This window comes from Microvirga arabica (assembly GCF_016811235.1).
Classification (GTDB): Bacteria; Pseudomonadota; Alphaproteobacteria; order Rhizobiales; family Beijerinckiaceae; genus Microvirga; species Microvirga arabica.
The window spans coordinates 1-40,680 of record NZ_JAFBID010000059.1 but is presented as its reverse complement, the minus strand read 5'-3'; the positions used below and the strand labels follow the sequence as shown (position 1 = coordinate 40,680).

Here is a 40,680-nt window from a genome sequence, read left to right as displayed (position 1 = left end):
TCCTGAAGAACAAGAGCGCCGTGGCCGGCGGAGCCATCGTTCTGTTCTTCGTTCTGGCTGCTCTTGTCGGGCCTTACTTGGCTCCCTACGACCCGATCAAGCCGAGCTTCACGAGCATCCGCAAACCGCCGTCTGAGCTTTTCTGGTTCGGCACCGACGAACTCGGACGCGACATGCTCTCGCGCATGCTTTGGGGTGCGCGCGCCTCGATCATGGCCGGCGTCGTGTCGGTTTTCATCGCCATCGTTCTCGGCGTTCCCTTCGGCCTCATCGCCGGCTATTTCGGCGGCTGGATCGATGCCGCGATCTCCCGCGCCACAGATGCCATGCTGGCGATCCCCTTCCTCATCTTCGCCATCGCGCTTGCAGCCTTCCTCGGACCCAGCCTGACCAATGCAATGATCGCCATCGGTTTGTCCGCCATGCCGATCTTTATCCGCCTGACCCGCGGACAGGTGCTGACTGTGAAGGCCGAGGATTACGTGGAGGGCGCGCGAGCCATCGGTCTTCCCGACTTCTGGATCATGGTGCGCTACGTTCTTCCCAACGTGCTGCCGCCGATCCTGGTCCAGGGCACGCTGACCATCGCCACGGCAATCATTGCGGAGGCGAGCCTCTCCTTCCTTGGGTTGGGACAGCAGCCGCCGAACCCCTCCTGGGGCTCCATGCTCAACACGGCCAAGAACTTCATGGAGCAGGCGCCCTGGATGTCGATCTTCCCCGGCTCCGCGATTTTCCTGATCGTGCTCGGCTTCAATCTTCTCGGCGATGGTCTGCGCGACGCGCTCGATCCCCGCGAACAGTAAAACACGCAATATCGGATAAACGACATGTTCACGACACGACCCGAGATCCTCGGCACCTTCGGTATCGTCACATCGACCCATTGGCTGGCTTCTGCCGCGGGCATGGCGATGCTGGAAAAGGGCGGCAACGCCTTCGACGCCTGCGTCGCCTCCGCCTTCGTGCTCCAAGTGGTCGAGCCGCATCTGGTCGGCCCGTCCGGTGAAGTCCCGGCCGTGTTCTACTCCGCCAAGACCAAGAAGGTTGAGGTGCTCTGCGGCCAGGGCACGGCACCGAACGGTGCCACCATCGACCATTACAAGCGTGAAGGTCTGAAGCTTATTCCTGGCAATGGCATGCTCGCCACCGTGGTGCCCGGCGCCTTCGATGCTTGGATGCTCCTGCTGCGAGATCATGGACTTCTCTCGCTCAGAGAAGTGCTGGAGCCTGCCATCTACTATGCCGAGCAGGGACATCCATTGCTGCCGCGGGTTGCCGACACCATCAAGGGCCTGAAAGAGTTCTTCGAGACAGAATGGCCGACTACCGCAGCCGTGTTTCTGCCCGGCGGCGAGGTTCCGAAACCCCGTCAGCTCTTCCGCAACCCGCAGCTTGCCGATACCTGGAAGCGCATCATCCGCGAAGCGGAAGCCAAGGGAAGCGACCGCGAGGCGCAGATCGAGGGCGCGCGCAGCGCCTTCTACAAGGGCTTTGTGGCTGAGGCCGTCGACGCCTTCGTGCGTAAGACGGAGGTGATGGACCAGAGCGGCTCGCGCCATAAGGGCGTGCTTACTGCCGACGACATGGCGAAATGGCAGGCATCCTATGATGCTCCGCAGACCTACGAGTACCACAACTTCCGGGTCAACAAGATCAGGCCGTGGGGCCAGGGCCCCGTCTTCCTGCAGACGCTGGCGCTGCTGAAAGGCTTCGACTTGGCCGCCATGGGTCCAACCAGCGGCGAGTTCGTCCACACGGTCGTGGAGGCAATGAAGCTCGCCTTCGCCGACCGCGAGGCCTATTACGGGGATCCCGACTTCATCGACGTGCCGATCCAGACGTTGCTGTCGGACGCTTACAACGACGAGCGCCGCAAGCTGATCACCGACAAAGCCTCCCTGGAACTGCGCCCCGGTCGTGTCGACGGCTACGAGGCCCAGGTCGAGCGTACCCTGAAGGCGCTGCGCGAACTCTCCACCACGGACAAGAAGGTTTCCGGTGGTGAGCCGACGTTGGCATCGATGCGCTCGGCCCGGCGCGGCGATACCGTGCATATCGACGTTGTCGACCGCTTCGGCAACATGATCGCGGCCATGCCCTCCGGCGGTTGGCTACAGTCCTCCCCGGTCATCCCTGAACTCGGCTTCATGCTCAACTCCCGTGCCCAGATGTTCTGGCTGGAGGAGAACCTGCCCGCGAGCCTTGCGCCAGGCAAGCGCCCGCGAACCACGCTGACGCCGACTCTCGCGGAGAAGGACGGCGATCCCTACATGGTGTTCGGTTCCCCCGGCGGCGACCAGCAGGAGCAGTGGCAGATGCTGCTCTTCCTGCGCCATGCCCATCACGGGCTGAACCTGCAGGAATCCATCGACCTGCCGATGTCGCACACGGCGCACTTCCCCTCCTCGTTCTACCCGCGCGAGCAGAAGCCCGGCCACCTCATGGCCGAGGAGACCTACGGCGCCGAGGTTCTCGACGATCTGCGCGCCCGTGGTCACGAGGTCGAGGTGGCGCCTGCCTGGACAGTCGGACGCCTTGTGGCAGCGAGCCGCGACAAGGACGGCCTGCTGCACGGCGCCGCCACGCCCCGTCTCATGCAGGCCTATGCGGTCGGACGCTGAGGAACACAGATCATGACCTGGTCGATCATCGCCAAGGATCCCGAAACCGGCTCGTTCGGGGTTGCCGTCACCACCAAGTTCTTTGCCGTGGGAGCGCTCTGCCCCCATGGCACGGCCAAGATCGGCGCTCTCGCCACGCAGGCGCTCGTCAATCCGCTCTATGGAACGGACGGTATGAGATTTCTGGCGGAAGGCCGCAGTGCAGAAGAGATCGTGGCGATCCTAACTGCGCAGGACCCTGGACGGGAATCGCGTCAGCTTCATGTGATCGACCGGGACGGCAGGACCGCCGCCCATACCGGGCGTGACTGCGTCGACTGGTGCGGACATCTCACGGATGAGAACGTATCCGTAGCCGGCAATATGCTGGCCGGACCAGCGGTGATCCAGGCCACCCTCGACACCTACAAGCGCCTCGTGGACCTGCCATTCGCCGACCGGTTGCTAGCGGCACTCGATGCGGGACAGGCCGAGGGCGGCGACAAACGCGGCAAGCAGTCTGCTGCGCTCAAGGTTTGGCGCGATGAGCCTTACCCCATGCTCGATCTACGCGTCGATGATCATGCTGAACCGCTGGACGAGTTGCGTCGCCTGTATAGCGTTGCCCACGAGCGCTTCCTGGCCTTCATGGATGCTATGGCGACCCGCGCCAACCCCGGCGGCGTCACCGACCGGTCCTGGATCGATCAGCGGGCGCGCGAGTACCAGGAGCGGCTTGCCGGAAGCGCGTCTTAGAGCTTTTCTGCACCTCTCTCACCTGCCGTAGGGTCGGAAAGATCCTACGGCCGTTCTGCTTTCCAAGGTGGACCTTCGGATGTTCGGTATACCCCTCTTCGATCTGGCGTGGCTCGTCGTGGCGCTTCTGGCGGCTGGGGCCATTACGGGACTGCTCGCCGGCGTGTTCGGCGTCGGCGGCGGTGCCGTGGCCGTGCCGATCCTCTACGAACTGTTCCGGATTCTGGACGTGCCTGAAGAGGTGCGCATGCCGCTCTGCGTCGGCACGTCGCTGGCCATCATCATCCCCACCTCCCTGCGATCCTTCTCCGCGCATAAGGCCAAGGGCGCGGTCGACATGACGATCCTGCGCGTTTGGGCTGTGCCCGTTGTGCTCGGTGTGGTGATCGGCAGCGTTATCGCCCGCTATGCCCCAGCCGACCTGTTCAAGGCGGTGTTCGTGGTCGTGGCCGGACTCTCGGCCATACGCCTGCTCTTCGGGAAAGACACATGGCGCTTCGGTCTCGATATGCCCGCAAAGCCCATCATGATCGCCTATGGCTGGCTCATCGGCATTCTCTCGGCCCTGATGGGCATCGGGGGCGGTCAGCTCTCCAACCTGTTCATGACGTTCTACAACCGTCCGATCCATCAGGCGGTGGCAACCTCGTCAGGCCTCGGCATTCTCATCTCAATCCCCGGCGCCATCGGCTACATCTATGCCGGGTGGCCGCACATGGCCGATTATCCCGACGTGACCGCCTTCCAGCTGCCCTTGGCGCTGGGCTATGTCTCTCTTCTCGGCTTAGTGCTGTTCATCCCCACCAGCACCTGGATGGCGCCCGTGGGCGCACGCCTTGCGCACCGCCTCTCGAAGCGTCGGCTTGAGGTGGCTTTCGGCATCTTCCTGCTGCTTGTCTGCGCTCGCTTCGCCGCAAGCCTCCTCACTTGAGCCATGAACCATCTTCAATCTGCAGAAGCTGATAGGAGATGTCGCAATGGCTGAACCAGCGGCGGGGCCCCTGCACGACTTCCTTGCGGGTGTGGGACGGGACAGTCGCGGGCGCCTGGCAGCTGATGTGCTCGGCTTCTCCGATAGCGAGCTGGAGGCAATTCACGACTACATCCAATGGATGTTTCCGCTGCCCACGCCCAGCGCTGCGCAGCCGCACTCGCCCGTTCTGACGCAGTCCGAGATCGAAGCGATCAGAGCCGATCCACACTCGGTAGAGACGCTTAAGATGGCAGCGGAACGCATGCTCCGCTTCTACCGAAGCACATCTTGGTGGCTCACTTCACATGATCATAACCACCTGCGGATCACCCGAATCATCCGTAGCCTGAAGCTGCTGGTTGGCACGGCGGAAGCCCGGGCGTACCACACATCGATTCTAGACATTCACGAGGCAGGAGGTGGCATAGTCAATGGCTGCAGCCTGCAATTCTGGCACGAGGCTGCCAGCGAGTAGCCGTGCTCAAAATGAAAAAGCCGCAGAGGAAGCCCTCTGCGGCTGTCGTTGTACCATCGATCGAAACGATCAGGCGGCCTTCACGTCTGACAAGAACTCGTCGACCTCCCGCCCTAGGTTCGCGGAGTGACGAGCCAGCTCCTGAGCGGCCGACAGCACCTCAGTAGCCGCAAGTTCAGTTTCACCGGCAGCCTGACGAACCTCGCCTATGCTTCCTGTGACAACCTCGGTGCCCCGTGCCGCCTCCTGCACATTACGGGAGATCTCGGCAGTAGCGGCTCCCTGCTCTTCCATCGCGGCTGCGATGGCAATCGAGATCTGCGACATCTCACCGATCGTGCCGGCAATCGCCTGAATGGCCTGAACGGCCTCGCCGGTGACCTGCTGAACGCTTGAAATCTGAGCCGAGATCTCTTCCGTCGCCTTCGACGTTTGGGTAGCCAGCTCCTTCACCTCGGCGGCCACGACGGCGAAGCCCTTGCCGGCCTCCCCTGCCCTTGCCGCCTCGATGGTGGCATTGAGCGCCAGCAGATTGGTCTGGCTCGCGATGCTGTTGATGAGCTGCACGACATGGCCGATCCTCTCCGCCGACCCGGCGAGCATCTGCACAATGCTGTTCGTCCGCTGTGCGTCGCTCACGGCGCGCTCGGCAATATGCGAGGACTGAACAACCTGTGAGGCAATCTCACGAATGGAGATTGAAAGCTCTTCGGTAGCCGCTGCCACGGTCTGGACGTTGGCAGAGGTTTGTTGCGACGCAGAAGCTACCCCCACGGATTGCTGCGTGGCCTTGTCGGCAACAGCGGTCATCGACTCGGCAGTTGCCTCCAGTCCGGCAGCTGCAACCGACAGGCTATGGGTCAGTGTCAGAACCTTCGTTTCGAAGCTCTGTGTCAGAGAGTCGAGTGCCCGGGAGCGTTGCGCCCTGGCTTCGTACTCCTGCACAGAGAGAGCATCCGCTTGCTTCTGTGCAATTAAAGCATTTTTGAAGACTTGGAGCGACTTCGCCACTGCACCGATTTCATCACCGCGCACCTGATAGTGGATCGGGCTCTCGAAATCACCGTCAGCAAGCTTTTCAACGCGCAGGGTGATCTCCTTGAGAGGGCGGAACAGCCGCATGGCGATCAATACAGCTCCCAGGCAGGCCAGCACTGCGATGATCCCTGCGGCAATGCTCATTGTCGTCATGGTCGTCGAGTACGAGTTGTGCAGATCTGCAACCGGAACACCGACATAGAGAATGCCGTTGACTTTGCCAGCAGCATCGAAGGTCGGCTGATACGCCGTATAAAACTGCGCACCAAAGAGAATGGTTGGGCCGTAATAGGCTTCTCCGCGGCGAACGAAGCCCTGCGCAGGACTTTCGGGAGCCAATGCCGTACCGACGGCTCTCTCGCCATTCTCCTTTTTGACGGTCGTCACTCTGCGGATGAACTTGTCCTGCGCCGCATCGAAGGTGAAGATGGTGGCATTTCCGCCGACATACGATACAGAGTCATCGACAACCGAGAAGTCCTTGAACTCGGCAAGAAATGGACTCTCAATACGGGAGACCCGGCCATTCTCGAGTTTGACATTTGCCCCCGTCATGCGGGCTGCGTACACGAGGGACAGGCTACGCAGATATTGCTCTGCCTTTTCCTGCTGCTGGGATTGCAGGTCGGACCAGATCTGGCGGGATGCAGCGAACCACATCGTGGCAGCGGTGGAGAAGATCACGACGGCAACTAACGCCATGATCTTCACAGGAAATGTAACTTTGTTTAACGCACTAAGGCCCCAGAGGATTTATATTGTGACTTTCACCACAATATTGCCTTGCTGGTTAACTGCAGCCTACCCAATCAGGAAAATGACCAGGATTATCTTGACATTAGCCTCAAGAATGCTTGTTGAGATATGTCAATGCAGGGTGTTGCAGCCTGTGCCTTCCTCCACAGGTTCGATGCTTTAGTCCTATTGTGCGTACTTATCGTAGAGGTAAGCGAGATAAGGTGCCGGATCGAGGCGCCTGCCTGTTTCACGTTCTAGCAATTCGTCACGCATGAACCGGCGTCCGTGCTGCCAGATCCTGGTACGAAGTTCCTCGGCAAGGACACCGTATTCACCCGCATCGATGGAAGCATCGACGGACGGATTCTGCTTCCGCAGCGTTTCCATCACCTGCGCACCCATGACGTTGCCAATGGTGTAAGTCGGGAACGAGCCGATATAGCCCGTCGACCAATGGACGTCCTGCAGCACGCCCTTAGCGTCGTTCGGAACGATCAGGCCGAGGTCGCGCTTGATCGCGGCGTTCCAAGCATCGGGGAGATCTGACACCGGCAGCGAACCGTCCATCAACGCGCATTCAATATCGACGCGCAGCATGATGTGGAAATCGTAAGTCAGCTCATCCGCCTCGACGCGGATGAAGCCGGGCTCCACGCGCGTGACGGCGCGATAGAACTCCTCGGCGCTCACATCACCGAGTTGATCCGGGAAGTACCGCTGCAGGTCCGGGTAGTGCCGTTCCCAGAACCTGCGGCTGCGGACGATATGGTTTTCCCAGAGGCGAGACTGGGACTCGTGGGCACCGAAGCTGGTGCCGCCGACCGCGTAGAGCCCAACGAGATCCGTCGCCAGGGTCGTGCGGGTATAGGCAGGATCGACGCCCTGCTCGTAGAGCCCGTGCCCGACCTCGTGAGCGGTGCCGAACATGGAGGCGGGAAGGTAGTTGCGGTTGTAGCGGGTGGTGATCCGCACGTCGTTGCGGGTGAACGACACCTCGAACGGATGAACGGTTGTATCGAGGCGCCCGCGCTGCAGATCGTAACCCAGCTTCTCGGCGAGGCTCAAGCCGAAGGCGCGCTGCCCCTCCTCGGGAAAGTCGCGAAACAGGAAATCCGATCGCGGCTGCGGCCGGGAACGGGCTGCGTCGAGAATCGGCAGCAATCCATCACGCAGCTTCGAGAACAGCCCCTTGAGGCTCGCTGCCGTTTCGCCGGGCTCATAGATCGACACCATGGCGTCGTAGGGATGCTCGGACCAGCCGATGCAATCGGCATAGGCACGGGAGAGTTCGACGGTTTTTGACAGATGAGGCTCGTAGATCGAGAACTCGCTCTTCGACCGCGCCTCGATCCAAGCTGACTGCGCCACGGTGCGAAGGGCCGCCCGTTCCTGAATCAGGGCTGCCGGCACGCTCCGGTGATGCTCTACCGCATGCCGCGTCTGCTCGACCATACGCCGCTCGGCTGCATCCGCCGGCAGAGCATCGACAGCCCGCTCGGCCTCCTCAAGCGCCTTCTCGGTCTCGGATGCGAGAAGAAGGTCGCGTGCGATGCGGGTCAGGGTCGCAATCTGATGACCGCGGGTTTCCGCACCGCCGGCCGGCATCATCGTCCGCGAATCCCAAGTGAGCAGGGAGGTTGCGTTCAGCACGTCGTTGACGGCGGCGATGCGCTCCTGGAGCGCCGCAAAGGAGGCTTGCTGGGTCATGTCGATCTCTGATCTTATTCGGTGCCGCCAGTGTTGAGATGGCAGGCGGAGAAGCGGCCGGGTCCGATGGCAGCCAGAGGCGGAGCCTCCCGCTTGCAGCGTGGACCGGCGAACGGGCAACGGGGGTGGAAGTGGCACCCGCTCGGCGGATTGAGCGGAGATGGAATTTCGCCCGCGATAGGGCGGAAGTTCTTTCGGCCCACGCCCACCCTTGGAACGCTCTCGAAGAGGGCTCGGGTGTAGGGATGGTTCGGCTGAGCATAAAGCTCAGTCGTAGGAGCCAATTCGACAATGCGGCCGAGATACATGATCGCGACGCGATCCGAGACGTGGCGCACCACGCCGAGATCATGGCTGATGAAGATGCCTGTCAGGTCAAGATCCCGGCGTAGATCCATGAACAGGTTGAGCACCTGAGCCTGGATCGAAACGTCCAGAGAGGCCACCGGCTCGTCGAGCACAAGGAGATCCGGCTTCATGGCAAGCGCACGCGCAATGGCGATGCGCTGCCGCTGACCGCCGGAGAACTGGTGCGGAAAACGCCTACGATAGCTCGGATCGAGGCCCACGCGCCCAAGCATATCGGCCACGTAGGAATCCGCTTCGCGGCCTTTGACGATGTTGTGCGCGACCGGCCCCTCGGCCACCGTGTCACCGATCCTGATGCGCGGGTTGAGGCTGGCAAACGGATCCTGGTGGATCATCTGAACGCGCGTCGTCAGCTTCTGCGTGCGCCGCCCCTGCTCTTTGGCCACGGGCGCATTGCCGAACAGGATCTTGCCGTCGCTTGGCGTATAGATTCCGGCGATCATCCGCCCAAGCGTCGACTTTCCGCAGCCGGATTCGCCGACAAGGCCCACAACTTCGCCTTTACCAACACTGAGGCTGACGTCCGTCACCGCACGCACGATTTCGGTCGACCGGCCTGCGCCGAGAAGACCTGCGATCCGCTCCCCGAGATTGGGATGCTTTACGAAGCGCTTCGATACGTGGTCGATGTCAAGGAGAGCGGCTGGCATGAAATGGGCTCGATCGGGTAATGACAGAGGGCGGTGCGTCCGTCCTCGAAATGCTGGACAGGCGGAGTGGTGGTACAGGCAGGCCCCGCCTTGGCGCACCGAGGCGCGAAGGCGCAGCCTTGCGGGAGATTGGCAAGCGACGGGGTCGATCCGGGAACCTGCGGCAGCTTCGTGCCGGGCTCATGCTCGGCCGGCACGGAGGCCAAGAGGCCTGCCGTGTAGGGATGGCGGGGCGATGCGATGACATCCGCAGCCGGACCGCTTTCAACCACGCGTCCTGCGTACATGACGCAGATGTCGTCGGCGAGGCTCGACACAACGGCTAAGTCGTGCGTGACCCACACGAAGGCGGTGCCGGTCTCGTCCGCAAGGCGCCGGACTTCGGCAAGGATCTGTCCTTGGATGGAGACGTCGAGCGCCGTAGTCGGCTCATCGGCAATGATGACCGCCGGGCTGTGCAGGAGCGCAATCGCAATGGCCACACGCTGACGCATGCCGCCTGAGAGCTGATGCGGATAAGCCTCGAGGCGCTCCTCGGGGCTCGGAATGCCGACCTTGGCGAGAGCATTGCGTGCCTTGGCACGGGCAGCCTTGCGAGAGACCCTGGCGTGCGCCCGCACGGCCGCGATCATCTGCGTGCCAATCTTGAGGACCGGGTTGAGGGTCATCATCGGGTCTTGGAAGACCATGGCGATCTGAGCACCCCTGACCTGACGCATGGCATCGCCCTTGAGGCGGGTGATGTCCTTGCCGTTCAGGAGAACCTCGCCGCCTGCAATCTTGCCGGGCGGCTCGATCAGACCGAGGATCGAATAACCCGTGACGCTCTTGCCGGAACCGGATTCGCCGACAAGACCGAGAATGCGACCGCGGCCGACCTCGAAGCTGACGCCATCGACCGCCTTCAGAACGCCGGCTCGTGTCTGGAACTGTGTCTGGAGATTGTTGACGCGAAGAACAGTCTCGCTCATCGGCTGTTCCTCGGATTCAGAACGCTGCGAACCTGATCGCCCACAAGGTTGATGGCAACGACCGTCAGCATCAGGGCAATGCCCGGGTAAATTGAGATCCAATAGCGGCCCGACAGCAGAAACTGGAAGCCGTTGGAGATCAACGAGCCCAGCGAAGGCTGAGTGATCGGCAGACCAAGCCCTAAGAAGGATAGTGTCGCTTCGAGCGCAATGGAATTCGCCACCTGCACGGTCGCCACCACGATCAGAGGCGGCAGCGCATTGGGGAGCAGATGGCGGAACAGCACGTGGCGCGCCGGAAGCGGGGTCGACAGGGCGGCCTCGATGTAGTCCTTGCGCCGCTCGGCGCTCGCCGCACCGTGGGTGGTGCGAGCGAAATAGGCATATTGCGCCGCGACCAGAGCAGCAACGAGCTGCATGAGCCCCTGTCCCAGCAACGCGACGAGAACCAGCGCCAGAAGAATTGCCGGAAGAGAGAGCTGAAGGTCGATCACACGCATGATGAGAGCCTCGACGCGGCCGCCATAATAGGCTGCGATGAGGCCAACAGTGGTGCCGAGGATAAGCGCCAAAGTGCCGGCCATCACGCCAACGATCAGGCTTGTGCGCAAGCCGTAGAGAATGGCGGAAAAGATGTCACGGCCGGCGGCATCGGTGCCGAGCCAATGGACATAGCCACCGGAGCCGGTCTCACCGGGCTCAAGCCGTGCATCGAACAGGTCGAGAGCCTCCTGATTGTACGGGTCCTGCGGAGCCACGAAGGGCGCAAGAACAGCCATGAGAACCACGACGACCACCACGATCAGGGCGGCAACGGCCACAGGGCTCTGACGGAAGTCGGACCAGAAGTTCGAGAACCGGCTCCAGGTCGTCTCGGCAGGCAGAGGAAGTGCGGGAGAACTGCTCATGACGCGGCCTTCACGCGAATGCGCGGATCGAGCTGGCCGTAAATTAGATCGACCACGAGATTGATCATGACGAAGAGGAACACCACGAGGATGAGATAGGCGACCATCACGGGACGGTCGAGCACTGTAATGGAATCGATGATCAGCTTGCCCATGCCAGGCCAGTTGAAGACCGTTTCCGTCACCACAGCGAAGGCAAGGGTCGAGCCGAGCTCAAGCCCGAAAACCGTCACAATCGGAATTGAGATGTTCTTCAGCACATGCAACCCCACGACCCTGCCCTCGGAGAGGCCCTGCGCACGGGCGAAACGCACGTAGTCGGAGCTCATCACCTCGACAGTGCCTGCACGCGTCAGGCGAATGAGGAGACCGAGCTTGAACAAGGCAAGATTCAGCGCTGGCAGGAGGATGTGGCTCCAGCCTTCCAACGAGGTGATCGACAGGTTCATGCCAAGCACTTCCGTCGTCGGTCCACGCCCTCCGGAGGGCAGCCAGCCAAGCTCGACGGCGAACACCATGATGAGCAGCAGCCCGACCCAGAAGCTCGGCACGCTGAAGCCGAGCACCGAGAAGCCCATGATGGCCTTGGCGGAGAGCGAATCCGGCTTGTAGCCGGCCCATAGGCCGAGCGGGATGCCAAGGCAGGTAGCAATCAGCATGGCCGTCAGCGCAAGTTCCAGCGTCGCCGGCAGGCGCGACAGGATCAGGTTGAGCACCGGAAGCCGGTAGATGAAGGACTCGCCCAAGTCCCCATGGAGCATGTTGTTCATGAAAATGAAATACTGCTCGAACAAGGGGCGATCGAAGCCGTAGCGCTGGATCAGCGCCTCGCGAAGCGCCTGATCGGAGGCCGGATCGATCATCACGTCGATCGGGTTTCCGATGGCATAGACGCCCAGGAACACGATGATCGACATGGCGATCACAACCATGAGTGCCTGCAGGACGCGTTGAATGAGAAAACCGATCATACTGTCTCGTGACTGGACTTGAACCTGGGAAGCCAGGGGACTGCCGCCCGGCACTCCACGAACATCACCAATGAAAAAGCCGGAGGGAAAGCTCTTTCCCTCCGGAAGAGATCAGCCGGATCTCTCCGGCTGACATTGTCAGGATCAGCTCTTCGGCTTGATCTCGTAGGCCAGGGTCTCCTGATCGACTCGAGATGGGATGGTCAGCATCCCCTTCTTGGCTGCCCAGACCGTCTGGATCTGCACGGTCGGGATCAGGGCGCGATCATTCATGGAGATTTCCGTCACCTTCTCGAAGAGGGCGCGACGCTTCGTATCGTCCATGGTCCGAGCGCCTTCCTGCAGCAGCTTATCCACTTCGGGGTTGGAATAGCCCTGCTTGTTGAAGGCCCCGAGACCAACCTGCGGGTCTGCCGTATGCACGAGCGAGCCATAGGTGTAGCTCGCCTCGCCGGTCAGTGTGCCCCAGCCGCTCATCCAGAGGGAGAACTCACCCTTCTGCTGAGCCGGGAAGAACACTGTGCCGTTGAGGGCATTGGCGTTCACCTTCAGGCCGGCGCGCGCCCACATCTGCGAAAGGGCCTCGCATACCGCCGCATCGCCCGGAAGGCGATTGTTCGTGCAGTGGAAGTCGATCTCAAAGCCCTTCGGGTAACCCGCATCCGCCAGAAGCTGCTTCGCCTTGGCAAGGTCGTAGGGCTTCTCCGGCAGGCTCTTGTTGCCGCCGAAGAAGCTGGCCGGCATCAGCTGGTTGGCAGGGCGTCCAAGACCTTCAAGCACGACGCGCACGAGCGTCTTGCGATCAATAGCGAGATCCATGGCCTCGCGGACCTTGGGATCGCGCAGCGGGTTGGCATCGATCTCCTTGCCATCGACCTTGACCTTCTTCGGCAAGGTCTCCTTCACGTTGGGCGTGAGGTTCAGGAAGTAAACCGAGTCGGCAACGAAAGTGTCGACCGACTTGTCCTTCTGCATCGCGGCATAGTCGGTGGCCGGCACGTAGTTGACGAGATCCACCTGACCGGATTTCATCGCCGCCATGCGGGCCGGATCACTCGGGATTTCCTTGCGAACAACCTTCTGCCAGGGCTGCTTGCCACCCCAATAGTTGTCGTTGCGCTCGAGGACGAGGTCGCCTTTTGGCTCCCACGATACGAACTTGTACGGACCGGTACCGATGGCAGCCTTGCCCGAGTTGAACTGCTCGTTGCGGGCTTCCATGCCGACATTCTTCGATACCACGAAGAGTCGGATGAAGTCGTTCGGCAGAGTCGGGGCCGGAGCCTTGGTCTTAACGTGCAGGGTGTACTTGTCGGCGACCTTCGTCTCCGCAACCTGCTTCGTGTAGATGGTCATGCTCATTGGGCCGGTCACGACTGGAATACGGTCGATGGAGAACTTCACGTCCTCGGCAGTGAGCTCCGATCCGTCGTGAAATTTTACGCCTTCACGGATTTTGAATTCCCAAGTCGTGTCGTCGATCGGCTTCCACGAGGTCGCAAGACCAGGCTTCAGGCCCAGGTTCTCGTCGGACATGACGACGGTATCAAAGATATGACGCAGAGCCTCTGCCTGGCTGCCCAGGGTCGACCAATGCGGGTCGATGGAGTCCGGACCGGCCCGCAGACCCATGGTGAGTGTCTGCGCCGATACACCGCCGCTGAGAGCGGTGCTAAGGACGAGAGCCGCTGCGAGTGTTCCACCCAGCTTGAAGTTTTGTTTCAATTCACTTCCCCTCTTGCTAAGACCCTGGCTTTTCGTCCAAGGTGTTCTTATCGATTAGAACGGTAGGTCACCCGAACAAGAAAAGTCAACAGCACCTTGCCTAAACTCCAACCAGTACCTGACGCTTATGAGGGCAGCCGTTATAGTGACACGGAACAGACCCCCGATGAGCGCATCCTTGCAAACCTCGCGGGGGCACTCGACCGCACGCTCCCGGTTCCGCTTGGCACGCAGTTGCGTGGGTTGATCGAGTTCGGAATTGCGCTGGGCGAGTTGCCGACCGGCCAGCGATTGCCCTCCGTGCGCGAGCTGGCGGAGCGAGCCGGCATCGCGCACATGACTGTCGCAACCGTCTACAGGGAGCTTCGCGAGTCTGGCCTTCTCGAAGCAAAGCCAGGGGCTGGCACCTATGTGGGGGACGGGCACAACAGCGACGGCCTGCGTTCACTTGCAATCCGCAAGATCCAGCGCCGCGTCGAGATGCTCTTCAACGAGGCGGAGCAGCTGGGACTTCCTCCATCAGTTGTGTCGTCTCTGGTGAATGCGCGCGCAGCGCGCGGCCCGGCACCGACACGACCGCTGCGGCTGGCTATGGTGGGCAACTTCATTGAGACGACCCAGCAATACGCCAACCGGATTCAAGACCATCTTGGATCTGACGATACCATCGTCGTCACGACGGTGGATTCCCTGCATGCAGGGGAAGCGTTTCCCCTACCCTGCGACATCTGCGTGACGCTGGCGCACCGCCGCGGCGAAGTCGAGCATCTCGTGCCAAACGGCATCCCGGTCGTCGGCCTGAGCTTCATCCCCGCTGAGGAGACACGGGCTCAGCTCGCGATGCTGGATCCTATGGCGCGGGTCGGCCTCGTGTCCGTCTTTCCCGAATTCGCCGCTTTGATGAAGCCCGGCGTCCTGCGGTTTGCGCCTCATGTGTCTGCCGTCAATGTCCGGCTGATCACGGCCCCCGATCTCGCGGCCTTTCTCACCCAGATTGACGTGGCGATCTACGCCAGTGGCGCCGAGTCGACAGTAAGAAAGCTCCTGCCACCTGGTCGACAGGCCCTGGAATTCCGCTATGTGCCGGACCCGCATGCAATCCGCGCCACACTGCTGCCTGTGATCGAGCGTCTGCGCTCGTCTATCGTGTCTCAAGAGGAAGTGCCTTCATGAAAATCAGTGAGATGAACTGGCTTCAGGTGGAACAATACCTGAAGACGGATGATCGCGCCGTCGTCCCGCTGGGCTGCACCGAGCAGCACGCCTACCTAAGCCTTTCCGTCGACAGCATCCTGGCCGAGCGTGTGGCTTCTGAAGCCGCGGCACCGACCGGCGTCCCGGTCTTTCCGGTTCAGGCCTATGGCATCACGCCCTACTTCATGGCTTATCCCGGCACGATTTCGCTAAAGGCCGAGACCTACCTTCGGATCATCACGGATATTCTCGATTCTCTGAAACGCACGGGCTTCCGCCGCATCCTCTTCGTCAATGGCCATGGCGGCAATACGCCGGGCCATACGGCAGCCATCGAGTGGATGGGCGAGAATCCCGAGTGCCGCGTGAAATTCCACAACTGGTGGAATGCCCCTCGTACCTTCGAGAAGGTGAAGGAGATCGATCCGGTCGCGTCGCATGCCTCCTGGATGGAGAACTTCCCCTGGACGCGCCTCCCCGGCATCGAGCAGCCGTCCCATCAGAAACCAATGGTCGATCTTGAGCGTATGCGGACCTTCGGCCCCGAAGGCGTGCGCGAAATCCTGCAGGACGGCAATTTCGGTGGGTACTTCCAGCGCTCCGACGAGGATATGAACGCCATCTGGTCTGTAGCCATCGACGAGACCCGCGCGCTGATCGAGAACTGGTGATGAACGAAAATACGATCCTGATCTGGGGCGCCGGAGCCATCGGCGGCACCCTTGGGGCCTATTTCGCCCGTGCCGGCGAGGATGTGCTGCTCGTGGATATCGTCGAGCCGCATGTGGAAGCGATGAAGCACGACGGGCTCTTGATCGAAGGTCCTGTGGAAACCTTCCGCCAGCCCGTAAAGGCAGCCCTGCCGAGTGAAGTCACCGGACAGTTCAAGCGCATCATCCTCGCGGTCAAGGCCCATCATACCCGCGATGCAGTGCGCGCCTTGAAGCCGCTTCTGGCGGAGGACGGCACCGTGCTCTCTGCCCAGAACGGTTTGAACGAGATCGTCATCGCCGAGGAGATCGGCGCCGAGCGCACGATCGGATGCTTCGTTAACTTCGGAGCTGATTGGCTGGAGCCCGGCCGGATCCTATTCGGCAACCGCGCCGCCGTTGCGGTCGGCGGGCTCGACGGACAGACCACCGACGCGGTGCGCGACTATCACCGCCTGCTCTCGATCTTCGAGCCCAAGGCGGTGCTCACAGACAACATCTGGGGCTATCTCTGGGGCAAGCTCGGCTACGGCTCCCTGCTCTTCGCGACTGCGCTGACAAATGCCTCCATGTCGGAGAACCTGGCGTCGGAGCGTCACTTCGCAGTCTATCACCGCCTCGGCCAGGAGGTTATGGCGGTGGCGAAAGCCCGTGGCGTGAAGCCCCTGGGCTTTAACGGCTTCGATCCCGGTGCCTTCATGCCGGGGGCAGACGAGGCTGCAGCAAGGCGCTCCGTTGCCGACATGGCGGAGTTCAACCGGCACACGGCGAAGACCCATTCCGGCATCTGGCGCGATCTCGCCGTGCGCAAGCGCAAGACTGAGGTCGATGCGCAAATTGCCATCATCGGCGCCCTCGGTCAGGAGGCGAGCATCTCTACGCCTGCCATCAATAAGCTTGTCGCCCTGATCCATGACATCGAGGACGGCCGCCGTGAGCAATCCTGGTCCACCCTCGACGAAATGTTGACGCTATGAAACTCGACTTCACGAACCGCCGTGTTGCCGTCACCGGTGCCGCACAGGGCATCGGGCGCAGCATCGTCCAGTCCCTTGCGGCTGAGGGCGCCCATGTATGGGCCCTCGATCTTAACGAGGCAGGTCTGCGCGTAGCTGCCGAGTCCGGCGCCAAAGCAACCCGCACCCTCGACCTTGCGGATCGCGCCGCTGTCGCCAGCGTCTTCGCCGACATGGCGGAGATGCTTGGCGGAATCGATATTCTCGTCAACTGCGCTGGAGGCGTCCGAGGCCAGGTGGCAAGGCCTATTGAGGAAGTGAGCGAGCAGGATTGGCTGGTTTTGTTCGAGGCTAATGTGCATGGCGCCTTCTGGTGCTCGCAGGCTGCAGCTCCGCATATGAAGCGCGGGCAGTTCGGGCGCATCGTCAACATCTCGTCCGGCGCCGGGCTGCGCCCGAGCCTCACCGGCATTCAGGCCTATACGGCATCCAAGCATGCGCTCGTCGGGCTGACAAAGCAGCTTAGCTTCGAACTCGGCCCCTTCGGCATCACTGTGAACAGCGTGGCGCCCGGTTTCGTGCTCTCGAACCCTGCCACGCAGCGCCAGTGGGAGAGCTATGGCCCGGAGGGTCAGGCGCGCTTGGTGGAGAGCATTCACACGCGCCGCTTGGGCTATCCGCAGGATATTGCCAACGCCGTGATGTTCCTGGCCTCCGACGCAGCCGCCTGGGTCTCGGGGCAGATCATCTCTGTCGATGGCGGACGCTCCTGAATTATCGCCGACACTTAGATTACGTCAGACAAGGAATCGAGAGCACCATGGACGACATGAGCAGCCAGCCCTGGGCGTGGGATGAGCAAACCTGGCGCAACAAGGTGGACTATGTGCGCGCCGGCCGCTCGTTGAAGCCTACCCGATGGAAGAACGGCGCCCGCTGCGCAGTCGCTCTCTCGTTTGACTCCGACCATGAGACGAATGAGTTGCGTGATGGCGGAAAATCCATCGGTCGCATGTCCCAGGGCCAATATGGCAACCGCCAAGGCGTGCCGCGCATCCTGAGCGCTCTCGCCAAGTATGATGCCAAGGCAACGTTTTTCGTCCCGGCCGTCGCCGCGCTGCTTTATGAGGACGAGCAGCGGCGAGTCGTGGCAGAGGGTCACGAGATTGGCATTCACGGTTGGATCCATGAACTCAACAGCCAGCTGCCGTACGAGATCGAACGGGACCTGATGTTCCGCGCAACGGACACCCTGGAGCGGATCACGGGTGTGCGTCCGGTCGGCTTGCGCACTCCTTCCTGGGATTTCAGCCCGAGCACGTTGCGAATTGAGCGCGAGCTCGGCCTCCTCTACGATTCATCCCTCATGGCCGACGATGACCCTTACGAGTTGCTCGAGCAGGGCGAGCCTACCGGCATCGTGGAGCTGCCCGTCGAATGGATTCGGGACGACGCGGTCTATTTCAACATGCACCGCTTCAACGGCCTTCGCCCGCATACCCCGCCGACTGCCGTCTACGATATCTTCTTCCGAGAGTTCGAGCGGGCCTATGAGGAAGGCGGTCTCTTTCTTCTCACCATGCACCCCCATGTGACCGGCTACCGCTCGCGCATCTGGATTCTGGAAAAGCTCCTGGAGGAAGTCACCCGACGCTCCGACGTTTGGGTGGCAACCCATGCGGAAATTGCTGCTTTCGTGAAGGAGCAAGGCCTCTGATGCAACACACTGCCCGCGCCCGCGATGCCGGCTTGGCCTGCGGTACCCTGCCGACAGGCGAGTTGAACAGCATTGCGGACGTGCCGGGTGTTCGTGTCGGCCATCGCACTCTCGTGCATGGGGAGATCCGCACTGGTGTGACGGCCGTCGTTCCCCATGGCGGCAACCTCTATCGCGAGAAGCCGATGGCGGCCGTTCATGTGCTGAACGGGTTTGGAAAGAGCGCCGGCCTCATGCAGGTAGAGGAGTTGGGCACGATCGAGACTCCCATCCTTCTGACCAACACCCTCACGGTCGGCACCTGCTGCACAGCCCTGGTGCGCCATGCGATTGAGCACAACTCGGATATCGGCCGGGAGACCGCCACGGTAAATCCGGTCGTGTTCGAGTGTAACGACGGCTATCTCAACGACATTCAGACGCTCGCCGTCACCGAGGGGGATGCGCGCGCTGCTCTGGCGAACGCCTCCTCCCGTTTCGATGTCGGCTCCGTGGGTGCCGGCTGTGGCATGAGCACCTTCGGCTTCAAGGGTGGCATCGGCACATCGTCCCGGCGCCTCGATCTCGACGGCCAGAGTTTTCACCTCGGGGTACTCGTTCTCTCCAATTTTGGACGAGCCGGCGATCTGCGCCTTCCTGGCGGCAGAGTCGTCGCACCTCCCGAGGCTGAGAGGGAGAGACCCGCCACGGAGAAGGGCTCGATCATCATCATCGCGGCCACGGATATTCCGCTGAGCGACCGGCAGCTCAAGCGCGTCATCCGCCGCTCCGGTGTTGGGCTGGCGCGCCTCGGGACCTTTTGGGGTCATGGCAGCGGCGACATCGCGCTCGGCTTCACCACCGCCAATGTTCTCTCGCATGATGAGAAGGCGGCCCTGGTCGATATCCGCATCCTTAACGAGGATCGCATCGATCTGCTCTTCGAGGCCATGGCCGATTCTACCCAGGAGGCCGTACTCGATGCGCTCGTCGCCGCCGGCACCATGACCGGCCGCTCGGGACACTACCGGCCCGCGCTGACCGATACACTTTCTCTCATCGGACCCGTGACCTCATGACCAGCAGCACCACATCCGGCAACGACTTCGCGCTCGCCATCCACGGCGGCGCAGGAACGATCCTACGCAGCAAAATGACCCCGGAACGGGAGGCCGCCTACCACGCCGGTCTGCGCCGCGCCCTCGAGGCGGGACGCGCCGTTCTCGCCGACGGGGGCAGCGCGCTTGATGCTGCCACCGCCGCCGTGATGGCTCTCGAAGACGAGCCGCTGTTCAATGCCGGACGTGGCGCCGTCTACACCTCGGCCGGCAAGCAGGAAATGGACGCGGCCGTCATGGACGGGCGCGACCGCTCCGCGGGAGCCGTTGCCGGCATCTGCGGACCGCGCAATCCGGTTCTCGCCGCCCGGGCCGTGATGGAGCATTCCGGCCACGTGCTGCTCATCGGCGAAAGCGCCATGGAATTCTGCCGCCGACAGGGCCTGGCCTTCGAAGAGACTTCCTACTTCTACACGGAACAGCGCTGGCGGGCCCTGCAGGAGACGCTTGCGATGCGCCAGAGCGGGGCGGACGATCAAGACGAGTCGCGCAAGCACGGCACGGTCGGGGCGGTGGCCTGCGACCGGCACGGCAATCTCGCGGCGGCCACCTCCACGGGCGGCATGACGGCGAAATCCCCAGGGCGGGTTGGCGACAGCCCCGTCATCGGCGCGGGAACATGGGCGGACAACGAGACCTGCGCCGTGTCGGCGACGGGACATGGAGAGATCTTCATCCGCTATGCGGCGGCGCACGAGATCGCCTCCCGCATGCGCTATGCCGGCCAGAGCCTGGACGAGGCATCGCGTGCGGTCGTGATCGACATGCTCGCTCCGGCAGGCGGCTCGGGCGGCATCATTGCCGTGGACCGCGCCGGCAACGTGTCCCTGCCCTTCAACTGTTCGGGAATGTATCGCGGTGTCGTCAGAGGAGACCGCAGGCTCCTCACGGGGATCTATGACGAGCCTCTCGTCGACTTTCAGAAGGCTTAGCTTCGCTGGAAAATCGTGTTTAAGGAGCCGGTTCACCCTCAATGATCCGGCCCTATATGCCCTTGCCGCATCTGTCCGAGCAGAGGAGATCTCGCATGCCACTGAACGACAATCCCGTCTGGTTCATCACAGGTTGCTCCACCGGATTCGGGCGGGAGCTCGCTCAGATCGTATTGCGCCGGGGTTGGCGCGCAGTCGTCACGGCCCGCGACGTCGGCAGGGTGCAGGATTTGACCCAGAGACATGAGGATAGCGCGCTCGCTCTGTCGCTCGACGTCAACAAGCCCGATCAGATCGCTGCGGCCGTGAAAGCGGCCGAGGACCGCTTCGGCTCCATCGATGTGCTGGTGAACAATGCCGGCTATGGCTACCAATCCTCCATCGAGGAAGGCGACGAAGCCGAAATCCGTGCCCAGTTCGACACCAATGTGTTCGGCTTGGCCGCAATGACCCGCGCCGTGCTGCCCGGCATGCGGGCCCGCCGTCGTGGGCACATCGTCAACATTTCGTCCCAGGCAGGCTTCATCGGCTTCGAGGGATCCGGTTACTACGCGGCGACCAAGCACGCGGTGGAGGGTCTGTCCGACTCGCTCTCAAGGGAGGTGGCGCCGCTCGGCATCAAGGTGACCTGCGTCGAGCCTGGTCCATTCCGAACCGACTGGGCCGGTCGATCCCTGCAGCAGCGGCGTCCAATGATTGCCGATTACCAGAATACCGTCGGAGCCCGGCTTGAGGCTACCGCCAGCTACAGTGGCAAGCAGCCGGGCGATCCGGTGCGCGCCGTAGAGGCCATCGTAAAGGCGGTCGAGTCTGAGAACCCGCCTAAGCATCTGGTCCTGGGCTCCATCGCCCTTGAAGGCGTTCGGAACAAGCTGAAGGAAACCCTGGCCGAGATCGAAGCCTGGGCCGAAACGAGCCGTGGCGCGGACTATCCAGAGGGCGAGCGCTAGGAGCGGTTTGCACCCGCGGCAGGGTGGCGGCTATCATGCGGACCGTTCTCACACCTGTGTGGGGCGCCCGTTGTTGAGACGTGCCCTCACATCTCCGCCATTCAGAAGGGAGTCCACTGGCCATGAGCCTTGAATCCGTTCGCGCATTTCTCGCCCAGAATGCACCGGATCTAGAGATCATCGAAATGGAATCGAGCACCGCCACCGTTGCGCAGGCGGCGGAGGCTCATGGCGTAGACCCGGAGAAAATCGCCAAGACCCTGTCCCTGCGCGTCGGCGAGAAAAGCTTCCTCATAGTCACGAGCGGCACTGCGCGGCTGGACAACAAGAAGGTGAAGGCGACGTTCGGCGGCAAGGCGTCGATGCTGGATGCGGAGCAGGTCCATGCGCTGACCGGCCATCCCGTTGGTGGTGTCTGCCCCTTCGGCCTGGCAACGCCCCTACCCGTCTATTGCGACATCTCGCTGAAAGCATTCCAGGAGGTCGTCCCTGCTGCGGGCTCGATCCATACGGCCGTGCGCATCGATCCGCAGCGCATGGCCGATCTTGTCAGCGCCGAATGGGTGGACGTGTGCCAGTAAGGTGCTGAACATGCAAAAACCCGGCACCCTGCGATGCCGGGCTTGTCAGAAGATCCTGACGATCAGCGAGCCTTCACGGCCGTATCGGGGAAGTCGCTGAAGAGGCCGTCGACGCCGAGAGCGTAGAACGCCTTGTACTCGGCCGCCGGATCACCCTTAAAGGTCGAGGCCAGGCGCTTGGGCTCATTGCGGAAGGTCCACGTAAAGACTTGGAGGCCCGCGGCATGGGCGTCCTTCACGACGCTGGACGGTTCGGCGAGAACACGATCCTGCTCGTCCGCCTTGCCGTCACCATTGAGATCGTCCGCCTTGCCGTCGTTGTTCTGGTCAACCTGCTTGGTCGGGAGGATGTAGGGCTTCCACGGCGCCAGAATGTCGGCGTAGGACTTGACCTCGGCTAGGCCTTCCTTCGTCAGCAGATCCGTGTAGGTGCGCTTGTCGCCGACCACGACGAAATCATAGGGCTGGGCATAGGGCGCGTTGAGCACGATGTTGCCGTCCTTATCCACGTCCTCCGCGTCGAGCAGCTGCGCCAGCTTCACGTCGATTCGCGAGTTCAGATATTTCAGGTTCGCCACCTCGAAGCTCTGGATGACCACCGGAGCGGATGCGTCGGCCCAGCCGGCCTCCTTCAGGACTGTTACCAGCCGGTCTTCCAGCGGAAGCCCGAGGGCGGTATGGAAGGTCGAGTGTTTGGTCTCCGGAGCGATGCCGACGGGCTTCCCCCTTGCGGCGCCTTCCTTCTTGGCGAGGTCGATCACCTCCTGCAAGGTCGGAACCTGGAACTGGCCGTTCTTCGACTGATCGCGGTCGGACATGGCCTGCTTGGCGCGAAGCTGCTTGATCTCGGCAAGGGTGAAGTCGCCCGCGAACCAATCGGTCGTGTCGACACCGTCGACCTTGCGTGTTGTCTTGCGGGATGCGAACTCGGGCCGGTTCGCGACATCTGTCGTGCCGCTCAGCATGGGCTCGTGCCGGGCGATCAGCACGCCATCCTTTGTCACGACGAGATCGGGCTCGATGTAATCCGCTCCCATGTCGATGGCCATCTTGTAAGCCTCGAGGGTATGTTCAGGCAGATAGCCGCTGGCGCCACGATGGGCGACCACGATGGTAGGCGCGCCCGTCAGGGTCTTTTCCTGAGCCAGGGACGATCCGATCATCGCAGGCAGAATGGCAGTGACGGATCCGAGCAGTGCAAGATAGTTCATGGTCTCTCCTCCTGGACAGGTCCCTAGCGACGCTTCTGTGACGCCGTGATGACCGTCGCATCGCTGCAACTATCGCAGCCGTTCTCCGATGCAACAAGGGTCGGTTCAGCTATCCGACGGAAAGGTTGATCGCACGAACTCCCATGCAGCCACGAGATGACGGCGCATGGCTTCCTCCGCGTTGTCCGGGTCGCGTGCCTCGATGGCTTCGAGAACGGCCTCGTGCCCGGCGCAGTTCATCTGATCGATGCCTGCACCGCGTTTCATCGAACGCCAATGCTGAGTCAACCAATCCACGTAAGCCTTGTGGATCGCCGGGTAGATTGGATTGCCCGGAATTCGATAGAGCACCGCGTGAAAAGCAGCGTCAGTTTCATCGAACAGCACCGGATTTCCGATTGCCTCCCGATTGGCGTCAAGCGCCGCTCTGAGTTCTTCAAGGTCGTCACGCCGCGCGTGCTTGGCGGCCCAGCGCGCCAGCGCGGTCTCCATGAAGATCCGGGTCTCGAAGAGGTTCCAGACCCCCTTCCGGTCAATCATGAGATGACCGACGAGATTGCCCACCTTGTCGACGGCGATCTCGTAATCGGGCTTACGCACGATGGGACGGTGCCCAAGGCGCGTTTCAACGAGCCCGCGGTTGGCGAGCGATACGATCGCCTCCCGAACGGCCGCCCGACTCACGCCGTACCTCTGCATCAGATCGCGCTCGGCCGGAAGGCGCTCACCTTCCTGGAGACCGCCCGTCTCGATCATCCGCACCAGTTCGGCTGCGACCGCATCAGACCGTCGAGTCCCTACCCCTGTCGTGACGTGGCCATGCAGCCTCTCGCTATGGTCCATGGTCCCCTCGTGCGTAACATTCAGCAGTTGGCGCAACTTCAGCCTCCGCCAGAGCTAATCTGCAGGCAGCTGAGCCTAGCATATGGTCCGACCAAAATCCATTAGCATGCGACTCGGCCGCCAAAGATCCGCCTGAATCGAACCGCAAAACCGAAGCATCGACGCTGAGATGTTAGAACCGATGGGCCTTGACAGCTCACGACTGTCTGACCATCCTATTTTCGGTCGAACCAAATAGATCAGAAACTGACATTTGGTTTGACATTGCTCCGCTTGAGCAAACAGGGAGAGAGACTGGTGACGCCAACCCAAGGCACCCCTCTGTCGAACTCTGACCCGCGGTTCCCCCGGAGGGGATTTGGCGAGGGCCGGCCATGACAACTTCGGTTCAGGTTGGCCGCCAGGAGGCTGTGACGCATTATCAGATGTATATAGACGGGGCTTGGACTGAGGGCCGATCACAAGGACGGTCCGAGGTCGAGAATCCCGCCAACGAAGTTGTCTTCGCCTCCGTCCCGGCGGGAACAGCGGAAGATGCAAACGATGCCCTGGAGGCAGCGCGTCGCGCCCAGCCAGCCTGGGCTGCCCTGCCGCCCATCGTCCGTGCCGGCTATGTGAGCGACCTTGCTGCAGCCGTACAACGAGACAAGGCTCGCCTCGCCCGCATCGTGGTGCTGGAACAGGGCAAGCCCCTGAATCAGGCGGAAGGCGAGATCGACGCTGTCATCACCTTCCTGACCTTCGCCGCCGAGAGCGCGCGCCGCATCGAAGGCGATATTCTCCCGTCAGATTTCCAGAACGAGGAGGTCTGGATCCGCCGTGTTCCCTTTGGTGTTGTTGTCGGCTTGACCGCGTGGAACTACCCGGCGGCTTTGGCCGCCCGCAAGATCGGCCCTGCCCTTGTGGCTGGCAACACCATGGTGGTGAAGGGGCACGAATCGACACCCCTGTCGGCGCTCGAAATCGCCCGGCTCGCCCATGAGGTCGGAATTCCGAAGGGCGTGCTCAATGTGGTGACCGGTGACGGTCGCACGGTCGGTGATGCGCTGGTGCGCTCGCCGATCAGCGCCATGATCACCATGACAGGCAGCGTCCGCGCCGGGCGCGAGATCTATGCGGCAGGCGCTCATGAGCTGAAGGTCGTGCGCCTCGAACTCGGCGGCAAGGCGCCGTTCATCGTTCTCGACGATGCGGATATCGAAGCGGCCGTGGAAGCAGCCATCGTGTCGCGCTTCACCAATTGCGGACAGATCTGCACCTGCAACGAGCGTATGTATCTGCACAAGGCCATCGCGGAACCGTTCCTCGACAAGTTCGTGAGCCGCGTGAAGCAGATGCGCCTCGCCGATCCCATGACCAACCCCGACATGGGGCCGAAGGTGAACCGGCCTGAGGTCGACAAGGTCGAGGAGATCGTCAACGACGCCATCGCAGCCGGCGCAGAAGTTCTTGCCGGCGGGCGACGTTTGACGGAAGGCGACTTCTCCCGCGGTCATTGGTTCGAGCCGACGGTCCTGCGGGTCGATACCAACAAGGCTTCCGTCATGCAGCGGGAGATCTTCGGTCCGGTTGCCCCGGTCATGACGGTCGACAATTTCGAGCAGGCGCTGAGCTTCGCCAACGACAGCAGCTACGGCTTATCAGCCTATGTCTATACCAACGATCTTCGCCGAGTGATGCGGCTCTCGCGGGAGCTCGCCTTCGGTGAACTCTATATCAACCGCCCCTGCGGCGAGCTGGTTCAAGGCTTCCACAGCGGCTGGAAGCATTCCGGGCTCGGCGGAGAGGACGGAAAGTACGGTTTCGACGGATACCTGCGGAAGCAGACAACTTACGTCCGTTGGTGACGACCCGCAGCCATAAGGGCTGCGGAAATAGCTCAAGAACCCCGAAAAGGGGCATAAAAAACTTGATGGAGGAAGATGATGCTGAGAAGGACTTTCCTTGCCCTCGCGACGGGTGTTGCTGCCGTTGGTCTGGGACTTGGCGGCGTGTCCGCGCAGGAGCTGCCCAAGCTGAAGCAGAAAGAGAAGTACAAGGTTGGCTTCGCGCAGACTGAGTCGAACAACCCGTGGCGCATCGCGCAGACGGAGAGCATGAAGGCAGAGGCCGCCAAGCTCGGTCATCAGCTCGTCTACACCGATGCTGCCGGTTCCGCCGCCAAGCAGGTCGCCGACGTTAATTCGATGATTGCCCAGGGCGTCGACCTGATCTTCCTGGCTCCCCGTGAGGAGAAGCCCCTGATCCCGGCCGTCATGGCGGCGAAGCGCGCCGGCATTCCGGTTGTTCTCCTTGATCGCAACGTGGACCAGAGTCTCGCCAAGGCTGGCCGCGACTACGTCACCTTCATCGGCTCGGACTTTGTGGATGAAGGAAAGCGTGCCGCCGAAGCTTTGACCAAAGCAATGAATGGCAACGCCAAGATCATTCAGCTTGAGGGCACCACGGGCTCCTCGCCGGCCAATGATCGCCGCAAAGGTTTTGAGGACTACATCAAGGCTCATTCCGGCATGAAGGTCGTGGCCTCCCAGTCCGGCGACTTCGCCCGCGACAAGGGCCGCCAGGTGGCCGAAACGCTGCTGCAGGCTCATCCCGATGCGACGGCCATCTACGCCCACAACGACGAGATGGCCATCGGCGCCATTGCGGCGCTTGAAGCGGCCGGCAAGAAGCCTGGCAAGGACGTGATTGTCGTCTCGATCGACGGCACGCGCGATGCGCTCCAGGCCATCATCGACGGCAAGATGCTCGCCACCGTGGAGTGCAATCCCAAGTTTGGCCCGAAAGCGTTCGAGACCCTGGCCCGCTACGCCAAGGGCGAGCAGATCGAGCCCTGGGTGGTGAACACCGACCGCTTCTTCGACAAGTCGAACGCGACCCAGCTCATAGCGGACGCCTACTGAGATCAAAAGGCGCTGCCCATACGACCCGGCAGCGCCTTTCTTGCACGGCTCAACCCTTGAACGGAGCTTCCATGGCGCCGCTTCTATCAATGCATGGCATCGACAAGCGCTTCGCCGGCATACCGGCCCTGCGCTCGGCCGAGCTCGTGGTGGACAAGGGCGAGGTTCATGCGCTGATCGGGCAGAACGGCGCCGGCAAGTCCACGATGATCAAGATCCTGACCGGCTACTACAGAAAAGATGCCGGCGAGATCCTGTTCGACGGCAGGCCGGTAGAATTCTCCTCACCACAGGAAGCGCAGCGCTCCGGCATCAGCACGATCTACCAGGAGATCAACCTGGTGCCTTACCGGTCTGTGACGGAGAACATCTGTCTCGGCCGTGAGAAGCGCCGCTTCGGCCTTCTCGACTGGTCTGCCATGCATGCGGAGGCGCGGGCTCTTCTTGCCCGGTTCAACATCGATATCGACGTGCGCCGTCCGATCATGACCTATCCCACGGCTGTGCAGCAGATGGTTGCCATCGCGCGCGCGATCGGTTTTAAGGCCAAGCTGGTCATCATGGACGAGCCCACTTCCTCTCTCGACGAGCGGGAGGTCGAGGTTCTGTTTGGCGTGATCCGTCAGCTCAAGGAGGCTGGCGTATCGGTGATCTTCGTGAGCCATAAGCTCGATGAACTCTACGCCGTCTGTGACCGCGTGACCATTATGCGGGACGGTCGCACCATACAGGTCGCCCCGATGGACCAGCTATCCCGGCTCGATCTCGTGACCTCCATGCTCGGGCGCGAGTTGTCGCAAGTGCTGCATGATGGACTTGACTCGGCCAATGCATCAGGCGAGGCGCGCGAGCCTGTGCTGAAGGTCCAGAACCTTGCGGTAGGCCGCAAGGTTCATGATGTGAGCTTCGAGGTTCGGCCTGGAGAAATCGTCGGTCTTGCCGGGCTCCTCGGTGCAGGGCGCACGGAATCGGCCCGAGCCGTTTTTGGAGCCGACAAGGCCGATCGCGGCACCATTGGCTTCAGTGGACGCGAGAATGCGATCTCAGCACCATCGGATGCTATTCGGGCCGGCATGGGCTTCTGCTCCGAGGATCGCAAGCTTGAGGGCATCATTCCCGACATGTCGGTGCGCGAGAACCTGACGCTCGCACTCATGCCGCAGCTGGCCCGGCGCGGCATCGTGGACGAGGCCCGCAGCCGCCAGATCGTCGACAGCTTCATCAAGCGGCTCGGCATCCGTTGCGCCGGACCGGAACAACGAATCCGCGAACTTTCCGGTGGAAACCAGCAGAAGGTGCTTCTCGCCCGCTGGCTGTGCATGAACCCCAGGCTCCTCATCCTCGACGAGCCCACCCGCGGCATCGATGTCGGCGCCAAGGCCGAGATCCTCGGCCTGATCCGGGAACTGGCCGGACAGGGCCTCGGCGTCCTGATGATCTCGTCGGAACTGGAGGAGGTCGTGGAGGCGGCTAGCCGCATCTTCGTCCTCCGGGACGGCCGCACCGCAGCCGAGTTGAAGGGCGACGCGGTGAACGAGCAGAGCGTCATGGCCGCCATGGCACACGGGCATGAGGACACCCGGGAGACGGTGGATGTCTGACACGGCAACCACTCTGCCTCCGGCGGCCCAGAGAGCACCCCGTTTCGGTGTCAGAAACATCCTGACGCGCTACGGGTCCTGGATCGCCCTGGTGCTCCTGATCCTGGTCAACCTCGCGATCACGCCGAACTTCGCCACCTGGCAGACCTTCAACGTCAACCTCACGCAGGTCTGCGCCATCGTGATCGTCGGTGTCGGGATGACCCTCGTCATCGCCACGGGCGGCATCGATCTCTCTGTGGGCGCTCTCATGGCCATCGCAGGCGCGATTGCACCCCTGATCTTCCTCGGCAAGCTCTTTCCCCTGCCCCACCCTGCCATCGGCATCGCACTGGCCTTCGTGGTGCCGGTTCTCATCGCTGCGGCACTCGGCTGGTTCAACGGCTGGCTCGTGACGCGGCTTAGCATCCAGCCGATCATCGCAACCCTTGTACTTTTCATTGCCGGACGTGGAATCGCCCAAGTCTTCACCAACGGCAATCTGCAGGTCTTCAATCTGCCGAGCTTTCAGTTCATCGGACTTGGGCGCGTCTTTGGAATCCCGTTCCAAGCCATCCTGATGATCGTCATCGTGGCCGCGGCAGCCTGGATGCTCAGGCGCACCGTTTTCGGTCGGCAGATCCTCGCAATCGGCGGCAATGAGAGGGCCGCCCGCCTTTCCGGCATTCCGGTCGCTTTCGTCAAACAGCGGGTCTATCTCATCAGCGGACTACTGTCCGGCATCGCCGGGCTTATCGTCATCGCCCGCAACTCCGCCGCAGACGCCAATCTCGTCGGCCTCGGAATGGAGCTTGATGCCATTGCGGCGGTGGCTGTCGGGGGAACGCTCCTCACCGGCGGGCGGGCCACGGTGATCGGCACCCTGGTTGGAGCGCTTATCATTCAACTCGTCCGCTACACGCTGCTAGCGAACGGCGTTCCAGATGCAGCCGCCCTCGTGGCGAAAGCCGCCATCATCGTGCTGGCCGTCTGGCTGCAGCGACAGAGCCAGCGGTGAGGTTTCCGATGAACACCATCTCGCTCAAGGTGTTTCAAGGGATCGGGCGCTACGGGGTGCTTCTCGCCCTGGTTGCCCTGATCCTGTTCGGCTGGCTGCGGTACGAGAACTTCCTCGGCGCCTTCAACGTGCTCTCGGTTCTGCGCTACAACAGCATGTTCGCCCTGGTGGCGCTCGGGATGTGCTTCGTCATCATCACAGGCGGCATCGATCTCTCGGTGGGGTCGACGGCGGCGCTCGGCAGTGTCGTGGCTGCCCTGCTCTCCCCCTACGGCGTGGTGCCAGGATTGCTCGGCGGCCTGGCGGCAGGGCTGGCGGTCGGCGCCTGCAATGCCTTCATCGTCACGAGGCTCAACATCCTGCCCTTCATCGCCACGCTGGCCACGATGCTGGCTGCGAGCGGCTGCGCGCTGTTGCTGGCCAACAACCAGTCGGTCTCGGTGTCTTATGAGACCGGTTTCGTCGAACTCGGACAGGGCGACCTCCTTGGCTTTCCCATTCCGGCCTGGATCGCGCTGATCGCCTTTCTTCTCGGCTCTCTCGTTCTCAACTTCACCTCGTTCGGGCGCACCGTCTTAGCGATCGGCGGCAACGAGGATGCGGCTCGTCTTATGGGGCTGCCGGCTCAACGGGTAAAAGCGCTTGTGTATTTGGCGAGCGGAGGGCTCGCGGGCCTCGCAGGCGTCATCCTTGCGGCGCAGTTCGGGGCGGGGCAACCCATAGAAGGTGTCGGCTGGGAGCTGTTCGCCATCGCGGCCGTGGTCGTCGGCGGCACGCTCCTGACCGGCGGCGTCGGCTCCGTTGGCTCGACCCTCGCCGGCGTGCTCCTGCTCGGCCTGATCTTCAACATCCTGAATTTCGAGAACGGCCTCGGTTGGATCAGCCTGTCGGCCTACTGGCAGTCTGTGATCCGTGGCGCGTTCCTGCTGCTCGTCGTCGCCATTCAGGCCCGACTGAGCATGCGCACGGAAGAGGCCGCCTGACGGCTCCGCATTCCATCGAGCAAGTGAAGGACAACCATGCCCCGGATCACCTCCATCGAACCCGGATTCTACCGCATCCCGCTGCCGACCGTTCTGACCGACTCCATGCATGGCGAGATGCGCGCTTTCGAGCTCAACACGGTGCGCATCCACGATGCGGACGGAGCCGAGGGCGTCGGCTATACCTTCACGGTCGGCCGCAACGGTGCTGCCATCGACACGATCCTCGCCCGTGAATTGCCAGAGATCATGGACGGCGAAGAGGCCGACGAGATCGAGCGCCTCTGGCACAAGGCCTGGTGGGCTCTCCATTACGGCGGCCGGGGCGGCCCGACAGTCCTGGCGCTCTCGGCCTTCGACATGGCCCTGTGGGATCTCAAGGCCAAGCGCGCCAATCTCCCGCTCTGGAAGGCGCTCGGCGGCTTCGATCCCAAGGTGCCCTGCTATGCCGGCGGCATCGATCTTGATCTGCCTCTCGACAGTCTCCTGCGCCAGACGGACGATAATCTCGGAAAAGGGTTCCGCGCCATCAAGATGAAAGTCGGGCGCGCCAATCTGTTCGAGGATGTCGAGCGTGTGAAGGCCATGCGCGAGCATCTGGGTGCGGGCTTCCCCCTGATGGTCGATGCAAACATGAAGTGGAGCGTCGACGGTGCCATCCGGGCGGCACGCGCGCTCCTGCCCTTCGATCTCACCTGGCTCGAGGAGCCGACCATTCCCGACGATCCAGCTGGCCATGCCCGCATCGTTCGCGAGGGTGGGCTGCCCATCGCGGCTGGCGAAAATCTCCGCACCCTGTGGGAGTTCAAGCTCTATGTGGCCGGCGGCGCTGTGACCTATCCGGAACCCGACGTGACCAATTGCGGAGGCGTCACGCCTTTCATGAAGATCGCCCATCTGGCGGAAGCCTTTAATCTGCCGGTCACCAGCCATGGCGCCCATGATGTGACCGTGCATCTCCTCGCCGCCTGTCCGAACCGCTCCTACCTGGAAGCCCATGGTTTCGGGCTCGAACGCTATATCGCCGAGCCCTTGAAGATCCAGGATGGCTTCGCGCTGGCACCGGATCGCCCCGGACACGGCATAGGGTTCGATTGGAAGGGTCTCGACAAGATCAGGGCCTGAGGCATCGAGGATCCTCCGGCGCGTTTGAAGCAGGATGCAGGAATGAAAGAGCGTTTCGACTACATCGTCGTCGGCGGCGGTTCCTCGGGCTCCGTCGCGGCCGCGCGCCTCGTCAATGAAGGCAGGCGCGTTCTGCTCCTCGAGGGTGGCTATTCCCATCGCCATCCGCTTCTCGACATGCCGCCAGGCATCTTCAAGATGATCAACGGCAGCAAGTACATGCGTTATCACCATACGGTGCCGCAGGAGCATCTGGACGGGCGCGTGCACGACATTCCGCAGGCCAATGTTCTCGGCGGAGGCTCGTCGGTCAATGCGCAGGTCTATATGCGGGGCCGCCCGTCCGACTACGACGAGTGGCACGAGGCGCTGCATGGGGAAAACGATTACCCCGGCTGGAGCTGGGCCGATGTTCTGCCCCACTTCCGTACAATGGAAGGCAACAACAGGTTCTACAACGAGTTGCATGGTGCCGATGGACCGCTGCTTGTGTCGGATCCCGGCCACATCAACGATATGTCACGCTGGTTCGTGCAGGCCGTTCAGGCCTTGGGTGAGCCCTTCAATCCCGACTTCAATGGCCCGAGACAGCGCGGCGTCGGTTTCTACCAGTTCATGAACCGGCGTGGCCGGCGCAGCAGTGCGGCTTATGCTTTCCTTGCACCGCTCGCCAATAACCCGAACCTCGTCATCCGCCTGCAGTCACGGGTGAGAAAGATCGAGATCGAGAATGGGCGTGCCGTCGGCGTCACCTATCGCGATGCGAAGGGTGTGGACCACCAAGTCTACGCCGAAGGCGAGGTGATCTTGGCGTCCGGCGCCCTCGTCACGCCGCAACTCCTCATGCTCTCGGGCATCGGCCCGGCCGATCAGCTGCGGCAGCACGGCATCGACTGCATTGCCGATCTTCCTGGCGTCGGTGAAAATCTCATTGATCATCCCGAGGTGCCGCTCATCGCCAAGGCGAATGGGCCATATGGCTATTACAAGCAGGGCGTCGGCTGGCGCATGTTGCTCAACGGCATCCACTTCCGGCTGTTCGGCTCCGGCCCGATCCTCTCGGCCGGTGTCGAGGCCGGCGCCTTCGTGAACCCGGCCGATCCAGAAGCGGAGCCCACAATCCAGGCTTTCTGCGTTCCCATCGTGTATCTGGACCGGGACACCCTCAACCTCGTCGAGGACACATACGGCCTGACGATCACCACGGTCGTCGTGAAGCCCAAGTCCCGTGGCTATGTTCGCTTGCGCTCAGCCAATCCGGACGACATGCCGCTGGTCTCACCCAATCTGCTCAGCCATCCTGACGACGCTCAGGCGATGATCGACGGTCAACGCTTCTTCATCCGAGCTTTCCAGACCACTCCTCTTGCAGAGCGGATCGATCGTGTATCGATTCCTGATCCTGGCGATCTCAGCGACGAAGCAATCATGAAACATTGCCGCCGCTTCGTAAAAACGAACTACCACCCGAGCGGAACCTGCCGGATGGGTAAGGCCAGTGATGAAAGGGCCGTTCTCGATTCCAGGTTACGCGTACGAGGAGTTGAAAACCTGCGGGTTTGCGACCTCTCGGCCATGCCCAACATCAATGCAGGCAACACGAATGCGCCCGCAATGATGCTCGGAAGCCGTTGCGCAGAACTCATCACCGGCCGGCCGATCATCAGCACGTCCCAGTTTGGGCCGCGTCTTTCCGAACAGGGGGACATGAGTATAGCGCCGGTCAGCTAAGACGGTAGGGCCCCATACTTGCCAGGGCCAAGCCGTCAATGCGGCAAAGGCCGCCAGCTACTCCTTGGGTGAGAATGCCGATGATCTTGCCCTCGCCGGCTCCAGGCATCGCAATGGCACTGGAGACAAACCCGACAACCGCTTGACTAGGAACTCCAGCGACAACCTGCTCAAGAGCGCCAACGGTCGAGGCGCCCTCAAGGGTCGCGGCGGAAACGATGCCGTCATGGGCGGCAAGGGCAAGGATCGGATGACTGGCGGCTCGGGAAAGACATTTTCGTCTCCGAGCGCTCCGGCTACGAGATGTTCACTGACTTCCGTGACGGTGAGGACAAGGGCAATGTCAGTATTCTCTTCGGAGTCGACCGCCTGTCCGATCTTGCGATCCGGCAGGCCGGCGATGATGCCATCATCTGGCACAGGGCCGAGGTGATGATCCTCAAGCATGTCGACGGATACTATCTCAGTGGCAGCGACTTCATCTTCTGACGATCGCCGCTTGAATTCCGCATATTCCGCCGAGGGTGCCATACCAGCACCTTCGGCGAAGTTACTTGCTGCTCCGAGGAAGCGAGTGTCGCGCACCCTTCGTTGTGTCAGGCTCGGCGCCCAAAGTGAAGCTTCGCTGTTGGACAATCGGTTCGACGCTGGATCGTTCCCTGAGGCCCGTGAGGCGCCTCTCACCCGATGTCAGAGACCCTGGACGCGCTCGGGATGGGTGAAGACCTCGAAAGACTCTCCCCGGGCTACAGCCACCAGTGTGATCCCGCTGCTCTCCGCGACCCTGACGGCGAGCGCCGTGGGGACAGAAATCGCGGCAAGGATCGGAGCACTCATACGGGCCGCCTTCTGCACCATCTCCACCGATACGCGACTCGTCAGAAGCACCATGCTGGAGCGGCAAGTCTCATGGGCTCTCGCGAGAGCTCCGGCGAGCTTATCCAGCGCATTATGCCGGCCGACGTCTTCCCGGATCGCGACCAGACCCTGCCCTGGCCTCCAGAGACCTGCCGCGTGGATGGCACGGACCTCCCGGTTGAGCCGCTGCGCCTCGGACAGGTCAGCCATGGCGGTCGCAACGGCGCTTGGGGTCAACTGAAGAGTGCCGGACACTCTCGGCGCTGGCCGAACCGCCTCTTCCAAGGATTCCAGCCCACACAGCCCGCAGCCAACCGGTCCAGCCATAGCCCGCCGCCTGGTTCGGTAAGCCCCGCGGCAGGTTTCCGAGAGCCACATCCTGATCTCGAAACCGAGTTCGTGCTGGACGATCTCGGTCGAGAGAAGATCATCTGGCCCGGCAACGATCCCCTCCGACAGGCTGAAGCCGAGGGCGAAGTCCTCTAAGTCGGCGGGGCTTGCCATCATCACGGCATGGGTCGAACCGTCGTAGGTGAGTGCAATGGGCGTTTCTTCCGGCAACAGGCGATCGCCGGCGGCACATGCACCCTTGGCGACGCTGGTTCGGGGCAGACGGATCACCGGTTGCAGGTGAACGTTCATTCCGCAGCCTCGGGTAACTGCTTCTGCCGAAGCACGATGCGGATCGGGATCGATTTCGCCGCCGGTACCTTGCTTTTGTCGGCGTGATGCCAGACCGGGATCAGGGGATTGCACTCGGGGTAATAGGCTGCGCAGCATCCCTCAGGGATCTCATACGGCGTGACCCGCAATCCGCTCACCTGACGCACGATGCCATCATCGACGGCCGTCGTAAGGGTGACCATGTCCCCCTCCTGGAGGCTCAGGCGGGCGATGTCATTCCGGTTCATGAACAGCACCATGCGGGTGCCCCTGACGCCCCTGAACCGGTCGTAATAGCCATAGACCGTCGTGTTGAACTGGTCGTTGGAGCGCACCGTCATAAGCTTGAAGACGTCGCGATCGTTCTCGGCGATGCCAAGATCGGCCTCAAGGCTCTGCGGCACGACGAAGTTGGCCTTGCCAGTCTTGGTCTTCCAGCGGCGCTCTCGCGCTGCGATCGGGCGGTGGAAGCCTCCGGGCTTCCACATGCGCTCGTTGAAACCGCGGAAATCCTCCGGATAGGTCTCCTCAATTGCGTCCCGGACGCGGGCGTAATCCGCCACCCAATCATCCCACGGGACTTTAGGATTGGGTGGAAGAGTCGCCTTCGCCAGTTCAGCGACGATCCGTGGCTCGGAGAGGAGATCAGGGCTTGCGGGCTTGGCGATGCCGTTGGAGCCATGGATGCAGGCGGTGGAATCCTCGACCGAAACGGCCTGAGGTCCAGTCGCCTGCTCATCGATCTCGATCCGCCCGAGGCACGGGAGAATATAGGTAACTTCGCCTGGAATGAGGTGATTGCGATTGAGCTTGGTCGATATCTGCACCGACAGGCGCAGGCGCGTCCATGCCTGCTCCAGAGCCGACGTCTCGGGAGCTGCTCGCACGAAATTTCCGCCGAGCGCCACGAAGGCTTTGACCTCGCCATTCATGATGCCTTGGCAGGCCTCCACCGTGGTCATGCCTTTCCAGCGCGGCGGCTCGAAGCCGTACTGCTCCTTGAGCTTGTCGAGGGGCACGAGTTCGGGCTTCTCCGCAATGCCGACCGTGCGCTGCCCCTGCACATTGGAATGGCCGCGCACCGGGCAGATGCCTGCCCCAGGCCGACCGATATTGCCGCGCAGGAGCAGCAGGTTGACGAGCATCTGGACGTTCTCGACCCCGGCCTTGTGCTGGGTGAGCCCCATGCCGTAAATGCCGATGACGGCATTCGCACGGGCATAGGCCGTCGCTGCGGCTTCCAGCGTCGAGCGCGAAAGGCCTGAGCGGCGCTCCAGCTCGGGCCATTGGGCCTGCCGGGCGGCCTGCCCGAACTCCTCGAAGCCGTGCGTGTGCTCGGCGATGAAGGCATGGTCGAGCACCGGCTTGCCTCCCGTGGCCCGCGCCTTGTCGTCCGCTTCGATCAGGATCTTCGCCAGCCCCATGAGGGCCGCAATGTCGCCGCCGATCTTCACCTGATGATACTGCGAGGAGATGCGGGTTTCCGCTCCGGTCAGCATCTCGGTCGGCGCCTGCGGGTTGGTGAAGCGCTCGAGCCCACGCTCCTTCAACGGATTGAAGGTGATGATGGGCACGCCGCGCCTGGAGGCCTCCTGCAGCGGATGCAGCATGCGCGGGGAATTGGTGCCGACATTCTGCCCGAAGAACAGGATGCAGTCGGTCTGTTCGAAATCGTCGAGGATCACCGTGCCGACCGAAACGCCGATGCTCTCCGGCAGCGCCACAGAGGTGCTCTCGTGGCACATGTTGGAGGAATCCGGCAGGTTGTTGGTGCCGTAGAGCCGGGCGAAGAGCGCCCACATGTAGGATGTCTCGAGCGAGGCGCGGCCGGATGCATAGAGCACCACCTGACGGGGATCGAAGGTCTTCAGCTCCTGCCCGATCTCCTTGAAAGCCTCCTCCCAGCTGACAGGAACGTAGGTATCGGAAGCATTGTCGTAGCGCATCGGGTGGGTCAGGCGACCGGCTTCCTCGAGATCGTGATCCGACCATGTCCGCAGTTCGGACAGGGTATGCTTGGCGAAGAACTCCGGCGTCACCCGCTTCGTGGTGAGTTCCCAGGCGGTCGCCTTGGCGCCGTTCTCGCAATATTCGAAAGGATGCGGATCGGCCGGCTTTGCCCAGGCACAGCTAACGCAGGCATAACCGTCAGGCTTGTTCTGCTTGAGCATGATGGCGTTGCCGCTGACGAGACGCCCTTCCTTGGCCAGAATACTTTCGACGGAACGAACGGATCCCCAACCGCCTGCAGGACCTGGATAAGGCTTGATCTTGGGCTCGTCGCTCATCTGGGGCAGCCTCCCGTTTGCCGCCATTCACCTGCGGCGTTCGACTTAACCCATGTAAATGACCGGGAGGCATGACCATTCAAGTGGGGGCGAACCCCTTAGGAGCCGACACCCCCACTAGGGTTCACCCTGTCCGCACGCGATACTCTGTGCTCGAGTTAACCCGTCACGCCAGGCGCCCGCGAGCTGCGACAGGCAGTTCGCCGATGATGTCGTGACCGCGCACGGCAACCAGGCGATCGACCATGTTGACCACGACGCAGACGTGGTTGGGAATGATCCGAACCACGTCGCCGATATTCGGGCGATCGTTGCAGGCCGACAGATCCAGGAACCCGTGCTCTTCGGCAAAGCGGGCAATCTTCGCCTGGGGATGCTCGAGAATGAGTCCATGCCCCTCCAGCCCGCCTGTGTCGCTCGTCAGGGTTTTCGATCCGGAATCGAGAATGCCCCTTTCCGGCCCCGCCCGGCTCACAACGGTGGCATAAACGGTGAGCGCGCAATCCTGCAGCTGCGCGACACCGGCTGCCAGCATCATGCGGTCGTTGAACACCGAAGTTCCGGCCCGGTGCTCGGTCACGCCTTCGATCTTGCCCAGGCTCAGGAGGTTGGGCGTCCCGCCGGAAGACACGATCTGCGGCTCAAGACCCAGCTCGCGGACACCGGCTGAGGCAGCATCGAGGAAAGCCTGTGTCTCTGCCATGGCGTTCTCGGGCGGGTACAGCATGAACCCGGCGAACGAGAGCCCTGGGCGCGATGCAATGTCCTTCGCCAAGGCGACCGCCTCCGCAACCGTCTCGACGCCAGCCCGCTTGCGCCCGGTATCGCACTCCACCACCACAGGCAGCTCACGTCCGGCTATGGCGGCGGCTTCCGGCAGGCCTGCCACCACCGTGGGATTGTCGGCTGCGACGGTTACCCTCGCCCGGGACAGGAGACTGCCGAGGCGGCCGAGCTTTTCCTCACCCAGGATATTGTAGGCGACCAGGATGTCGTCGTGCCCGGCCTCGGCCATGACCTCCGCTTCGCCAATCTTCTGGCAGGTGATGCCACGAGCGCCGCCGTCCCGTTGCATGGATGCGATGACAGGGCTCTTATGCGTCTTAATGTGGGGCCGGTTGGCCACGCCGGCGGCATCGCACAGCCCCTGCACCCTGGCGATGTTGCGCTCGACGACATCCAGGTCGACAACCACCGCCGGTGTCCCGAACTCACGCGCAACCTTGGCCTTGAGATCCTCGATGCTCATGTCTGCCCCTGTCGTTTCCTAAACTGCCGGAAACGATAGGCGATCATGGCGCCGCTGTCCTGCCTCGTCCGCAGATGAAACAATGCTTCTCGTCGAGGCCGCGTTTTCGTTGTTAACTCTCCCTTAATTTCGGCCCAGACCCCGCTAGATGAGACATTATACCCGGCTAATATGGCCTGAATAAAAGTCTGCAGAGATGGTCCCGTGCTCTACCCGCTGACTCAGAACCCGATCATACGAGTCTTGGATATCCTGGGACGTGACTTTGCCTCTCATCCTCCGGCGCCAATGCCGCCCATCCTCGGTCCCAAGACAGGTCAAATCCGGAGCCCGGAGAAGATGGCCCTCGAGAAAGGGTTCAGCAGCGTCTCCGACATGCAATGCCGGATGGCGGAGGTCGACGTGGGCCTCTACTCGCGCTCGGCCGCCTTCAGACAATGGTACTATGCGGACGGCTCAAAGGCCGGATTGGAGGCCCTGATCAACGGCCAGTTCAAGTTCTTTGCACCACAGACAGGCGCGGATTCGGCCTGAGACGTCTTCATCGTGTCACAGGGCAATGGATATCAGCGCTCCGGAAACGACGTGCCGGTTGGTGCCTACCAATTACCCAAATCACACAGGAGGAACCCTCGTGAGAAGTGCAGCTTTGGCGACCCTGATCCTGTTTGCCATTTCCTCTCCCTCATCCGCGCAGGACATGACCCATCACAACCACATTGACCTGATCCGTCCCGACGCGCCGGCGCTCGCCAAGCACGGCGAGCACGCCATCGGCGTCCGCACGGTCGAGGTCATCAATAAGAACCAGATCGACGTCCTGAAGGCGACCGCCGGTCAGGAGCCTCCGCGCTACGACCGCAAGCTCACCCTGGAAGTCTGGTACCCGGCGGAGACGGACGGGAAGCAGTCAGGCGCCTATCCCGGCGTGTTCCTTCGTGACGGCAAAACCCAGGTCACGCTCCATGGCAAAGCGGTGCGCGACGCCCAGCCCAAGCGGGCGGCCGGCAGCCCCTATCCGCTGGTGATCATCAGTCATGGCTATCCGGGCAGTCGCTTTCTTCTCAGCCATCTGGCGGAAAATCTCGCGACCAAGGGCTATGCGGTGGCCGCCATCGATCATGCGGATTCCACCTACAACGATCAGGGCAAGTTCGGGTCGACCCTGATCAACCGGCCCCTCGACCAGGTTTTTGTGCTCAATGCGATCGATCAGATGTCGAAGGAGAGCGGGCATTTCCTAAATGGGCTGGTCGATACCTCACGGACTGGCCTGATCGGCTATTCGATGGGCGGATACGGGGCGGTGATTACCGCCGGAGCCGGCGTCACCAAGGAAGCTGTTGCCTACGACTCTGGCGTGCCGGCGGGCATGCTGTCCGTGCACCTGGCTGGATCTGAGACCCACAAGAAGCTGCGGGACGAGCGGATCAAGGCGGTCGTCGCCATCGCCCCCTGGGGCATGCAGCGTGGCTTCTGGAATCAGGAGGGGCTTACCGGAATCACGACACCGATTCTCTACATCGCCGGCAGCAAGGATGATGTCTCGGGCTATGAAAAGGGCGTGCGCGCGCTCTACACCGGCACTGTCAACGCGGACCGGTATATGCTGACCTTCGAAAACGCCAACCACAACGCCGCAGCCCCCATCCCGGCACCGGTCGAGAGCTGGCAGACGGCCGAGGGTGGAGCCTCGACGCCCTTCAACCACTATGCCGATCCGGTGTGGGACACGGTCCGCATGAACAACATCACGCAGCATTTCGCTACCGCCTTCCTGGGGCGCTACGTGAAGGCGGATCAGGAACTCGGCACCTATATGGACGTGCCCGTGGAGCGGGCAAGCGAAGGGGTCTTTGCGGCCAACAAGGATGGCACCTTCAAGCCCGAGCATACCTATTGGAAGGGTTTCACAGCCCGAACCGCCGCAGGCTTGGTTCTCGAACGTGGCACGCGAAGCGCCAACTGATCATAGCGATCCATGAAAAGGCCCGGCTCTTGCCGGGCTTTTTCATATGCGCAGAGCCGCACAAAGAACTCTTCAGTCGAATCTAGAAGGTAGGCCGGCACTCACTCCTGGACTGTCAAACCGGGCCCGATTACGTTAGGATCAAACAAAAATCTATGGATCGGCCGTGCGTTGCAAGAGGGCTGTTTCTGGTTGGATGAGAGACGGTTCGCATCAATCTATCCGGCCTCAGTATGGA

General features: G+C 62.1%; 36 protein-coding genes. 24 read left to right on the top strand and 12 right to left on the bottom strand.

Annotated features, from left to right (window positions below):
- Nucleotides 1-2 precede the first annotated feature (2 nt).
- The 5 genes from JQC81_RS23165 (at nucleotide 3) to JQC81_RS23145 (ending at nucleotide 4,807) form a co-directional block, all read left to right on the top strand.
- Nucleotides 3-806: an ABC transporter permease gene (locus tag JQC81_RS23165; protein WP_203274172.1), complete on the top strand. Its 804-nt coding sequence runs from the start codon at nucleotides 3-5 to the stop codon at nucleotides 804-806.
- Between the two features lie 24 nt (nucleotides 807-830).
- A complete protein-coding gene (locus JQC81_RS23160; RefSeq protein ID WP_203274171.1) occupies nucleotides 831-2,624 on the top strand; it encodes a gamma-glutamyltransferase family protein in 1,794 nt (597 codons plus the stop codon).
- 12 nt (nucleotides 2,625-2,636) lie between these two features.
- On the top strand, nucleotides 2,637-3,359 hold the full coding sequence (locus tag JQC81_RS23155; protein WP_203274170.1) for a DUF1028 domain-containing protein: 723 nt from the start codon (nucleotides 2,637-2,639) through the stop codon (nucleotides 3,357-3,359).
- Nucleotides 3,360-3,438: 79 nt separating this feature from the next.
- Nucleotides 3,439-4,290 carry a sulfite exporter TauE/SafE family protein gene (locus JQC81_RS23150; RefSeq protein ID WP_203274169.1) on the top strand — a complete coding sequence of 284 codons (852 nt, stop codon included), beginning with the start codon at nucleotides 3,439-3,441 and terminating at the stop codon, nucleotides 4,288-4,290.
- A gap of 46 nt (nucleotides 4,291-4,336) precedes the next feature.
- Nucleotides 4,337-4,807, top strand: coding sequence for an opioid growth factor receptor-related protein (locus JQC81_RS23145; protein ID WP_203274168.1), 471 nt, complete (start codon nucleotides 4,337-4,339; stop codon nucleotides 4,805-4,807).
- Nucleotides 4,808-4,876: 69 nt separating this feature from the next.
- Here the strand turns inward: JQC81_RS23145 and JQC81_RS23140 are convergent, their stop codons facing one another.
- From JQC81_RS23140 to JQC81_RS23110, 7 genes are all read right to left on the bottom strand, one after another.
- A complete protein-coding gene (locus tag JQC81_RS23140) occupies nucleotides 4,877-6,547 on the bottom strand; it encodes a methyl-accepting chemotaxis protein (protein ID WP_210347251.1) in 1,671 nt (556 codons plus the stop codon).
- A 219-nt stretch (nucleotides 6,548-6,766) separates the two neighbouring features.
- On the bottom strand, nucleotides 6,767-8,290 hold the full coding sequence (locus tag JQC81_RS23135) for a carboxypeptidase M32 (protein WP_203274166.1): 1,524 nt from the start codon (nucleotides 8,288-8,290) through the stop codon (nucleotides 6,767-6,769).
- A gap of 14 nt (nucleotides 8,291-8,304) precedes the next feature.
- Nucleotides 8,305-9,309 (bottom strand): ABC transporter ATP-binding protein, encoded by a 1,005-nt coding sequence (locus JQC81_RS23130; protein WP_203274165.1) that lies wholly within the window; start codon nucleotides 9,307-9,309, stop codon nucleotides 8,305-8,307.
- Nucleotides 9,261-10,280 (bottom strand): ABC transporter ATP-binding protein, encoded by a 1,020-nt coding sequence (locus JQC81_RS23125; protein ID WP_203274164.1) that lies wholly within the window; start codon nucleotides 10,278-10,280, stop codon nucleotides 9,261-9,263. The genes JQC81_RS23130 and JQC81_RS23125 overlap by 49 nt, the downstream gene beginning before the upstream one ends.
- Nucleotides 10,277-11,188 (bottom strand): ABC transporter permease, encoded by a 912-nt coding sequence (locus tag JQC81_RS23120; RefSeq protein ID WP_203274163.1) that lies wholly within the window; start codon nucleotides 11,186-11,188, stop codon nucleotides 10,277-10,279. The genes JQC81_RS23125 and JQC81_RS23120 overlap by 4 nt, the downstream gene beginning before the upstream one ends.
- Complete coding sequence (locus tag JQC81_RS23115; protein WP_203274162.1) at nucleotides 11,185-12,159, bottom strand: ABC transporter permease; 975 nt, start codon at nucleotides 12,157-12,159, stop codon at nucleotides 11,185-11,187. Before JQC81_RS23115 ends, JQC81_RS23120 begins: the two co-directional genes overlap by 4 nt.
- A gap of 144 nt (nucleotides 12,160-12,303) precedes the next feature.
- A complete protein-coding gene (locus JQC81_RS23110) occupies nucleotides 12,304-13,884 on the bottom strand; it encodes an ABC transporter substrate-binding protein (protein WP_203274161.1) in 1,581 nt (526 codons plus the stop codon).
- Between the two features lie 96 nt (nucleotides 13,885-13,980).
- Here JQC81_RS23110 and JQC81_RS23105 point away from each other — a divergent pair, with 96 nt between their 5' ends.
- The 9 genes from JQC81_RS23105 (at nucleotide 13,981) to JQC81_RS23065 (ending at nucleotide 22,021) form a co-directional block, all read left to right on the top strand.
- Nucleotides 13,981-15,057 carry a GntR family transcriptional regulator gene (locus tag JQC81_RS23105; protein WP_203274160.1) on the top strand — a complete coding sequence of 359 codons (1,077 nt, stop codon included), beginning with the start codon at nucleotides 13,981-13,983 and terminating at the stop codon, nucleotides 15,055-15,057.
- Complete coding sequence (locus JQC81_RS23100) at nucleotides 15,054-15,749, top strand: creatininase family protein (RefSeq protein WP_203274159.1); 696 nt, start codon at nucleotides 15,054-15,056, stop codon at nucleotides 15,747-15,749. The genes JQC81_RS23105 and JQC81_RS23100 overlap by 4 nt, the downstream gene beginning before the upstream one ends.
- The gene (locus JQC81_RS23095; RefSeq protein ID WP_203274158.1) at nucleotides 15,749-16,765 is read left to right on the top strand and encodes a ketopantoate reductase family protein; all 1,017 of its coding nucleotides are present in this window, start codon (nucleotides 15,749-15,751) and stop codon (nucleotides 16,763-16,765) included. The genes JQC81_RS23100 and JQC81_RS23095 overlap by 1 nt, the downstream gene beginning before the upstream one ends.
- Entirely contained in the window at nucleotides 16,762-17,517 is a 756-nt protein-coding gene (locus JQC81_RS23090; RefSeq protein ID WP_203274157.1) for an SDR family NAD(P)-dependent oxidoreductase, read from the top strand. The genes JQC81_RS23095 and JQC81_RS23090 overlap by 4 nt, the downstream gene beginning before the upstream one ends.
- Before the next feature lie 47 nt (nucleotides 17,518-17,564).
- On the top strand, nucleotides 17,565-18,461 hold the full coding sequence (locus JQC81_RS23085; RefSeq protein ID WP_203274156.1) for a polysaccharide deacetylase family protein: 897 nt from the start codon (nucleotides 17,565-17,567) through the stop codon (nucleotides 18,459-18,461).
- Entirely contained in the window at nucleotides 18,461-19,519 is a 1,059-nt protein-coding gene (locus tag JQC81_RS23080; protein ID WP_203274155.1) for a DmpA family aminopeptidase, read from the top strand. Before JQC81_RS23085 ends, JQC81_RS23080 begins: the two co-directional genes overlap by 1 nt.
- Entirely contained in the window at nucleotides 19,516-20,490 is a 975-nt protein-coding gene (locus tag JQC81_RS23075) for an isoaspartyl peptidase/L-asparaginase family protein (RefSeq protein ID WP_203274154.1), read from the top strand. Before JQC81_RS23080 ends, JQC81_RS23075 begins: the two co-directional genes overlap by 4 nt.
- Nucleotides 20,491-20,585: 95 nt before the next feature.
- Entirely contained in the window at nucleotides 20,586-21,440 is an 855-nt protein-coding gene (locus JQC81_RS23070) for an oxidoreductase (RefSeq protein WP_203274153.1), read from the top strand.
- Nucleotides 21,441-21,562: 122 nt separating this feature from the next.
- Nucleotides 21,563-22,021 (top strand): YbaK/EbsC family protein, encoded by a 459-nt coding sequence (locus tag JQC81_RS23065; protein WP_203274152.1) that lies wholly within the window; start codon nucleotides 21,563-21,565, stop codon nucleotides 22,019-22,021.
- Nucleotides 22,022-22,083: 62 nt separating this feature from the next.
- On the opposite strand, the gene JQC81_RS23060 is transcribed toward JQC81_RS23065, so the two are convergent.
- Entirely contained in the window at nucleotides 22,084-23,232 is a 1,149-nt protein-coding gene (locus JQC81_RS23060) for a glycerophosphodiester phosphodiesterase (protein ID WP_203274151.1), read from the bottom strand.
- Nucleotides 23,233-23,337: 105 nt separating this feature from the next.
- A complete protein-coding gene (locus JQC81_RS23055; protein ID WP_203274150.1) occupies nucleotides 23,338-24,075 on the bottom strand; it encodes an FCD domain-containing protein in 738 nt (245 codons plus the stop codon).
- Between the two features lie 374 nt (nucleotides 24,076-24,449).
- Here JQC81_RS23055 and aldA point away from each other — a divergent pair, with 374 nt between their 5' ends.
- From aldA to JQC81_RS23015, 8 genes are all read left to right on the top strand, one after another.
- Nucleotides 24,450-25,922, top strand: coding sequence for an aldehyde dehydrogenase (aldA, locus tag JQC81_RS23050; RefSeq protein WP_203274149.1), 1,473 nt, complete (start codon nucleotides 24,450-24,452; stop codon nucleotides 25,920-25,922).
- 75 nt (nucleotides 25,923-25,997) lie between these two features.
- Nucleotides 25,998-26,978 (top strand): ABC transporter substrate-binding protein, encoded by a 981-nt coding sequence (locus tag JQC81_RS23045; protein ID WP_203274148.1) that lies wholly within the window; start codon nucleotides 25,998-26,000, stop codon nucleotides 26,976-26,978.
- Nucleotides 26,979-27,049: 71 nt separating this feature from the next.
- On the top strand, nucleotides 27,050-28,579 hold the full coding sequence (locus tag JQC81_RS23040) for a sugar ABC transporter ATP-binding protein (RefSeq protein ID WP_203274147.1): 1,530 nt from the start codon (nucleotides 27,050-27,052) through the stop codon (nucleotides 28,577-28,579).
- Nucleotides 28,572-29,576, top strand: coding sequence for an ABC transporter permease (locus JQC81_RS23035; protein ID WP_203274146.1), 1,005 nt, complete (start codon nucleotides 28,572-28,574; stop codon nucleotides 29,574-29,576). The genes JQC81_RS23040 and JQC81_RS23035 overlap by 8 nt, the downstream gene beginning before the upstream one ends.
- An 8-nt stretch (nucleotides 29,577-29,584) precedes the next feature.
- Nucleotides 29,585-30,559, top strand: coding sequence for an ABC transporter permease (locus JQC81_RS23030; protein ID WP_203274145.1), 975 nt, complete (start codon nucleotides 29,585-29,587; stop codon nucleotides 30,557-30,559).
- Between the two features lie 36 nt (nucleotides 30,560-30,595).
- Nucleotides 30,596-31,684: a mandelate racemase/muconate lactonizing enzyme family protein gene (locus JQC81_RS23025; RefSeq protein WP_203274144.1), complete on the top strand. Its 1,089-nt coding sequence runs from the start codon at nucleotides 30,596-30,598 to the stop codon at nucleotides 31,682-31,684.
- A 42-nt stretch (nucleotides 31,685-31,726) separates the two neighbouring features.
- Complete coding sequence (locus JQC81_RS23020) at nucleotides 31,727-33,415, top strand: GMC family oxidoreductase (RefSeq protein ID WP_203274143.1); 1,689 nt, start codon at nucleotides 31,727-31,729, stop codon at nucleotides 33,413-33,415.
- Between the two features lie 303 nt (nucleotides 33,416-33,718).
- Nucleotides 33,719-33,904: a hypothetical protein gene (locus tag JQC81_RS23015; RefSeq protein WP_203274142.1), complete on the top strand. Its 186-nt coding sequence runs from the start codon at nucleotides 33,719-33,721 to the stop codon at nucleotides 33,902-33,904.
- A 201-nt stretch (nucleotides 33,905-34,105) separates the two neighbouring features.
- On the opposite strand, the gene fdhD is transcribed toward JQC81_RS23015, so the two are convergent.
- From fdhD to JQC81_RS23000, 3 genes are all read right to left on the bottom strand, one after another.
- A complete protein-coding gene (gene fdhD, locus JQC81_RS23010; RefSeq protein WP_203274141.1) occupies nucleotides 34,106-34,915 on the bottom strand; it encodes a formate dehydrogenase accessory sulfurtransferase FdhD in 810 nt (269 codons plus the stop codon).
- Nucleotides 34,912-37,224: an FdhF/YdeP family oxidoreductase gene (locus JQC81_RS23005; protein ID WP_203274140.1), complete on the bottom strand. Its 2,313-nt coding sequence runs from the start codon at nucleotides 37,222-37,224 to the stop codon at nucleotides 34,912-34,914. Before JQC81_RS23005 ends, fdhD begins: the two co-directional genes overlap by 4 nt.
- 166 nt (nucleotides 37,225-37,390) lie before the next feature.
- The gene (locus JQC81_RS23000; protein WP_203274139.1) at nucleotides 37,391-38,473 is read right to left on the bottom strand and encodes a D-TA family PLP-dependent enzyme; all 1,083 of its coding nucleotides are present in this window, start codon (nucleotides 38,471-38,473) and stop codon (nucleotides 37,391-37,393) included.
- Nucleotides 38,474-38,812: 339 nt separating this feature from the next.
- Here JQC81_RS23000 and JQC81_RS22995 point away from each other — a divergent pair, with 339 nt between their 5' ends.
- Nucleotides 38,813-39,007: a hypothetical protein gene (locus JQC81_RS22995; RefSeq protein WP_203274138.1), complete on the top strand. Its 195-nt coding sequence runs from the start codon at nucleotides 38,813-38,815 to the stop codon at nucleotides 39,005-39,007.
- A 100-nt stretch (nucleotides 39,008-39,107) separates the two neighbouring features.
- Nucleotides 39,108-40,442, top strand: a complete 1,335-nt coding sequence (locus JQC81_RS22990; RefSeq protein WP_203274137.1) for an alpha/beta hydrolase family protein — start codon at nucleotides 39,108-39,110, stop codon at nucleotides 40,440-40,442.
- Nucleotides 40,443-40,680 lie beyond the last annotated feature (238 nt).

What these genes read in the sequence shown, in the direction of transcription:
- JQC81_RS23070 (WP_203274153.1), top strand. Translation starts at nt 20,586, where the DNA reads ATGCCACTGAACGACAATCCCGTCTGGTTCATCACAGGTTGCTCCACC.
- JQC81_RS23160 (WP_203274171.1), top strand. Translation starts at nt 831, where the DNA reads ATGTTCACGACACGACCCGAGATCCTCGGCACCTTCGGTATCGTCACA.
- JQC81_RS22995 (WP_203274138.1), top strand. Translation starts at nt 38,813, where the DNA reads ATGGCCCTCGAGAAAGGGTTCAGCAGCGTCTCCGACATGCAATGCCGG.
- JQC81_RS23125 (WP_203274164.1), bottom strand. Translation starts at nt 10,280, where the DNA reads ATGAGCGAGACTGTTCTTCGCGTCAACAATCTCCAGACACAGTTCCAG.
- JQC81_RS23040 (WP_203274147.1), top strand. Translation starts at nt 27,050, where the DNA reads ATGGCGCCGCTTCTATCAATGCATGGCATCGACAAGCGCTTCGCCGGC.
- JQC81_RS23030 (WP_203274145.1), top strand. Translation starts at nt 29,585, where the DNA reads ATGAACACCATCTCGCTCAAGGTGTTTCAAGGGATCGGGCGCTACGGG.
- JQC81_RS23115 (WP_203274162.1), bottom strand. Translation starts at nt 12,159, where the DNA reads ATGATCGGTTTTCTCATTCAACGCGTCCTGCAGGCACTCATGGTTGTG.
- fdhD (WP_203274141.1), bottom strand. Translation starts at nt 34,915, where the DNA reads ATGAACGTTCACCTGCAACCGGTGATCCGTCTGCCCCGAACCAGCGTC.
- JQC81_RS23065 (WP_203274152.1), top strand. Translation starts at nt 21,563, where the DNA reads ATGAGCCTTGAATCCGTTCGCGCATTTCTCGCCCAGAATGCACCGGAT.
- JQC81_RS23090 (WP_203274157.1), top strand. Translation starts at nt 16,762, where the DNA reads ATGAAACTCGACTTCACGAACCGCCGTGTTGCCGTCACCGGTGCCGCA.
- JQC81_RS23045 (WP_203274148.1), top strand. Translation starts at nt 25,998, where the DNA reads ATGATGCTGAGAAGGACTTTCCTTGCCCTCGCGACGGGTGTTGCTGCC.
- JQC81_RS23020 (WP_203274143.1), top strand. Translation starts at nt 31,727, where the DNA reads ATGAAAGAGCGTTTCGACTACATCGTCGTCGGCGGCGGTTCCTCGGGC.
- JQC81_RS23035 (WP_203274146.1), top strand. Translation starts at nt 28,572, where the DNA reads ATGTCTGACACGGCAACCACTCTGCCTCCGGCGGCCCAGAGAGCACCC.
- JQC81_RS23155 (WP_203274170.1), top strand. Translation starts at nt 2,637, where the DNA reads ATGACCTGGTCGATCATCGCCAAGGATCCCGAAACCGGCTCGTTCGGG.
- JQC81_RS23000 (WP_203274139.1), bottom strand. Translation starts at nt 38,473, where the DNA reads ATGAGCATCGAGGATCTCAAGGCCAAGGTTGCGCGTGAGTTCGGGACA.
- JQC81_RS23135 (WP_203274166.1), bottom strand. Translation starts at nt 8,290, where the DNA reads ATGACCCAGCAAGCCTCCTTTGCGGCGCTCCAGGAGCGCATCGCCGCC.
- JQC81_RS23120 (WP_203274163.1), bottom strand. Translation starts at nt 11,188, where the DNA reads ATGAGCAGTTCTCCCGCACTTCCTCTGCCTGCCGAGACGACCTGGAGC.
- JQC81_RS23140 (WP_210347251.1), bottom strand. Translation starts at nt 6,547, where the DNA reads ATGGCGTTAGTTGCCGTCGTGATCTTCTCCACCGCTGCCACGATGTGG.
- JQC81_RS23060 (WP_203274151.1), bottom strand. Translation starts at nt 23,232, where the DNA reads ATGAACTATCTTGCACTGCTCGGATCCGTCACTGCCATTCTGCCTGCG.
- JQC81_RS23025 (WP_203274144.1), top strand. Translation starts at nt 30,596, where the DNA reads ATGCCCCGGATCACCTCCATCGAACCCGGATTCTACCGCATCCCGCTG.
- aldA (WP_203274149.1), top strand. Translation starts at nt 24,450, where the DNA reads ATGACAACTTCGGTTCAGGTTGGCCGCCAGGAGGCTGTGACGCATTAT.
- JQC81_RS23015 (WP_203274142.1), top strand. Translation starts at nt 33,719, where the DNA reads ATGTTCACTGACTTCCGTGACGGTGAGGACAAGGGCAATGTCAGTATT.
- JQC81_RS23080 (WP_203274155.1), top strand. Translation starts at nt 18,461, where the DNA reads ATGCAACACACTGCCCGCGCCCGCGATGCCGGCTTGGCCTGCGGTACC.
- JQC81_RS23085 (WP_203274156.1), top strand. Translation starts at nt 17,565, where the DNA reads ATGGACGACATGAGCAGCCAGCCCTGGGCGTGGGATGAGCAAACCTGG.
- JQC81_RS23055 (WP_203274150.1), bottom strand. Translation starts at nt 24,075, where the DNA reads ATGGACCATAGCGAGAGGCTGCATGGCCACGTCACGACAGGGGTAGGG.
- JQC81_RS23150 (WP_203274169.1), top strand. Translation starts at nt 3,439, where the DNA reads ATGTTCGGTATACCCCTCTTCGATCTGGCGTGGCTCGTCGTGGCGCTT.
- JQC81_RS23130 (WP_203274165.1), bottom strand. Translation starts at nt 9,309, where the DNA reads ATGCCAGCCGCTCTCCTTGACATCGACCACGTATCGAAGCGCTTCGTA.
- JQC81_RS23095 (WP_203274158.1), top strand. Translation starts at nt 15,749, where the DNA reads ATGAACGAAAATACGATCCTGATCTGGGGCGCCGGAGCCATCGGCGGC.
- JQC81_RS23145 (WP_203274168.1), top strand. Translation starts at nt 4,337, where the DNA reads ATGGCTGAACCAGCGGCGGGGCCCCTGCACGACTTCCTTGCGGGTGTG.
- JQC81_RS23005 (WP_203274140.1), bottom strand. Translation starts at nt 37,224, where the DNA reads ATGAGCGACGAGCCCAAGATCAAGCCTTATCCAGGTCCTGCAGGCGGT.
- JQC81_RS23100 (WP_203274159.1), top strand. Translation starts at nt 15,054, where the DNA reads ATGAAAATCAGTGAGATGAACTGGCTTCAGGTGGAACAATACCTGAAG.
- JQC81_RS23075 (WP_203274154.1), top strand. Translation starts at nt 19,516, where the DNA reads ATGACCAGCAGCACCACATCCGGCAACGACTTCGCGCTCGCCATCCAC.